At 60.0% G+C, this 57,671-nt stretch carries 49 protein-coding genes, 1 tRNA gene and 1 riboswitch (1 of these 51 running past the window's edge); of the genes, 37 read left to right on the forward strand and 13 right to left on the reverse strand.

From position 1 onward, the window contains the following. Nucleotides 1-388: 388 nt before the first annotated feature. Nucleotides 389-604, reverse strand: a complete 216-nt coding sequence (locus tag J5J09_RS00005) for a hypothetical protein (protein WP_208547682.1) — start codon at nt 602-604, stop codon at nt 389-391. Between the two features lie 212 nt (nt 605-816). Beyond that, nucleotides 817-1,029: riboswitch (cobalamin riboswitch) on the forward strand. Between the two features lie 53 nt (nt 1,030-1,082). Here J5J09_RS00005 and J5J09_RS00010 point away from each other — a divergent pair. The 8 genes from J5J09_RS00010 (at nt 1,083) to J5J09_RS00045 (ending at nt 12,601) form a co-directional block, all read left to right on the forward strand. Further along, the gene (locus J5J09_RS00010; RefSeq protein ID WP_208547683.1) at nt 1,083-1,766 is read left to right on the forward strand and encodes an energy-coupling factor ABC transporter permease; all 684 of its coding nucleotides are present in this window, start codon (nt 1,083-1,085) and stop codon (nt 1,764-1,766) included. A gap of 140 nt (nt 1,767-1,906) precedes the next feature. Beyond that, on the forward strand, nt 1,907-2,857 hold the full coding sequence (locus J5J09_RS00015) for a phosphoribosylaminoimidazolesuccinocarboxamide synthase (protein ID WP_208547684.1): 951 nt from the start codon (nt 1,907-1,909) through the stop codon (nt 2,855-2,857). 94 nt (nt 2,858-2,951) lie between these two features. Then, complete coding sequence (locus J5J09_RS00020) at nt 2,952-3,545, forward strand: TetR family transcriptional regulator (protein ID WP_208547685.1); 594 nt, start codon at nt 2,952-2,954, stop codon at nt 3,543-3,545. Nucleotides 3,546-3,673: 128 nt separating this feature from the next. Next, a complete protein-coding gene (locus J5J09_RS00025; RefSeq protein ID WP_208547686.1) occupies nt 3,674-4,879 on the forward strand; it encodes an efflux RND transporter periplasmic adaptor subunit in 1,206 nt (401 codons plus the stop codon). Between the two features lie 38 nt (nt 4,880-4,917). Further along, the gene (locus J5J09_RS00030; RefSeq protein WP_208547687.1) at nt 4,918-8,037 is read left to right on the forward strand and encodes an efflux RND transporter permease subunit; all 3,120 of its coding nucleotides are present in this window, start codon (nt 4,918-4,920) and stop codon (nt 8,035-8,037) included. 131 nt (nt 8,038-8,168) lie between these two features. After that, nucleotides 8,169-9,566: an efflux transporter outer membrane subunit gene (locus tag J5J09_RS00035; protein WP_208547688.1), complete on the forward strand. Its 1,398-nt coding sequence runs from the start codon at nt 8,169-8,171 to the stop codon at nt 9,564-9,566. 267 nt (nt 9,567-9,833) lie between these two features. Continuing rightward, complete coding sequence (locus J5J09_RS00040; RefSeq protein ID WP_208547689.1) at nt 9,834-11,120, forward strand: 4-aminobutyrate--2-oxoglutarate transaminase; 1,287 nt, start codon at nt 9,834-9,836, stop codon at nt 11,118-11,120. Continuing rightward, nucleotides 11,117-12,601 carry an NAD-dependent succinate-semialdehyde dehydrogenase gene (locus tag J5J09_RS00045; protein ID WP_208547690.1) on the forward strand — a complete coding sequence of 495 codons (1,485 nt, stop codon included), beginning with the start codon at nt 11,117-11,119 and terminating at the stop codon, nt 12,599-12,601. Before J5J09_RS00040 ends, J5J09_RS00045 begins: the two co-directional genes overlap by 4 nt. A 45-nt stretch (nt 12,602-12,646) precedes the next feature. Here J5J09_RS00045 and J5J09_RS00050 read toward each other — a convergent pair whose 3' ends face one another. Further along, nucleotides 12,647-13,561 (reverse strand): LysR substrate-binding domain-containing protein, encoded by a 915-nt coding sequence (locus J5J09_RS00050; protein ID WP_208547691.1) that lies wholly within the window; start codon nt 13,559-13,561, stop codon nt 12,647-12,649. Between the two features lie 91 nt (nt 13,562-13,652). Here J5J09_RS00050 and J5J09_RS00055 point away from each other — a divergent pair, with 91 nt between their 5' ends. Beyond that, nucleotides 13,653-13,844 (forward strand): YdcH family protein, encoded by a 192-nt coding sequence (locus J5J09_RS00055; protein WP_208547692.1) that lies wholly within the window; start codon nt 13,653-13,655, stop codon nt 13,842-13,844. A gap of 169 nt (nt 13,845-14,013) precedes the next feature. On the opposite strand, the gene efp is transcribed toward J5J09_RS00055, so the two are convergent. Beyond that, entirely contained in the window at nt 14,014-14,583 is a 570-nt protein-coding gene (gene efp / locus J5J09_RS00060) for an elongation factor P (protein ID WP_208547693.1), read from the reverse strand. Nucleotides 14,584-14,724: 141 nt separating this feature from the next. On the opposite strand from efp, the gene epmA reads away from it, so the two are divergent. The 7 genes from epmA to J5J09_RS00095 all read left to right on the forward strand — a co-directional run bounded on the left by epmA (nt 14,725) and on the right by J5J09_RS00095 (nt 22,759). Then, nucleotides 14,725-15,786, forward strand: coding sequence for an EF-P lysine aminoacylase EpmA (gene epmA / locus J5J09_RS00065; protein ID WP_208547694.1), 1,062 nt, complete (start codon nt 14,725-14,727; stop codon nt 15,784-15,786). Further along, nucleotides 15,783-16,826, forward strand: coding sequence for a lysine-2,3-aminomutase-like protein (locus J5J09_RS00070; protein ID WP_246745756.1), 1,044 nt, complete (start codon nt 15,783-15,785; stop codon nt 16,824-16,826). The genes epmA and J5J09_RS00070 overlap by 4 nt, the downstream gene beginning before the upstream one ends. 141 nt (nt 16,827-16,967) lie before the next feature. Beyond that, nucleotides 16,968-17,219, forward strand: coding sequence for an acyl carrier protein (locus J5J09_RS00075; protein WP_208547696.1), 252 nt, complete (start codon nt 16,968-16,970; stop codon nt 17,217-17,219). After that, entirely contained in the window at nt 17,219-18,400 is a 1,182-nt protein-coding gene (locus J5J09_RS00080; RefSeq protein WP_208552923.1) for an acyl-CoA dehydrogenase family protein, read from the forward strand. Before J5J09_RS00075 ends, J5J09_RS00080 begins: the two co-directional genes overlap by 1 nt. A gap of 4 nt (nt 18,401-18,404) precedes the next feature. Then, nucleotides 18,405-19,313 carry an amino acid--[acyl-carrier-protein] ligase gene (locus J5J09_RS00085; protein ID WP_208547697.1) on the forward strand — a complete coding sequence of 303 codons (909 nt, stop codon included), beginning with the start codon at nt 18,405-18,407 and terminating at the stop codon, nt 19,311-19,313. A gap of 3 nt (nt 19,314-19,316) precedes the next feature. Beyond that, the gene (locus J5J09_RS00090) at nt 19,317-20,282 is read left to right on the forward strand and encodes a DUF1839 family protein (protein ID WP_208547698.1); all 966 of its coding nucleotides are present in this window, start codon (nt 19,317-19,319) and stop codon (nt 20,280-20,282) included. Between the two features lie 8 nt (nt 20,283-20,290). Next, nucleotides 20,291-22,759 carry a glycoside hydrolase family 2 protein gene (locus tag J5J09_RS00095; protein ID WP_208547699.1) on the forward strand — a complete coding sequence of 823 codons (2,469 nt, stop codon included), beginning with the start codon at nt 20,291-20,293 and terminating at the stop codon, nt 22,757-22,759. Here J5J09_RS00095 and J5J09_RS00100 read toward each other — a convergent pair. Then, nucleotides 22,756-23,901 carry a glycosyltransferase family 4 protein gene (locus J5J09_RS00100; protein WP_208547700.1) on the reverse strand — a complete coding sequence of 382 codons (1,146 nt, stop codon included), beginning with the start codon at nt 23,899-23,901 and terminating at the stop codon, nt 22,756-22,758. The genes J5J09_RS00095 and J5J09_RS00100 overlap by 4 nt on opposite strands. 231 nt (nt 23,902-24,132) lie before the next feature. On the opposite strand from J5J09_RS00100, the gene J5J09_RS00105 reads away from it, so the two are divergent. Together J5J09_RS00105 and J5J09_RS00110 are read left to right on the forward strand one after the other, a co-directional pair. Then, on the forward strand, nt 24,133-26,142 hold the full coding sequence (locus J5J09_RS00105; RefSeq protein ID WP_208547701.1) for a GumC family protein: 2,010 nt from the start codon (nt 24,133-24,135) through the stop codon (nt 26,140-26,142). A 4-nt stretch (nt 26,143-26,146) separates the two neighbouring features. After that, the gene (locus J5J09_RS00110; protein WP_208547702.1) at nt 26,147-27,577 is read left to right on the forward strand and encodes a surface polysaccharide polymerase; all 1,431 of its coding nucleotides are present in this window, start codon (nt 26,147-26,149) and stop codon (nt 27,575-27,577) included. On the opposite strand, the gene J5J09_RS00115 is transcribed toward J5J09_RS00110, so the two are convergent. Further along, complete coding sequence (locus J5J09_RS00115; protein ID WP_208547703.1) at nt 27,474-28,538, reverse strand: glycoside hydrolase family 5 protein; 1,065 nt, start codon at nt 28,536-28,538, stop codon at nt 27,474-27,476. The genes J5J09_RS00110 and J5J09_RS00115 overlap by 104 nt on opposite strands. A 108-nt stretch (nt 28,539-28,646) precedes the next feature. On the opposite strand from J5J09_RS00115, the gene J5J09_RS00120 reads away from it, so the two are divergent. The 11 genes from J5J09_RS00120 to J5J09_RS00170 all read left to right on the forward strand — a co-directional run bounded on the left by J5J09_RS00120 (nt 28,647) and on the right by J5J09_RS00170 (nt 41,661). Continuing rightward, nucleotides 28,647-29,606 carry a GlxA family transcriptional regulator gene (locus J5J09_RS00120; RefSeq protein WP_208547704.1) on the forward strand — a complete coding sequence of 320 codons (960 nt, stop codon included), beginning with the start codon at nt 28,647-28,649 and terminating at the stop codon, nt 29,604-29,606. 126 nt (nt 29,607-29,732) lie between these two features. After that, the gene (locus J5J09_RS00125; RefSeq protein WP_208547705.1) at nt 29,733-30,641 is read left to right on the forward strand and encodes a glutamine amidotransferase family protein; all 909 of its coding nucleotides are present in this window, start codon (nt 29,733-29,735) and stop codon (nt 30,639-30,641) included. A gap of 7 nt (nt 30,642-30,648) precedes the next feature. Then, the gene (locus J5J09_RS00130) at nt 30,649-31,335 is read left to right on the forward strand and encodes a GXGXG domain-containing protein (RefSeq protein ID WP_208547706.1); all 687 of its coding nucleotides are present in this window, start codon (nt 30,649-30,651) and stop codon (nt 31,333-31,335) included. A gap of 15 nt (nt 31,336-31,350) precedes the next feature. Then, nucleotides 31,351-32,679, forward strand: a complete 1,329-nt coding sequence (locus tag J5J09_RS00135; RefSeq protein ID WP_208547707.1) for an FMN-binding glutamate synthase family protein — start codon at nt 31,351-31,353, stop codon at nt 32,677-32,679. Between the two features lie 56 nt (nt 32,680-32,735). Next, nucleotides 32,736-34,043 carry a type III glutamate--ammonia ligase gene (gene glnT / locus J5J09_RS00140; RefSeq protein WP_208547708.1) on the forward strand — a complete coding sequence of 436 codons (1,308 nt, stop codon included), beginning with the start codon at nt 32,736-32,738 and terminating at the stop codon, nt 34,041-34,043. A gap of 125 nt (nt 34,044-34,168) precedes the next feature. Then, nucleotides 34,169-35,053 (forward strand): formyltetrahydrofolate deformylase, encoded by an 885-nt coding sequence (gene purU / locus J5J09_RS00145; RefSeq protein ID WP_208547709.1) that lies wholly within the window; start codon nt 34,169-34,171, stop codon nt 35,051-35,053. A gap of 123 nt (nt 35,054-35,176) precedes the next feature. Then, nucleotides 35,177-38,101, forward strand: coding sequence for an aminotransferase (locus tag J5J09_RS00150; protein WP_208547710.1), 2,925 nt, complete (start codon nt 35,177-35,179; stop codon nt 38,099-38,101). A 66-nt stretch (nt 38,102-38,167) separates the two neighbouring features. Beyond that, on the forward strand, nt 38,168-39,094 hold the full coding sequence (locus J5J09_RS00155) for a 1-phosphofructokinase family hexose kinase (RefSeq protein ID WP_208547711.1): 927 nt from the start codon (nt 38,168-38,170) through the stop codon (nt 39,092-39,094). 161 nt (nt 39,095-39,255) lie between these two features. Then, nucleotides 39,256-40,245 carry a tonB-system energizer ExbB gene (exbB, locus tag J5J09_RS00160; RefSeq protein ID WP_208547712.1) on the forward strand — a complete coding sequence of 330 codons (990 nt, stop codon included), beginning with the start codon at nt 39,256-39,258 and terminating at the stop codon, nt 40,243-40,245. Between the two features lie 4 nt (nt 40,246-40,249). Then, on the forward strand, nt 40,250-40,720 hold the full coding sequence (gene exbD / locus J5J09_RS00165) for a TonB system transport protein ExbD (protein ID WP_208547713.1): 471 nt from the start codon (nt 40,250-40,252) through the stop codon (nt 40,718-40,720). Beyond that, nucleotides 40,720-41,661, forward strand: a complete 942-nt coding sequence (locus J5J09_RS00170) for an energy transducer TonB (RefSeq protein WP_208547714.1) — start codon at nt 40,720-40,722, stop codon at nt 41,659-41,661. Before exbD ends, J5J09_RS00170 begins: the two co-directional genes overlap by 1 nt. On the opposite strand, the gene J5J09_RS00175 is transcribed toward J5J09_RS00170, so the two are convergent. From J5J09_RS00175 to J5J09_RS00185, 3 genes are all read right to left on the reverse strand, one after another. Beyond that, a complete protein-coding gene (locus J5J09_RS00175; protein WP_208547715.1) occupies nt 41,648-43,171 on the reverse strand; it encodes a bifunctional aminoglycoside phosphotransferase/ATP-binding protein in 1,524 nt (507 codons plus the stop codon). The two genes, J5J09_RS00170 and J5J09_RS00175, sit on opposite strands and share 14 nt — an antisense overlap. Before the next feature lie 126 nt (nt 43,172-43,297). After that, nucleotides 43,298-44,839 carry an aldehyde dehydrogenase family protein gene (locus J5J09_RS00180; RefSeq protein ID WP_208547716.1) on the reverse strand — a complete coding sequence of 514 codons (1,542 nt, stop codon included), beginning with the start codon at nt 44,837-44,839 and terminating at the stop codon, nt 43,298-43,300. Nucleotides 44,840-44,884: 45 nt separating this feature from the next. Beyond that, nucleotides 44,885-46,168: an FAD-binding oxidoreductase gene (locus J5J09_RS00185; RefSeq protein WP_208547717.1), complete on the reverse strand. Its 1,284-nt coding sequence runs from the start codon at nt 46,166-46,168 to the stop codon at nt 44,885-44,887. Nucleotides 46,169-46,356: 188 nt separating this feature from the next. On the opposite strand from J5J09_RS00185, the gene J5J09_RS00190 reads away from it, so the two are divergent. Then, on the forward strand, nt 46,357-47,283 hold the full coding sequence (locus J5J09_RS00190; RefSeq protein WP_208547718.1) for a LysR family transcriptional regulator: 927 nt from the start codon (nt 46,357-46,359) through the stop codon (nt 47,281-47,283). A 15-nt stretch (nt 47,284-47,298) separates the two neighbouring features. Here the strand turns inward: J5J09_RS00190 and J5J09_RS00195 are convergent, their stop codons facing one another. Then, nucleotides 47,299-48,516 carry a TIGR03862 family flavoprotein gene (locus J5J09_RS00195; RefSeq protein ID WP_208547719.1) on the reverse strand — a complete coding sequence of 406 codons (1,218 nt, stop codon included), beginning with the start codon at nt 48,514-48,516 and terminating at the stop codon, nt 47,299-47,301. Between the two features lie 89 nt (nt 48,517-48,605). On the opposite strand from J5J09_RS00195, the gene J5J09_RS00200 reads away from it, so the two are divergent. Beyond that, nucleotides 48,606-49,187: a cupin domain-containing protein gene (locus J5J09_RS00200; protein ID WP_208547720.1), complete on the forward strand. Its 582-nt coding sequence runs from the start codon at nt 48,606-48,608 to the stop codon at nt 49,185-49,187. A gap of 16 nt (nt 49,188-49,203) precedes the next feature. On the opposite strand, the gene abc-f is transcribed toward J5J09_RS00200, so the two are convergent. The 3 genes from abc-f to J5J09_RS00215 all read right to left on the reverse strand — a co-directional run bounded on the left by abc-f (nt 49,204) and on the right by J5J09_RS00215 (nt 52,507). Beyond that, entirely contained in the window at nt 49,204-50,826 is a 1,623-nt protein-coding gene (gene abc-f, locus J5J09_RS00205; RefSeq protein WP_208547721.1) for a ribosomal protection-like ABC-F family protein, read from the reverse strand. Nucleotides 50,827-51,002: 176 nt separating this feature from the next. After that, nucleotides 51,003-52,067: a calcium-binding protein gene (locus J5J09_RS22930; RefSeq protein WP_281436197.1), complete on the reverse strand. Its 1,065-nt coding sequence runs from the start codon at nt 52,065-52,067 to the stop codon at nt 51,003-51,005. A 350-nt stretch (nt 52,068-52,417) separates the two neighbouring features. Next, nucleotides 52,418-52,507 (reverse strand) — tRNA-Ser (locus tag J5J09_RS00215). A gap of 294 nt (nt 52,508-52,801) precedes the next feature. Between J5J09_RS00215 and rplU the strand changes: the two genes are divergently transcribed. The 4 genes from rplU to J5J09_RS00235 all read left to right on the forward strand — a co-directional run bounded on the left by rplU (nt 52,802) and on the right by J5J09_RS00235 (nt 54,766). Further along, the gene (gene rplU, locus J5J09_RS00220; protein WP_208547723.1) at nt 52,802-53,116 is read left to right on the forward strand and encodes a 50S ribosomal protein L21; all 315 of its coding nucleotides are present in this window, start codon (nt 52,802-52,804) and stop codon (nt 53,114-53,116) included. Between the two features lie 36 nt (nt 53,117-53,152). After that, nucleotides 53,153-53,422: a 50S ribosomal protein L27 gene (gene rpmA, locus J5J09_RS00225; RefSeq protein ID WP_208547724.1), complete on the forward strand. Its 270-nt coding sequence runs from the start codon at nt 53,153-53,155 to the stop codon at nt 53,420-53,422. A 136-nt stretch (nt 53,423-53,558) separates the two neighbouring features. After that, nucleotides 53,559-54,194: a GNAT family protein gene (locus J5J09_RS00230; RefSeq protein WP_208547725.1), complete on the forward strand. Its 636-nt coding sequence runs from the start codon at nt 53,559-53,561 to the stop codon at nt 54,192-54,194. Continuing rightward, nucleotides 54,191-54,766 (forward strand): GNAT family N-acetyltransferase, encoded by a 576-nt coding sequence (locus J5J09_RS00235; protein WP_208547726.1) that lies wholly within the window; start codon nt 54,191-54,193, stop codon nt 54,764-54,766. The genes J5J09_RS00230 and J5J09_RS00235 overlap by 4 nt, the downstream gene beginning before the upstream one ends. Nucleotides 54,767-54,796: 30 nt before the next feature. On the opposite strand, the gene J5J09_RS00240 is transcribed toward J5J09_RS00235, so the two are convergent. Then, the gene (locus J5J09_RS00240; protein ID WP_208547727.1) at nt 54,797-55,660 is read right to left on the reverse strand and encodes an endonuclease/exonuclease/phosphatase family protein; all 864 of its coding nucleotides are present in this window, start codon (nt 55,658-55,660) and stop codon (nt 54,797-54,799) included. Between the two features lie 83 nt (nt 55,661-55,743). Between J5J09_RS00240 and obgE the strand changes: the two genes are divergently transcribed. Both obgE and proB read left to right on the forward strand, forming a co-directional pair. Then, a complete protein-coding gene (obgE, locus tag J5J09_RS00245) occupies nt 55,744-56,820 on the forward strand; it encodes a GTPase ObgE (RefSeq protein WP_208547728.1) in 1,077 nt (358 codons plus the stop codon). Continuing rightward, nucleotides 56,817-57,671, forward strand: the 5' portion of a protein-coding gene (gene proB, locus J5J09_RS00250; protein WP_208547729.1) for a glutamate 5-kinase. 321 nt of this gene lie beyond the right edge of the window; the window shows 855 of its 1,176 coding nt (coding positions 1-855); its start codon is at nt 56,817-56,819; its stop codon lies beyond the right edge, outside the window. The genes obgE and proB overlap by 4 nt, the downstream gene beginning before the upstream one ends.

A 57,671-nucleotide genomic window follows, 5' to 3' on the forward strand; every position in this document is an offset into this window, starting at 1 on the left:
TGACCGTCTGCGTATCATTCACAGAGAAGCCTAAACCTCTCCACGCAACGCCGCCGTCCACGTTTCTCTTTCTTCCATTCTTCAATTGTCAAATAACTGACGACACAGAGAACCCGCACGTCTTCTCCCCAAGAGCCAAACCGTAACCCGGCCCCAAATCAGCATCTCAGCCAATTCTCTAGAGATAAACCAAAGACAACAAAACCTGCCGCAGAAACCGCAGCAACCTCGCCTTCGGTGAGGCGCTTTCTAGGCCCACTCCAAAAACAAGTCAACTCATAACTCAAAAAAATCACGAAAAAGATACAAGTGATTGAAAGGAATGGGGAATTATGGATTCCCGTTCGGTTTGCGCCGGAAATCAGCGCTACGGGAAACCCTCGTCAGGTTAGCCCTTCATGATCAGGATGAGGACCAGGAACATTGCCGGCACGGCTGCCAACGCGGGCAGTATGATTGCAGGGTAACCGAAGAAAACGATCGCCAGGATCCAGAGGAGGACAAGGTTCACAATGAACACGATCTTCGCCGTAACAGGGCCGAGGACCGCTTCCCTCAGCATCCATCCAAATACGGGCACGTGGTAGATCACTCGGGTCAGCATGAAGATCCTCGGTTCAACATCAATCGAAGTTGGCTTTCATCAAACACGTTAGAAGACATGAATCCCGCGGACAATGTGGCAAATTGACGAACCGCATGTAGGGCGTTTTTTCCGTTTGCACGCATCTGCATCTGGGCTAGCATTGACCCGCCGACCACACGTCTTTTCAGGTGGGATTTTGTCGCAACCGGACAGAACTGGGACCGGCACTGTTATACATTGAATGAGAGGGTTCCGCCGGAAGCGAAAGAGGCCGGCGGTGAAAAGGGAACGCGGTGAGGATTACCCATCAGGGGCCGAAACCGTGGCTGCCCCCGCAACTGTGAGCGGAGAGCGAAGTCCAGACTGCCATTGGCCATGGCCGATAAGGCGGACCGAGCAACGACCCGCGAGCCAGGAGACCTGCCTTCGCATCGGCCACCACACGCGTGGCATTCTCGTCAACCCGCGCGGTGGGCGCGGAAGAAAGGAACAGAATATGCATATCGAACCTGGTCTCGTCGATGGGACCAAGATCCTGCTCAGCTATGCCACGGCGGCCGTTTCGGCCGGATTGATGGCAAAAATGGCGGTCGACACGATTCGCCGCGATGGCGGCGTCTCCGCACTTGCGATCCGCAGCGTCATCACAACCGCTTTGGTCTTCTCGTTCTTCGAGGTGCTTCCGCACCATCCCGTCGGCGTCTCGGAAGTTCACCTTATCCTGGGCTCGACACTGTTCCTGATGTTCGGCGCGGGGGCCGCCGCGATCGGCCTGACAGCCGGTCTGCTGCTGCAGGGACTTTTCTTCGCGCCGTTCGACCTGCCGCAATATGGCATGAACATCACCACCTTGCTCGTTCCGCTGTGGGCTCTGAACGCCCTTGCCGATCGCATCATTCCAGCCGGAACACCCTATGTCAAAGTGTCCTACAAGCAGGCACTCACCCTATCCACGGCCTACCAGGGCGGCATCGTCGCCTGGGTCGCATTCTGGGCGCTCTATGGGCAGGGAATGAGCGTGGAAAACCTGTCCCAGGTCGCTACCTTCGGAGCGGCCTATATGACTGTCATCCTCATCGAGCCGCTGGTCGATCTGGCCGTGCTCGCCGCTGCCAAGGCACTGCACACATTCAGCCGTACGCCCGTATTCAGCGCGCGGCTGCACAACGCCGTGACCTAAGGCGTTCCCGAAAAGACTTGGACCTTCGAACGCGCGGCCCCCGCCGCGCGTTTTTCTTTGAACCTGATGTCGTTTTAAGGTACCGCGCCAGTTGTCATCCGCGTCACCGGTCCTATGTCGAACCCATAAGGAGAACGCCATTGCGAATCCTGTCCGAAGCCTATTTCCCGGAACTGCCGAACTACTACCGCGGCAAGGTGCGGGAGAATTACGATCTCCCGGATGGCCGACGCATCATCATATCGACGGACAGGCTGAGCGCTTTCGACCGCATCCTCGCATGCATTCCATACAAGGGTCAGGTCCTGACGCAGACGGCCCGTTACTGGTTCGATGCGACCAAGGACATTTGCCCCAATCACGTTCTGGATTATCCGGATCCGAATGTGGTGGTTGGACAGAGGCTTGACATCCTGCCAGTCGAGATTGTCGTTCGTGGCTATTTGGCCGGCACCACGGGCACCTCCATTCTTACCCTATACAAGAAAGGACAGCGCACGATGTACGGCATTACGCTTCCGGACGGGATGCGCGACAATCAGGAACTTCCTGAGCCGATTATCACGCCGACCAGCAAGGCGTTTGATGGCGGTCATGACGAACCTCTTACGGCAACCGAAATCGTCGAGAACGGCCTCTTGACGAAGCCACAATGGGAAACGCTGTCGCAATACGCGCTCCGGCTCTTTGCCCGCGGTCAGGAACTGGCCTCCAAGAGGGGGCTGATCCTGGTCGACACGAAATACGAGTTCGGCATCGACAAGAGCGGTGCGATCATTCTCGCGGACGAGATCCATACGCCCGACAGCAGCCGGTACTGGATCACCGACTCTTATCATGAGAGTTTCCAAAAAGGTGAGCGACCCAGTAGTTTCGACAAGGATTTCGTCCGCTCCTGGGTGGCGGAACGCTGCGATCCTTACCGCGACGACATTCCGGAAATTCCAACGAAACTTATAGAGGAGACATCCGCCGTCTACATCAAGGCATTCGAGGCGATTACGGGGCTCCGGTTTGAACCGGACAATCGCGAAGCGACGCCGCTGGAGCGTGTACGTCGCAACCTTGCGCCTTTTTTTTCCGGAAGGTGACCGAGCTGTGACGCCAGCCAGAAAAGTCTTTGTGTCGGACCGTTGCGGCGAAAGCGCCGCTGCGAGGGGAGACATTTCGCAGCCCCGGCGCAGAATGCGCAAGCCGGCAAGCGAAACACGCAATGACATTCTGGACACGGCAGAGGCGCTTTTCCGCTCACGCGGATACGCAGCGGTCGCGATAGCCGACGTCGCCGCCGAACTGGAGATGTCGCCCGCCAACATTTTCAAGCACTTTCACTCGAAGACCAAGCTCATCGATGCGATTGCGACGCGCCATCTGTCGCACGTCGTCGACAGACTGGACATCATTACAGGCGCCGGACCGGCGCCGGAGCGGTTCCGCCACATGGTGCGAACGCTAATGGAAATTCATCTCCGGGACATTGAACAGAACCCCTACATCTTCGAAATGATCCTGCTCTCGACGGATCTGGAATTGAAATGCGGTGATCTGTATCGGGATATGATGATCGAGAGGATCGACCTGATCATCAGGCAGGGATGCGAGGAGGGATCGTACTGCGTGGACGATGTGGAGCGATCGGCACGAACGGCGTTCTTCGCTCTGGCTAGCGTTCTTCACCCGGTGATGATCGCCAAGGAGAGCGCTGACATATTGGCAACACGCTGTGACGAAATCGTTGACCTGATCAACGCGGCACTGCAACGCACCCTTGCCAGGTGATGATCCTTGACTTACGTCACTTGACGAATATGGCCGGTTCACTTCTGGGTGTGTCGGCGCCTATCGCAGTCACCGTTCGAGCCTGACCATTTCTGGATCTCGCACTTCGAACCCTACCGGATACGACAATGACCCGACATGTAAAGCTGGCTACGGCTCTGATCCTCGTTTCGACTCTGATCGCGGGCTGCAGCGATGGCGGCACCTCGGAACAGCAGGCCGGCGCGTCCAACGAGCGGCCGCCGACCCCGGTGAGCGTGGTCATCATGTCGAGCGCGGAACAGCCGATAACGGCCGTCCTGCCCGGCCGGGCCTCCGCCTATCAGGTCGCCGACATCCGTCCCCGGGTGAGCGGTGTCATCAAGGAGATCGCCTTCAAGGAAGGAAGCGAGGTTTCCGAGGGCGACCTTCTCTACAAGATCGAGGACGATACCTATCGCGCCGAAGTGGCACAGGCGCGGGCGAGCCTCGCAAGAGCCGAGGCCGGTGTACCGACGGCACAGAGCAATCTGGCCCGCTACGAGCGCCTGGTGAACAGCGGTGCGACGCAGATTGAATATGAAAACGCCAAAGTGACACTTCTTCAGGCCCAGGCCGACGTCGCCCAGGCGAAAGCCGCACTCAACGCGGCCGAGATCAATCTCGGACTGACGGAAGTACGGGCGCCCTTCGAGGGCGTGACGAGTGCATCCCGGTTTTCCATCGGCAATGTTGTCACAGCGAATCAGACCGACGCGCTGACGACACTTCGCCGGCTTGACCCGATTTACATCGAGCTCACAGAGTCCAGCACGAACCTGCTCCGTCTCCGGCAAGCCATTGCCACCGGACGTCTTGACCAGGCCAGCAGTGACGGTTCGGCGCCCATCAAACTTCTTCTCGACGATGACACGGAATATCCGCACGTCGGGACGCTGGACATGTCGGAGATGGCCGTCAGCGAAACCACCGGCACCTATTCGATGCGCGCGCTGTTCGACAATCCGGATGATCTCATTCTTCCCGGCATGTACGTTCGCGCCGAGGTGACGGTCGGCAAGGAAAAGGGCTACCTCATTCCGCAGCGGGCCGCCACGCGCAACGCCAATGGCGCGCTGGCCGCAAAATTCGTCGACGCGGAAAACAAGGTCGAGACCAGGACATTCGAGGAAAGCAAGGTATCGGGCAATTCGTGGCTGGTGACCGAAGGCATCGCGGACGGCGACAAGCTCATCGTGGACGGCTTTCAGTGGATTGGGGACGGGGCGACTGTGTCTCCGGTCCAGGCGACAGTTGACGAAAAGGGTTTCGTGGTCGAGACCACCCAGGCAACTGCGCCCTCGGCGCAGCCCTGATTGAGCGCCAAGCGAACGCGGAAGATTCAGGGATCCACATGTCTAAGTTCTTCATTCATCGCCCGATTTTCGCCTGGGTGATCGCCATCGTGATCATGCTGGGCGGAGCCCTTGCGATTTCGACACTGTCGATCTCTCAATATCCTGAGATTGCACCCACCACCGTGCAGATCTCGGCAAGCTACAACGGGGCGAGCGCCGAGACGGTCGAGAAATCGGTGACATCCATCATCGAGGATGGCATGACGGGTCTTGATGACCTGACATACATGACGTCCAGCTCAAGCACCGGCCGGGCTGCCGTCACCTTGACGTTTGGCAACAGTATCGAACCCGACATCGCCCAGGTGCAGGTGCAGAACAAGCTGCAACTGGTGCAGTCGCAGCTCCCGGACATCGTGCAGCAGGCGGGCATATCCGTCACCCGCTCGACGTCCAGCATCCTGCTTGTCGGCGCGCTGGTCTCGACCGACGGCGATCGCTCTCCGGTGGAGCTCGGCGATATCTTCAGCACGCAGATCGAGGATCAGATCAAGCGTCTGGAGGGCGTTGGCAGCATTGAGGTATTCGGTACAGGTTACGCCATGCGCGTGTGGCTCGATCCGTTCAAGCTCAACAAGTTCCAGCTGACGCCGACCGACGTGACGTCCGCAATCCAGGCACAGAACACCCAGGTGTCTGTCGGGTCGCTGGGCGGAGCTCCCATGATCGAGGGCCAGCAGTTCAACGTGACAGTGACGGCGCAAAGCCAGTTGCAGTCCGTCGCAGACTTCGAATCGATCATCTTGAAAGTAGAGACTGACGGGGCAACCGTCCGACTGAGCGACGTTGCGCGCATAGAGATCGGACAGGAAAGCTACGGCACCAACACCCGTGCCAACCGTAATCCGGCTACGGGCTTCGCGGTCAACCTGGCAACGGGCGCCAACGCGCTTGACACGGCTGACAGGGTGAAGAGCGCGCTTTCAGCAATTGCGCCGTCGCTGCCTGAAAATGTGATCATTACCTATCCGTACGACACGACGCCGTTCGTCGAACTGTCGATCGAAAAAGTGGTGCATACGCTTTTGGAGGCCATCGTCCTGGTCTTCTTCGTCCTGCTGATCTTTCTGCAAAACCTTCGCGCGACCTTCATTCCGATGATTGCGGTCCCGGTTGTGCTGCTCGGAACGTTCGGTATCCTCGCCATAACCGGCTACTCAATCAATACCTTGACCATGTTTGCAATGGTTCTCGCAATTGGTCTTCTGGTCGATGACGCCATCGTCGTCGTTGAAAATGTTGAGCGAATCATGTCGGACGAAGGGCTTTCGCCGCTCGAGGCGACGGAGAAGTCGATGGGCGAGATAACCGGCGCGATTATCGGCATCGCGCTCGTCTTGACCGCCGTGTTCATTCCGATGGCGTTTTTCGGAGGATCCACCGGCATTATCTATCGGCAGTTTTCCATCACCATTGTATCCGCAATGCTGCTGTCGGCCGTGGTCGCGCTCATTTTGACACCTGCGCTGTGCGCAACGATGTTGAAGCCCATCGATCATACCAAGGAAAAGCGTGGACTGGGTGGATGGTTCAACCGGAATTTCGACAAGACCACCAACGGTTACGTATCGACGGTCGGTTATCTGTTGAAGCGTCCGTTGCGGGTCATGTTGATGTTCGCGCTTGTGATTGGGGGCTGTGCCTGGGTCTTCCTCAGAATGCCAAGCTCGTTCCTTCCCCAGGAAGACCAGGGCGTGCTTATGACCATTGTCCAGCTCCCCAACGGCGCGACGACTGCGCGGACCGAAGAGGTCATCAAAAAGATCGAGGACTACTATCTCGAGAAGGAGCAGGCCGCGATACAGGACGTGTTCGCCGTATCGGGCTTCTCCTTTACCGGCCAAGGCCAGAACTATGCCATGGTGTTCGCGAAACTGAAGGATTTCGACGAAAGAACGGCGCCGGAGCAGGCCGCCTCGGCGATCGTCCAGCGGGCGATGGGTTACTTCTTCACCCTGCGCGATGCGATGGTCTTCCCGCTACAGCCTCCGGCGATCCCCGGTCTTGGAACATCGAGCGGCTTCTCGATGTACCTTGTCGACAGCGGCAAGAACGGAACCGACGCGCTGACAGCGGCGTCACAGCAACTGCTTCAGCAGGGTAATTCGAACGCGAAGGTAAGCTCCCTTCGCTCCAACAGCCCCGACGCCGAAAGCCAGCTGAAAATTCTGCTGGACCAAGAAAAGATGGGGGCGATGGGATTGGATCTGGCGACCGTCAACTCCATGCTGTCGATCATTTTTGCCGGTCGCGATGTCAACGACTTCACACTCAATAGCGAGCTCAAGCCTGTCTATGTCCAGGGTGACGCGCCATACCGGATGCAGCCTGATGATATCGGCCACTGGTACGCAAGGAATGGATCTGGCGAGATGGTGCCATTCTCGAGTTTCAGCGATGTCGAATGGGTTGGTGGACCGCCAACTCTGGCCCGTTTCAACGGCGTCAGCGCAATCTCGCTCGATGGCTCGTCTGGACCTGGTGTGAGTTCCGGAGATGCAATGGACGAGATGGAACGTCTGACCGCAGGTCTTGGCGGAGGATATACTGTCGCCTGGCAGGGCATATCCTACCAGGAGCGTTTGTCCGGCTCGCAGGCACCGATGCTCTATGCCCTGTCGATCCTGATCGTGTTCCTTTGCCTCGCCGCGCTGTACGAAAGCTGGTCAATTCCCTTTTCCGTCATCATGGCGGTACCCGTGGGAGTTCTCGGTGCTTTGGTTGCCTCCTACTATCTTGGACAATCGAACGACGTATACTTCAAGGTCGGGTTGCTAACGACGATCGGCCTGGCAGCCAAGAACGCTATTCTCATCGTGGAGTTCGCAAAGGAGCGACAGGCGCACGGGATCAGCCTGCTGGATGCAACTCTGGAGGCGGCGCGTCTCCGACTGCGTCCGATCATTATGACGTCGCTCGCATTCATCCTCGGCGTTCTGCCACTTGCGATCGCCACCGGTGCGGGCTCGGCGGCGCAAAACTCCATTGGCATCGGCGTCTTGGGGGGAATGCTGTTCGCGACGCTCCTCGGCATTTTCTTCGTGCCGTCATTCTTCGTCATCATTATGCGATTGGTAAGACGGGAAAACCGGAAAGAGCCCCTGTCCGCCGATTGATATAGTTGATAATTTATGAACGATTTCGCCAGCACATTCGTCACTGGCGAATCAGAGCCCGGGGCCGGCAGCGTTTGAGACGGAATGACGCCGTCTTGCTGTCACCTCCAAAGTGAAAACAGGATAAGATGATGATATCCATTCGCGCAGCCGCTCCCCTGGCCCTCCTCCTGCTGACGGGTTGCGTCGTCGGTCCGGACCACAAGGCACCGGAGATCACTCTTCCGCAGAAATTCGCGGAAGGCGGCGTCGAAAGTGCCGGCGACGTGAGCACCGTGGCCTGGTGGACGGCATTCAAAGACCGGCGACTTGACGGCCTCGTTTCTCAGGGTCTCTCACAAAATCTGGACATTCTTCAGGCACTGGAGCGTATCAACCAGGCAGAGGCAGATGTCGTTACGGCGGGTGCAGGCTCTCTCCCAAGCCTCTCAGTCGGCGCCAGCAATAGCATAAGCCAGACAAATGGAAGCTATCGTTCCAGCGACCGCACCACGACGACGAGCGGTGAACTCAACGCCTCCTGGCTTCTGGATCTGTTCGGCCAGTACCGCCGTTCGAAGGAAAGCGCGGAGGCTTCGCTTGATGCCGCATATGCCTCCGTAGACACCGTCAAACTCGCCTACCTTTCGGAACTGGTGACCTATTACATCAACGCTCGGTACTATCAGGAACGCATCGCGATTGCCCGCAAGAATCTGGCTTCTCGCCGGGAGACGCTGGACCTGACCAAACTGCAGCTGGAGGCAGGCGCCGCATCCCGTCTTGATGTCGTCCAGGCGGAAGGCCTCGTTAATTCGACGCTGGCGGACATCCCGAGCCTTGAGGCTGGCTTCCGTCAGTCCGCGAACCACATTTCGACGCTCTTGGGTCTGCCTGCTTCGACCTTGATGACCGACCTGCAGAAGGGTGCGCGCCAGCCGGTCCCCAGCCACAGCGTGAGAACCGGCGTTCCGGCGGATCTCATCCGCAACCGACCGGACATCCGTCAGGCTGAACGACAGCTTGCGGCTGCTACGGCGGCAATCGGCGTTGCAGAAGCCGATCTTTATCCGTCGATCTCGCTGAGCGGATCAATCACGCCGAGCTACGTTCATAGTTCGCTCGCGCACGGAAGCACCACCACCTGGGGCTTCGGCCCAAGCCTGAACCTTCCGATCTTCGATGGCGGCGCGCGACGCGCCAATGTGAAAAGCCGGGAGTCTGCTGCACGTGAGGCCTATCTGGTCTGGAAGCAGACGGTTCTCAATGCCGTTGAGGAAGTGGAAAACGCTCTCGCTGCCGTCACCCGGGATCGCCAGACGGTGAACGCCTTGTCGGCAACGGTGCGCTCCTATGAGGAATCGCTCGAATTGTCGACCGCCAGCTATCGCGACGGCGCCTCCTCGCTGCTTGATGTCTTGGATGCGCAGCGGTCGGTGTCCACGGCGCAAGCCAGCCTCGCACAGGCGGTTCAGCAGATGGCAAACGACTTTGTCGCCCTCAACGTAGCGATCGGTGGTGGTTACGCCTTCGACGGAAAGAGCATGTAAGCGCTCAAAATTTTTACCACCTTGGCAGCCCGAACGGTTGCCAAGGTGAATGTTTCGGGTCAATAATCCGCCTCGGCTATCCGAGCGGCGAATACCTCGCAGATGGGCGCGACGGGATCTCACCGGCGGCACGGCGCCAGCAGCGCGACAGCGTCTCACCGGGCTTAACGCCACGGCGAAACTGCCACGCAAAGCACGCAACACATCTGGTCAGGCAGGCAGAACTCAGACCGGCTCACGGCTGATCGCTTGCGAAAGAGGTTCGACATGAAAAACACCGAAGTAGCGGCACGCAAGAACGAAGCCATTTCACGCGGCGTCGGCATGACGACGCAGATCTATGCGGCCCATGCGGAAAACTCGGAAGTTTGGGATGTAGAAGGCAATCGTTATATCGATTTTGCTGGCGGCATCGCCGTTCTCAACACCGGCCACCGCCATCCGAAGGTCATTGATGCCGTAAAGAAGCAGCTCGATGCCTTCACCCACACCTGCCATCAGGTCATGCCCTACGAGAACTATGTCGCGCTGGCTGAACGCCTGAACAAGCTCGTACCCGGTGACTTCGCCAAGAAGACGATTTTCGCCACGACAGGTGCCGAAGCGGTCGAGAACGCCGTCAAGATTGCGCGCTGCGCGACCGGACGCTCGGCCGTCATCGCCTTCACGGGCGCCTTCCACGGCCGCACCTTCATGGGCATGACACTGACGGGCAAGGTTGTTCCCTACAAGGTCGGCTTTGGCCAGATGATGGGCGACGTGTTCCACGTTCCCTTCCCGCTTGAAATGCATGGCATCAGCGTTGAAGAATCGATGGACGTGCTCGACAAGCTGTTCAAGGCCGACGTCGATCCGAAGCGGGTCGCGGCGATCATCATTGAGCCGGTCCAGGGTGAAGGCGGCTTCTATCCGGTTCCTCGCGCGCTGATGAAAGGGCTTCGTGACGTTTGCGACGAACATGGCATCCTGCTCATCGCCGACGAGGTTCAGACCGGCTTCGCCCGCACGGGCAAGCTGTTCGCCATGGAACATTATGATGTCGTTCCGGATCTTGTAACGATGGCGAAAAGCCTCGCTGGCGGGTTTCCGCTGTCGGCCGTGACGGGACGCGCAGAACTGATGGATGCGCCAGGCCCCGGCGGACTGGGCGGTACTTATGCCGGCAATCCGCTTGCCATCGCCGCCGCCCATGCCGTTCTCGACGTTATCGAGGAGGAGAAACTTATCGACCGCGCCAATCAGTTGGGCGCCCGACTGAAGCAGAGGCTGGAATCCCTGCGCGCCGAGGTCTCCCAGATTTCGGACATCCGCGGCCCTGGCTTCATGGTGGCAGTAGAATTCGGTCAGCCGGGGGCGGTGAAGCCGAACGCCGATTTTACCAATGCTGTCCGTCTCAAGGCCCTGGAAAAAGGTCTCATTCTTCTCACCTGTGGCGTCTATGGGAACGTCGTCCGGTTCCTTGCACCGATCACGATCCAGGACCAGGTTTTCAATGAGGCCCTCGATATCATCGAGGCCTCGATCCGCGAATGCGCCGAAGAGGCAAAATCATGAGCATTTCCCCTGCACTGTCCTCGAAACTGAAGGACCCCTCCCTCGCCACCGACAAGGCTCTCGTCGGCCTCGATTGGACGGCCGCAAGCGAAAGCGGCAAGACATTCGACGTGACCAACCCATCCACCGGGGAGGTCATTGCCGTATTGCCGGACCTTGGCAAGGTCGAGGTGGCGCGTGCGATCGATGCCGCTCATTCGGCCCAGAAGAAGTGGGCCAGCAAGACCGGCAAGGAGCGCGCAGCAGTCCTGCGCAAGCTCAACGACTTGATGGTTGCGAACGCGGATGATCTGGCCACGATATTGACCATGGAAATGGGCAAGCCATGGCCGGAAGCGCGTGGAGAAATCCTCTACGGTGCCTCTTATGTCGAATGGTTCGGCGAGGAGGCCAAGCGTGTCTATGGCGACACCATACCTGGCCACCAGCCGGACAAGAGGATCATCGTCGTCAAGCAGCCGGTTGGCGTTGTCGGCGCAATCACCCCATGGAACTTTCCGAACGCGATGCTGGCACGCAAGATGGCTCCGGCGATCGCCGTCGGCTGCGCCATGGTCTCGAAACCTGCAGCTCAGACCCCTCTTTCGGCGCTCGCGCTTGCGATTCTGGCCGAGAGAGCGGGCATCCCTGCGGGCATATTTTCCGTCTTGACGGCAACGGATGCCGCTATGGTTGGCCAGGAGTTCTGCAGCAACGAGAAGGTTCGGAAGCTGACCTTCACCGGCTCGACCAACGTCGGCCGCATACTGATGCGGCAAGGCGCCGACAAGATCATGAAGCTTGGTCTTGAACTTGGCGGCAACGCACCTTTCATCGTCTTCGATGACGCGAATCTCGATGCTGCGGTCGAAGGTGCGATGATCTCGAAATATCGCAATGCGGGACAGACCTGCGTCTGTGCCAATCGTCTTTATGTTCAGTCGGGTATCTACGATGCCTTCGCTGCGAAACTGGCGGAGAAGGTGGCACAATTGAAAGTAGGCGACGGTTTTGCGGAAGGCGTCACCACGGGCCCGCTGATCGACGCAAATGCGATCAAGAAGGTTAAGGAGCACGTTGCGGACGCCGTGTCGAAAGGCGCGAAGATCGAGGTTGGTGGCGAGTCTGCTCAGGGTGGGGATCTGTTTTTCCAGCCCACGATACTGACCGGTGTCACATCGGCTATGAAGGTCGCGACCGAAGAGACATTTGGTCCTGTGGCACCGCTCTTCAAGTTCGATACGGAGGAGCAGGTGATCGAAATGGCAAACGCCACCGAATTTGGCCTGGCGTCCTATTTCTACTCGAAGGACGTGGCGAAGGTTTTCCGAGTCGCAGAAGCGCTCGAATACGGAATGGTAGGCATCAATACCGGCCTGATCTCGACAGAAGTCGCGCCCTTCGGTGGCATCAAGCAGTCCGGGCTGGGCCGCGAAGGCTCCAAATACGGCATCGATGACTACACCGAGATCAAGTACATGTGCCTCGGCGGAATCGCATGAGCATTTGAGGCCCCCGATGAACCGGGGGCCTCGCCTTGCCGATCGTCAAGACGCGGATAACGTATCCGCTACCTGTTGCCCAAGATCGGCGAGTGTTCGGAAATGGGCGGCCCGCGCGCTGGAACTACGCCAGAAGAAGCCAATGTCGCGCTCACCCTGCCAATCCTCGAGATCGATCAGAGCCACGCCTTCGTCCTTGGCAAATTCCGAACGAACGTAGAGTTCCGGAAATAGGGAAATTCCCATCTCGATCGACACCATCTGGCGCAGAGCGTCCAGACTTGAGCCTTCGTAGTCCTCGGCGATGAAAGCCCCGGAAATGACCGCGAGATTCCGGGCATCGTCCAAGAGCCGGTGACCGGGTCCGAGACTAAGAAGCTTCTCCCCTTTGAGTTCCGAGACCCTCACGCCCGAGCGCGAGGCAAGATGATGTCCTCTTGGCACGCCGACAAAGATCCGTTCTCGGTGGATGATCTTGAAGTCGAGCCCGCTTTCCAGCCCCTGCACCGGTCCCAGGCCACAATCGATCTCTCCTTGCAGGACTGCCTTCTCCAGGAGGCGAGGCCGCTCTTCTCGGATGTAGATTTTCAGATCCTTGTAGCGTGCATGCAAGCGCGGTAGCAGATAAGGCAGGAAATACGGACCGAAGGAAGGCGCGACGCCAAGTCGAACAGCGCCCCCAAGATTGTTCTTTGAACTGGACGCCAGCGCCCGAAGCTCGTCGAGGCCGTTTAATATGACCTTGGCCGCGGCGATCACCTCGGCGCCAACAGGAGTGGGCATCACTTGCCCCGGCAACCTCTCGATCAATGTCACCCCCAGTTGCTTTTCGAGCTGAGCGACCTGAACCGACAATGTGGGCTGTGAAACGTGGCATTTGCGCGCCGCCTCACCAAAATGCCCGGTCTCGCCGAGGGCTACCAGATATTCAAGCTGACGAGGAGTGGGTCGGTAAACCATGATAGATGCAAGCTATCACAACGGTTAAATCAATCAATTGGAACAATACGCCGAATCTCCCCATGTTAGAGGAACAAGAAAGGAGCTAGGCATGAAACCACTTCTAAAGGCTCTGATGAGCCGCCACGCAATTCTCGCAACTAAGATCGCCGAGGAGCAGCGACGTCCCCTGCCGGACACGATCCGCATTCAGTCGCTCAAACGGATGAAGTTGCGCCTCAAGGAGCAGATCGCGATGCTGGAGCGTGCTGGCGACTTCGGCGCCTCGTCCAGAGCCGTTTGATCGGTGCGATAAAGCAACGAGGTCGGCCTGTCGTCATTCCGCCGCAGCGATCAGGCCTGACCATCCGAAGCCGGTGGCCATGACGGTCACCGGCTTCATCTCTTACCTGCGGACCGAGACGACAACGCCCGCCACTAGGACGGGCCTTGCTGAAACCGAACTGCTGATGTCAGTTCTTGGCGCGCTCGACGTACGAGTTGTCCTCGGTCGCGATCACCACACGTGTTCCGGCATCGATATGCGGCGGAACCATCGTACGGATACCATTGGAGAGGATCGCGGGCTTGTAGGACGAGGATGCCGTCTGACCCTTAACGACAGGTTCTGTCTCGACGATTTCCAGCGTTACGTGACGCGGCAGCTCGATCGCCAGCGGAACGCCCTCGTGGATGGAAAGCACGCAGGTCATGCCTTCCTGGAGATAGGCCTTCTGGTCCCCCATCGTTTCCACGTCAACGACCACCTGATCGTAGCTTTCGGGGTTCATGAAGTGGAAGCCTTCACCGTCTTCGTAGAGGAACTGGAAATTGAGGTCCTCGACAAAGGCGCGTTCGACCTGTTCGGTCGTGCGCCAGCGTTCGGACACCTTGACGCCATCGACGATGCGACGCATGTCGACCTGGGTCACAGGCGTACCCTTGCCTGGATGAAAGTTCTGGGCGGTGAGAACGACGTAAAGCTTGCCCTCGACTTCGAGAACATTGCCCTTGCGGACCGACGAGGCGATGACCTTGACCATTGGAATTCCTTGTATATGTGCAAAAGCCGTCGTAAAGGACGACCCACCGCCCCAGACGTCTGAGATTTTCATGGGCGCACCTAACCTAAATTTGTCGAAATAGCCAGCCCCGAAGCTGTTTGCGCCCGGAGAGCCGTCGCCATGAACTCAGCCCAGCCCGCTTCGCCCTGGTGGTCACCTGAGGTTCACGCCGACCGACGCCCGTTCCTTCTCGGCAGAAATGCGATTAAGGCTGAATTTCGCGCCTATTTCGCCAGGAGGGATTTTATCGAGGTCGAGACGGCAGCGCTTCAGATATCTCCGGGCAACGAAGCGCATCTGCACGGCTTTGCCACCAAACTGATATGCAACGACGCGTTACCACATGCTCTCTATCTGCACACCTCTCCGGAATTTGCCTGCAAGAAGCTTCTCGCCGCCGGCGAAACGCGCATCTCGTGCTTTGCTCAGGTTTACCGCAATCGCGAACGCGGCCCACTGCATCATCCAGAATTCACGATGCTGGAGTGGTATCGCACGAGGGAGGGCTACGATCGCCTGATGAAAGATTGCGCCGAGCTGTTGGGACTCGCCGCCGAAACCGCTGGCGCCAAGACCTTCGTTTTTCGTGGGAAGTCGATCGATCCGTTCGCCGAGCCCGAACGCGTTGCTGTCGCCGAGGCATTCGAGCGTTTCGCCGGCATCGACCTGCTGTCATCCATCAACAGGGACGGCTCGACGGACCGGGATCGGCTGGCCGATGATCTACTGCGCGCCGGCATACGTCTGGCGGACGACGATAGCTGGGCGGATCTCTTCAGCCGTGTCATGGTGGAGAAGATAGAGCCGCGTCTGGGACAAGGTCGCGCCACGATCCTCGATGAATATCCTGTAAGCGAAGCAGCGCTGGCGCGGCCGTCGTCGGCCGACACGCGTGTTGCGGAACGCTTCGAGCTCTATGCGTGCGGCGTCGAACTGGCCAACGCGTTTGGCGAGCTTACAAACCCCGATGAACAAAGGCGTCGATTCAAGGTCGAGATGGCCGAGAAACTGCGTATCTACGGCGAAAGCTATCCCATAGACGAGGATTTGCTGACGGCACTGTCGCTGATGCCGGAAACATCCGGCATTGCACTGGGCTTCGACCGGCTGGTGATGCTGGCGACAGGCGCCCGCCGTATCGACGAGGTCATATGGACGCCGGTTGCGGAGATCGGCGTTTGAGACGTGATCTTAAATCGGTGGAAGATCTGGTTTTTGCGGGCTTGGTGCATGCCGAACGCAGCGAGGTGTTGCAGGCCGTTGCACGACGTTATGCGATCGGAATAACGGCAACCGTGGCCTCGCAGATCAATGGCGATGATCCCTCCGATCCGATCGCTGCTCAATATATACCATCGGATCTCGAGCTTCGGGAGATGCCTGACGAGTTGACCGATCCCATCGGCGATCATGCCCATAGCCCGGTTCCGGGAATCGTCCATCGCTATCCGGATCGCGTTCTGCTGAAGATAGTCGGCGTTTGCCCGGTCTACTGCCGCTTCTGCTTCAGGCGCGAAATGGTCGGGCCACAGGGCGATGGAAATCTGTCAGGGCACGAACTCGCTGACGCCATCGCCTATATCGCGGAAACACCGGAAATCTGGGAAGTCATCCTGACCGGCGGCGATCCGCTGATCCTTTCGCCCCGACGGCTGAAGGAAGTTGCTGTCGCGCTGTCCGGGATAGCGCATGTCAAAATCCTTCGAATTCACACCCGCGTGCCGGTGGTCGATCCCGACCGCATTACGCTGGAACTGATCGAAGCCCTCAAGGCGTCCGGAAAGACGATCTATGTCGCGCTTCATGCCAATCATCCGCGCGAGATGACGTCCGACGCCATGACCGCTCTTGCTCGGCTAGCGGATGCCGGCATTGTGCTGGTGAGCCAGTCTGTGCTTCTGAAAGGCGTGAACGACAATGCCGAGATACTGGCGGACCTCATGCGAGCCTTCGTCGCAGCGAGGGTCAAACCCTACTATCTGCATCATCCAGATCTTGCGCCGGGTACGAGCCATTTTCGCCTGAGCATCGCCGAAGGCCAGGCGATCATGCGTTCGCTGCGCAGTCAGCTATCCGGGCTATGTCTGCCGTCCTATATTCTCGATCTGCCTGGAGGGCACGGCAAAGTTGCTCTCGGCGAAGATAACGTGCTCAGGCAAGAGGATGGGACCTATCGCATCCTCGATCGTGCCGGAACTGAACACCGTTACCGTGACTCATAAGCTGAAGTGGGTCTCACTACTCTGGCCGCGCCAGCCTTGCCACGGGAGGTCATGCTTATTTAACTAAGCCATTTAGCTCAATCTTATGTTTTCCGGACTACCTATCGAAGAAATTCGAATGAAGAAGTTGGGATGGAAACCATGAACGACACAATTCGTACCCTGCTCGCCAAGCTCGGTGGTTTACCAGTTTCGGTCGATACACTCAGCGACGAGAGCGACCTTTACGTCGCTGGCCTTTCGTCTTTCGCATCGGTTCAATTGATGCTGGGTCTTGAGGACGCATTCGACATCGAGTTTCCGGATCACCTGCTGAACCGCAAGTCATTCCAGAGCGTCGCCGCGATAGAAGCCGCAGTGAAATCGATCCTGGATGCCAGAAAGGTCGCGTGATGGACCTTTCCGCCGAAGCCCTCGATAAATCGTTGAAAGCACGCGTCACGCGCGTCGCGACCAAAGCCGCGGCCTATGCGGACGAGGTCGACAGGGTCGGCCGCTTCCCACGCGAGGCGGTTGACGCGATGAAAGCGGAGCGTCTGCTCTCGCTTATGATTCCGAAGAAATTTGGTGGCGAAGGTTTGTCCTATTCCGAAATCGCCGAAGTCTGCACCTTGCTCGGGCAAGCCTGTGCGGCGAGCGCGATGATCTTCGCCATGCACCAGATCAAGGTATCGAGCCTTGTCGAGCACGGCGAAGACGCGGCATGGCACGAAGACTTCATGCGTCGCGTTGCCGCCGCGCAGCTTCTGCTGGGCTCGGCGACGACCGAGGGCGGCATCGGCGGCAATCTCCGCAACTCGATATGCGCGATAGAGGTTAAGGATGGTATCTGTCGGCTGGAGAAGGACGCGACGGTAATCTCCTATGCGCGGGAATCCGACGCGATCCTGATCACATCGCGCAGCCATAAGGACGCGGCGTCTTCGGACCAGGTTATGACCGTTTTCCTGAAGGACCAGTACACGCTCGAACAGACTCATGTTTGGGATACGCTCGGAATGCGCGGAACCTGTTCCGACGGTTTCCTATTTCGCGGCGAAGCACCAGCGGAGCAGATCCTGCCGCACCCGTTCGCCGAAATTGCAGCGCAATCGATGCTGGCCGCATCTCACCTTCTCTGGAGCGCTCTCTGGTACGGCATCGCCGTCGATGCCTTCATGCGGTCGCAGAACTTTCTCCGGGCCGCGGCCCGCAAGGCGCCGGGCACACAGCCGCCCGGCCTCGTTCAACTCGCGGAAATATCCGCCGAACTACAAACGATACGGTCTACCATTCTGACCGGGCTTTCGACCTTCGAGGACGCGCGTAAAAATCCGGATCGTCTGTCGTCTATGGGTTTTGCCGTCGCGATGAACAACATAAAGATTGCCGCGTCGGAAAAGATCCTGACCGTCATCAATCAGGCGATGCGCATTTGCGGCATCATGGGCTACAAGAACGGCACACCCTACAGTCTTGGCCGCCATCTGCGAGATGCACATTCTGCGGAGTTGATGATCTCCAACGATCGCATTCTCGCAAACACGTCACAAATGCTCCTGGTACATAAACAGGATACGAGCTTGCTGGGGTAAGACCATGGATATGCAACGGACGTTTCTCGACCGCCTGTTCGAATCGGGCCTTCTCATCGACACCGGCGTCGAAGGGCTCTATGGCAGGAGCGGCCAGTTCGAAGATGTCATCTCCGCTTTCGAGCGCCTGATCGACCGTTTCGGTGGCGCGGACGGCGCCGAAGCGATCCGCTTTCCGCCCGGCATGAACCGCGCTTACTTCGAAAAGAGCGGTTACATGAAGAGCTTCCCTCAGCTTGCCGGTACTGTTCACAGCTTCTGTGGCTGCGAACTGGACCATGTAAGCCTGCTGAAATGTATGGAAGAAGGCGGAGACTGGACGGGCGAGCAGAAGGCGACCGACATCGTGTTGACGCCGGCAGCCTGCTACCCGCTCTATCCCACGGTCGCCAAACGCGGAGCCCTTCCGGCAAACGGCGGACTCTATGATCTCCAATCCTACTGCTTCCGGCACGAGCCATCGAACGACCCGGCCCGTCAGCAGCTGTTCCGTATGCGCGAACACGTCCGCATGGGCACACAGGCAGACGTCACCGAGTTCCGCCAGCTCTGGATGGAGCGCGGCGTGAAGATGATGGCGGAAGTCGGGCTGGAAGTAACGATTGACATCGCCAACGACCCGTTCTTCGGCCGCGCCGGAAAGATGCTCGCCAACAATCAGCGGGATCAGAATCTGAAGTTTGAATTGCTGATACCGATCACCTCAACGACCAATCCGACAGCCTGCATGAGCTTCAACTATCATCAGGACGCCTTTGGACTGAAATGGGGGCTGACCTTCGAAGACGGCTCGACGGCTCACACCGCGTGCGTCGGCTTCGGCCTCGAGCGAATTGCTCTGGCGCTCTTTCACCATCACGGTCTCGACGTGAATGATTGGCCGGAAAAAGTGCGTTCCGCGCTCTGGACCTGAGCGATGTCGTCAGTATTCGGCGATCTCGACCCCGCTGCCCACCAGCCGCATGCGCTTCACGCGGCTGACCGGATGTGGCCGGAGACCAACTGCTATGTAGACCTCTGGATTGAGGTGCTGGCCGCCCATGGCGTCGCCCCACAGGCAATGCTCGGCTTTGCGCTGACGCAGGACTTTGAGGGCGACCAGATGACATTTTTCAAGGTCCCGCTCGAGGACCTCGAGGCGCTTTACGACATCCGCGTCACCGAACTTGCGATCTTCGACCGGGTGGAGTCGCATGTCGTGGAGCAGATCGGCCGGGGACGCCTCTGCTTGGTCGAGATGGACAGCTATTTCATGCCTGACACACGCGGCGTCGGTTATCGACAGGAGCATGGCAAGACAACGGTGGCGATCAACAGGCTGGACCTTGCGTCTCAGTCAATGGATTATTTCCACAATGGCGGCTTCTTCCGTGTCGAGAGGGAGGATTTCGTAGGCTTGTTTCAAACGGACGGCCCCGCCGACGGCCTGCCGTTCCTGCCATACACCGAATTCGCCAAGTTTCCTGCCGCGCCGGTATCGGCCGAGCGACAACATTCTACAGCAGAACGCTTGCTGGCGCACCACTACACCCGGCGCCCGGAGAACAATCCTCTCGCTTCCTTCGCCAAGGTATTTCCGGCACAGGTTGAAGCGTTGGCAGAACGGCCTTTCGGCTTCTTTCACAAGTACGCATTCAATACGTTGCGCCAGTTCGGTGCCAACTTTGAGCTGCTCTCAAGCCACCTGCTGTGGCTTGACGCTTCGCGCTTCGACGGTGAGGCACAGGAAGCGCTGACGATCTCCGAGATCGCGAAGTCGACCCAGTTCCAGCTTGCTCGCGCCGTGACACGGAAGAAGTTCGAGCCATTGGCAACGGTTCTGGATCCGGCGGCCGAGGCGTGGGAAAGATTGATGAGGGGGTTGGGCGCAAAGATCGCCTGAGGGACGCAATGGGGGGTAGAACAATCCAGCTCGGAGCCGACGAGCGGCCGCTTGAAGGTGGCTGGGAATTGCTCGTGACCGAAGGGGGTCGCTATCAGCGACCGTCAGACATACCGCGATCGGCAATCCGCCTGGCGGCTCTGGTCCCCGGCACCGTCGCCGGCGCTCTCTCTGCGTCCGGGCTTTACGACGTCGAAAAACCTGAAAATCTTCTGGAAAAAGATGCTTGGTATTTCCGTTCTCTGGGTGGAGAAGCGCCCGGACCTGCCACTCTTCGTTTCGAGGGATTGGCGACGGTCGCGGAAATCTATTTGAACGGCGAATTGGTGCTGACATCGACGAGCATGTTCGAGTGCCACGAGCTGGCCATTCGACTGACCGATCGCGACGAACTGGTTCTGTGCTTTCGCGCTCTTGCTCCGCATCCGGAACGCCGTGGCCCGAGAGCCCGCTGGCGCCCGCAGCTGTTTGACAGCCAGGGCCTCAGATCGGTGAGGACCACGCTGCTCGGCCACATGCCGGGCTGGTGTCCATCCGTTCATGCGGTCGGCCCTTGGCGACCGATCAGTCTCGTGCGATCCGGGCACAACGTCGTGTCGAATTTACGCCTCACGGCGATACTCACCGACGACTGCGATGGCCACCTGTCGGCCTCTTTCCAACTTGCGACAGCAGCCTCATCGATCAGGCTGACCTGCAACGGCCATTCCTCGGTTCTCTCGAGCAACGACGGAACTCACTTCTCCGGCTGTCTCGTCATTCCCGACATCGAGCCGTGGTGGCCGCACACTCACGGCCGACCGGCTCTCTATGATGTGCAGTTGACAATCGATGGCCAAACCCACGGCCTTGGGCTCGTCGGATTTCGAACCGTCGCCGTGGAGCATGGTTCCGACGGCCGCGATTTCCGGCTTGTCGTAAACGGAGAACGGATCTTTTGCCGGGGAGCGGTATGGACGACCGCCGACCTGCTGAACCTGTCGGGCTCGGCTGAAACCTACGCCCCCTGGCTCATGCAGGCTGCGGAAGCCGGTATGAACATGATCCGCATCGGCGGTACGATGACATATGAGAGCGCCGATTTCTTTCGGCTGTGCGACAGGCTGGGAATCCTCGTCTGGCAGGACTTCATGTTCGCCAACTTCGACTATCCCGTTGGAGAGGAAGGCTTCGCTGACCAGATCCGCCGCGAGATCGAAACCCTTCTGTTGCCGATCCAGGGATCGCCCTCGCTGGCGGTGCTGTGTGGCGGCAGCGAGGTCTACCAGCAGGCAGCCATGCTCGGGCTTCCCGAACCAACATGGCGCGGCGCATTTTTCACTGAGACCCTGGCATTTGCTGCGAGCGACTTCCGGCCCGACGTCGTGTATGTCGAGAATTCCCCAAGCGGCGGCGCAATGCCGTTCTCGCCCAATCATGGCGTGACGCACTATTATGGCGTCGGTGCCTATTGCCGGCCACTCGAAGATGCCCGCCGGGCCGAAGTCCGATTTGCGGCGGAGTGCCTGGCATTATCACAGGTGCCACAGCAGGCCACGCTGGACGAACATCTCGCCGTGCCTGCGGTCCACGATCCACTCTGGAAATCCCGCATACCCCGCGACCGGAACGCATCGTGGGACTTCGAGGATGTCCGCGACCACTACCTCCAACTGCTTTATGGCTTCGACCCCACACGTCTCCGCCGCGAGGATCAGGCGCGCTATCTCGATCTCTCGCGCGCGGTCACTGCGGAGGTTGTCACCGAGACCTTCGCGGAGTGGCGCCGTCCGGGCTCCTCCTGCAATGGTGCCCTGATCTGGACGTACCAGGATATCCTTCCAGGCGCCGGCTGGGGTATCATCGACTCCACCGGCGAGCCAAAGCCTGTCTGGTATGCACTGAAGCGTGCCTTCCGGCCTCTGCAGCTTGTCGTCTCCGACGAGGGCACCAATGGTCTCTACGTGCACGCCCTCAACGAAAGCAGCCGCACGATGAATGTGATCATCAGGCTTACCTGCCTCCGCGACGGGCGTCAGAAGGTCGTATCGGGCGAAAGCAGCACTGCCCTCGCACCGCGATCCACATATTCGATCGCTGCAACCGACATGTTTGGGGCGTTCTTCGACACGACCTACGCATTCCGGTTCGGTCCTGTTCCGCATCACGTAACGGTGGCAACGATGCACGACGCCGAAACCGGCGAGATGCTTTCCGAGGCGTTCCACTTCCCGCAAGGACGGGGAACGGCGTTCTTCGATCCCGAGATATCGATCAGCCTGCGGAAGGATGACGTCTGGACAATGACAATTGAGGCGGATCGCTTCGCGCAATCCGTCAACGTCAATGCGCACGGCTTCTCCGTGTCTGACGATTGGTTTCATATGGGACCGGGAAAAAGGACGATCCGCCTGACGCCGCGACCGGGAACATCGTCCGACCTGCTGCCGACCGGGACCTTCACAACCCTTGGGTCGCGTCGAGTATGGCGCTTCTAGCGCTTGCCGAGAGCGGCCCGATAGACCCCGGCATATTTTGCCGCCACGCCATCCCATGAGTACATCGCGGCCTCCGCCTTCAGGGTTGCCCGCACCTCGTCGGGGGCAACCGAAAGTCTCTCGAAGGTCGCGCCGATACGTGACGCCGCATCTTCAGGCTGGGAAAAGTCGGCCAGTGTGATGTCGGGGTGCTTGTCCGAAAACGACCGATAGGCCGCGTTGGGGTGAAGCACCGGAAGAAGTCCGGCAGCCATCGCCTCGACCGCCACCAGACCGAACCCCTCATAGTCCGAGGCGGACACAAAGATGGAAGCGCGGGCAAGAAGCTCTCGTATGCGTTCGTTTTCGGGCGACAGATGGACGGCAATATGATCGGTGAGCCCGCGGCTTGCGATCAGAGCATTTATGTCTTCCGGCGAAAGATCAGAGGGACTTCCGATAATATCGAGGCGCCAGTCATCGTTCATCGCCACCAGCGATCTCATCGTATCGAGCAGCCTGTCCAGTCGCTTATTAACGGAGAAACGACCGATCGTGGCCAGCCGTCGTGCCGGTTGATCAGGCCTCCCGACCGCAAACTTCTGGATATCCACGCCGTTTTCCACCAGCATGCTTCTTCGCGGAGCGATCTTTCTGAACAAATCAAGATCGGACTGGCTGCAGCATACGAGCGACTGATAGGCGAAGGCGGACATTCGGGTCACGGTCCGAAACCACAGTTCCTTGATCGTCCGGTACTTCGGCGTGTGGAAGAACCCGCCGTGCGTCGTCGCAACCATCGGCTTCCCGTGAAACGGCCGGCTCCACGCGAGCGCATCGAAAAAGAAGTCGACTGCATGTACATGTATCAGGTCTGCATCGCCAATCTCGCCGACAATCGATGGCGCAACCGGATAGCGGCGACTGCCGTACCACGGGATGCGAACCACCTCTACTCCATCCAGGATTTCTCGCGGTGGCAGCGTCCGGTCTGGATCGGAGAAAAGTCGGTCGCATGTCACCACCCGGGTCCTGAACCCTTGGGCCGGTAGTGACGCGGCAAGATTGGCAACGACATCCTCCAATCCGCCACGGGCCGGAGCGTACTGTCGGACAACCTGCACGACCAGAGGCAGACCGGGATCTTGTGTCGATGCAGACAACGGATTCCTCCGAACGTTCTCGCGCGCTCCGGTGACGAAGGGCGGTGAGCCTTACGTGTACTCAACTATCTCTTAAGATGGTGTGAGATTGCCAAAGCGGTTTACATCCTCCTTCCTTCAGAAGTCGTTAACCATGTTTTGCCACTGTTGACGATAAACGGACCCCTCCGTTTTGAGCCGTTTTCTCGGCCCAACTGAAATGAATGCCGCGCAGGCGGTCCTGGCGAGACTATGGACATCGACATCGTACAGCTACCGGGCATCCTGAGGCGCCGCTGGAGTTACATCGCTATTTTGGCGGGCGTTGGATTTCTGTTCGCCCTGCTCTACGCGCTGCAAATCACCCCCCTCTATTCCTCATCGACGCAACTCATCATCGACACGCGCGACCTGACGGTCGACAATACGAATGGCGCATCGGCCGCGACATCATCGCAGCAGGAGCTGTCAAACCTCGACACCCAGCTTTATGTCGTGGTGTCGAGAGCCGTGCTCGACCGGGTCGTCAACGATCTCGACCTGACAGCGGACGATTTCCTGCTTCCCCCGGCGAGCCGACAAAAACTATCGGCCGAGGAGGCGCTGGCAGCGGCGTCTGGCGCATTGAAACAGCATCTCACGGCCGAACGGGCTGGCCAGTCCCAGGTTATCGTCGTGACAGCCCAGCACCCTGTCGCGGAGAAGGCCGCCAGGATCGCGAATTCGGTCGCTGACAATTATCTGAAGCAGATTGAGGAGACACGCGCTGACGCCGCTCGGCGTGCGAGTTCCGCCTTCCAGGTGCAGGCGGATGAACTGCGTGATCGCGTCCTGAAGGCAGAAGCAGCCGTCGAACGATTCAAGGCGGAGAACGATCTCGCGAGCACCGGAGAAGGCCGGTTGGTGATCGACCAGCAACTGGCAGGCCTCAACGAACAGCTCATCACCGCGCGCGGCCTCGAGGAACAGCAGCTCACCATATACGAACAGGCAAAGCGTCTGACGATGGAGGGTATCAAATCCGGCGGAATTCCGGAGGCTCTCCAATCCCAGACCATCGAGGTCTTGCGCGATCGCTATGTCCAGTTGCTCGATCGCCAGACCCAACTTGAAGCCAATCTAGGCGCCAATCATCCGCAACTGCGCGCGATCCGCTCGCAGGTCGCCAACATGCAGAGAGCGATCGAACTTGAACTGGCGCGGCTTCGGCAATCCATGGAAAGCAGCTACCAGCGGGCGGCCGCAAACACGCAGGCTCTGCAGCGGCGACTTGAGAACCTGACGAAAAGCAGTTTCGACTCCGGGAACTCGCAGATCCGGCTGCGCCAGCTGGAGAGCGAAGCCGAAACCGTCCAGGCACTCTACAAGTCCTTCCTCAACAGGGCTGAGTCACTGGGCCAGCAGCAGAGCCTTAAGACCAACAATTCGAGGGTGATCACCGTCGCGACGCCCGGAGCGGGCACGTCCAGGCTCGTGCTTTTGATTATTGTGGTCGCGGGGCTCACGTTCGGAATCATCCTCGGCTCCGTTGTTGCGGTCGCTCATGAAATCGTGGTGCGCACTTTCGCGGACAGCGAAGACGGGGCGGAAGAAGAGGATATCCCCATCCTGGCGCAGCTTCCCGATCACAGACCCCCATCGCAAAACGGCTTATGGTCACGAATGGTGTCGTCTCGAAGACAGACGGAGGCGGATCGTGCAGCCGAGTGGAATAAGAAGATAACCGTGCTGGCACGCCAGCTGGCGGACGAGGTCGGGGAAGAACCGTCACCGACGCTGGTGTTCGTTTCGAAAGACAAGCCAAGGGGCGCAGCGGCTGATGTCGTCCCCGATCTTGTCCAGGCACTCGTCGATCTGGGCTATGACGTCCGCTATGCTGCCGGCAGCTGGGAGCGTGCCGAAACGCGGCACAGGGCGGGGCGCCCTAGCTTGGTCAATGCTATCGGCAGGGATCAAATCAATATGGGAAGAGATCCTGATCAATTGAAATATCAGTACTTTTCAAGTGGCACCCAGGGCCGTCGGGTGGCTGGCCGACCGAGCGTCTCCCGCTATATCGGTGCGCCTTCAGAGGGGCCCTTCTTCACGATTGTGAATGCCTGCGGAACCGACGCCATGGCGGGACTGGACGCTCTTTTGCCGATAGCGAGCGCGGCCATAGTCGTCCAGGAAGACCATACGGACATCACGTCTGTCCTCGACCGTCTCGACGGTTGGCACGACATAATCATGGGACGTATCGTCGTCGAGAACGGGGACTAACTCGGTGGCGGCGACCAAAATGGAAACTGTAAACGGAAGATTGGGCGTCGCATGGAAGGGTCGACGCCAATTGTCTAACCCGGATCATGTTTCATATACATCACAAACAACCGCGCCCGCCTATGTGTCTCCCCTGGCGGTAATGGCGGTAATGGGCTCGCTGACGCTCAACCTCTTCCTCTGTTTCGTAAACACGCGGGTCTTCGGGATCGGCCAAAGCCATCTGATGCTGGCCGAAATGGCAGTGGTGGGTACCGCCCTCGTAGCGGCCATGAGCAGGCAGATCGGACTGTATGTGGTTGCTGCTCTCTTCTGCAGCTATATCGTCTTTCTATCGGCTCTGAGGCAGGAGAATGACCTGAAGGTGATGCGCGATGTATTGATCGCAATTGCCTTCTATTTCATGGGCATCCGTTCGGCCAATCTGAAACTTGCAGACCGGCTTGTCGCCGCGAGCGCGGTTCTCGTGCTGCTCGTGGGCTTCATTGAGTATTTCGCGACGGACGTCTATCTCCAGTATTTCAACATCCTCGGCTATTACATTGCCCGCGGGACCATCAAGGTTGAAGAAGCGTTCGGGGCCACGACCGGGCTTTTCGGCAGCGGGATGCGCCCCGAGGCGCGAACATTGTTGCCCTTTCTCGGCGAACACCGGGTCTCCTCCGTCTTTCTTGAACCGGTGTCGGCCGGAAACTACGGTGCGCTGATCTATTGCTGGGCTCTGACGCGCGCCGGCATGAGGTGGCGACGCTTTGTGTTCATCGCGGCTCTTGCGGTGATCATCATGGCTGACGCCCGGTTCGGCTTTTTCACCTGTATCCTGGTCACGTTGCTGTTGCCATTCTTTCGGATCATTCCCAAACTGGTCTGGTTCGTGGCACCGTTTCTTCTCCTCGCCGCCCTGGCATCCTACGGGATTATCAGTCAGACGGACGGTGGTGCCAATGACATAGCCGGGCGCTTCAATGTGACGGCACACCTGCTGGCCCAACTGTCCCCCTCCGTCGTTTTCGGATGGCAGACAACGGATCAGTTTACGGCGGACTCCGGCTTCGCCTATACCTTGACGCAGTTCGGAATTGTCGGGTTCTTCATGCTGTGGGGCGCAGCGGTTTATGCCCCCGCCAGGACAGCGGGCGGCTGGCGGTTTCACGCAGCGGTGCTTGTCTATCTGTTGCTTCTGATGCTGATCAGTAATTCGTTCTACTCGATCAAGACCGCCGGCTTGATGTGGTTCCTCGTCGGCGTGATGGACAAGGTCGATCTCGCTGCACTGGGGCAGCGACCTAAAGCAGCCAAGGGCACCTACGGTGAGAGCTCCTTACCTGGAACTAATGCTCCAGCGCCGTACAGGTCTTTCCGGAGGAATCGGAAAGGAATGGCTGAAGCGCCGAAAGTTGGGGCCGGTCGCCTTTCCCGGTCGGCTGGATATTGAGCGGTTCGCTTTCCGGCCACCAGTCACCTGCAACCCAATAAGCCCACCCGACCCAGACATCGTCGGCGGTCTCGACGACCGCGGTGGCCTCCTCCAGCCCCGTGCGGCAGGAGGCGTCGGTCGGAACCCCAAATTCTCCGAGATAGCCGCGCTTGCCGTTCTCCCGAAGCCAGGTCGTAAAGGTCTGCAAGGCAGCGATGGCGTCGTCCGCTCGGCTGCAATTGCCCTTTGTTCCGGAAAAGTCGTCGTCGAAGTACTGATGAACCTCATAGGCAAAATTGTCAGCCGGATCGACGACACCGAGCATGACCGTTGCGTGGTTCCCGCCGTCTTCATCCCGTTGCCACGCGTGTGCGCCGGTCCAATGCGTACCCGGAACCAAGACCAGATTATTCGCATCGACGGCGCGAATGGCTGCGATCGCAGCGTTTGTCGCTGACAACCATTGGTGTGTCGGAATGTCGAATGGCTCGTTCATCAAACCGAAAGAGATGTCGTTGGCGTTGGCGAAACGCTCCGCCAGTCGCCCCCAAAAGTCCGCAAAGGCTGCATCAGGCAGGTCTGGCGAGCCGACCACTTTATCGCGGTATCGGGCGTAATTGTGCGGATCGAGAACGACGCTCATTCCGAACTGTCGGGCGAGCACAACCGTTTCCTCGATGAGGCGCAAATGATCGGGATCGAGCTCCTTGAACAGCTCTGGCTGCAGTCGCTCCCACCGGAACGGGAGCCGGATCGAGGTAAAACCCTTTTCGGCGAAATAGGCGACCGTGTCCTCCGACGGATAGACGTAGTCCTGGAAAACGTTGCCGCCGTCTCCTCCGAACTCGGCCCCGGAAAGGTTTATTCCCCGAAGACAGCTTGGGCCACTGGCGTTTGCTGGCGTCTGGCCTGCGAGGCCAAGCACGAGGAGCCCGGAAGCCAAAATCCTGTTGACCGCGTTGCCGTCTCTTCCGATCATGACCGCCCTGTCCTGTTTCCGGAAGACTAGATACCGGGCTATCACCGGTCAATGCTGCGTCGCCTTTATGGTTGACGGCCGACCAACCAGATCGAGAGTTTGGCGTTCATGACCACACCGCTTGCGACGTCGCCGGAGAGCGTCGGTATCGTGCTCATCCCTGGCTTCGCGCTGATGTGCTATGCGTCCGCAGTGGAACCTCTTAGAGCCGCCAATCTGTTGGCGGGTCGGGAACTCTACCATGTCACCACGTTCGCGCCGGAGGGCGTTTCTGTCACATCCTCTTCAGGCGCGGTGGTTCCCTGCATACCGATGGGATCGGCAAAGCAGAGGGTCGACAGCCTCTTCGTCATCGCCGGAGGGCATCCGTCCGTATGGAATTGGCCCGTCGTTCACAAGGTCTTGCGTGGAGCGGCGCGCGAAGGCGTCACCTTGGGGGGTATATCGGGAGGCCCGTATCTGCTTGCCGCGGCCGGTCTTCTGGCCGGCTACCGGTTCACGATCCATTGGGAGCACACGCCGGCGCTTCGTGAAGCCTTCCCCGATCTAAGGCCGGTCCCGGCTCGCTACGTGGTCGACCGGAACCGGTTGACATGCGGAGGCGGTATCGCCCCTCTCGACATGATGCACGCCTTGATCGCGCAGCGACACGGTGCGGCATTCGCGACGAAAATCAGCGACTGGTATCTTCATACGCACGTGGGTTCGTCCGCCGCTCCCCAGCGTGCATCGGCCGCCGAGCGTCATGGTCTGCACCATGAAGGCCTGCTTTCCGTTTTGGAGAAGATGGAGACGACGCTTGAGGCTCCACTCGACCGCTCGGCGATGGCCCGCTTTGCCGGCGTCAGCGAACGCCACCTCGACAGGCTGTTTGCGACGCACCTGTCCTCGACATTCACGGCAGAATATCGGCGATTGAGGCTTGAGCAGGCCCGAACACTGCTTCAGCAGAGTGCGCTGACGATATCGGAAATCGCGGTGGCATGCGGGTATTCTACGCCCGCCCACTTCGCGCGGTCTTATCGTCAGCAGTACGGTACCGCCCCAAGTGCGACCAGACGACGTTAAGGGGGCACCTACCGCCATTCAAGTTTAGTTTCCCTAAATGAAATTTTTTTTCCCTTAATTGATCGCACCTACGTCGTCTGTTAAGTCGTATGGCAAGGTTTCCGGTCCGGAAGGGGAGAAGACGCGATGTGCGGAATCGTCGGGTTGTTTTTGAAGGATGAGGCGCTCGAGCCGCTTCTTGGCACGCTGCTGTCGGACATGCTGGTGACCATGACCGACCGCGGCCCCGACAGCGCAGGCATCGCCATCTATGGCAACCATTCCACAGGCAACGCCAAACTTACCGTTCAGTCTTCCAAACCTGCCGAGGACTTCGTCGGGCTCGCGGATCACCTGTCGGTCCAGCTCGGCGTCGCCGTCGGGATGGAGCAAAAAAGCACACACGCCGTTCTCGGTCTGCCTGGGGCAAACCTGGAGGCTGCGCGCGACTGGATCACCGCAAACCGTCCTGGGATCCGGATCATGAGCGCTGGTGAAACCATAGAGATCTATAAGGAAACCGGGCTTCCGCGGGACGTCGTATCCCGCTTCGGCATCCGCGCCATGAGCGGTTCCCACGGGATAGGCCACACTCGAATGGCGACGGAGTCAGCTGTGACGACGCTCGGTGCCCACCCGTTTTCAACTGGCGCCGACCAGTGCCTGGTCCACAACGGCTCGCTGTCCAATCACAACAACATGCGGAGGGAACTGCGAAGGATCGGGATGACCTTCGAAACGGAAAACGATTCCGAAGTCGCCGCCGCCTACCTGACGGCCGAAATGGCGCGCGGAAAGAATCTCGGCGAAGCGCTCGGGGGCGCCGTGGAGGACCTTGATGGCTTCTTCACCTTTGTCGTCGGAACCAAATCAGGTTTCGGGGTCTTGCGCGACCCGATCGCCTGCAAGCCGGCCGTGATGGCGGAAACCGACCAGTATGTTGCTTTCGGCTCGGAGTACCGCGCCCTTGTCGGTCTGCCCGGCATAGAGACAGCCCGCATATGGGAGCCGGAGCCCGCGACCGTCTATTTCTGGGACCACGAGAAGACCGCCTGAGGACATCATGCAGACATTTGATCTCGCCACGACCCCGCTTCGTGAACTGAACCAGGCGCTCCACGCCGTGGCCAGCGGCAGCAACGATACCCACTTCGAAGTGTTGAACCCGCGCGGCAGCCATTCGGTCGCCGTCGGTGTCGATGCCCCTGTCACGGTCGATATGCAGGGCAATGTCGGCTACTATTGCGCCGGCATGAATGCTCAGGCGACAATCAATATCCATGGATCCGCCGGGCCGGGCGTCGCCGAAAACATGATGTCGGGCACTGTGGTTATCGACGGCGATGCCAGCCAGTATGCGGGCGCCACCGGCCGCGGCGGGCTCCTCGTAATCAAGGGCAATGCCGCCTCGCGCTGTGGCATCTCGATGAAGGGGATAGACATCGTCGTGCGCGGCAATATCGGCCACATGTCGGCCTTCATGGCACAGTCGGGTAACCTCGTGGTCTTGGGTGACGCCGGCGAAGCTTTGGGCGACAGCCTCTACGAGGCGAGGCTTTTCGTTCGCGGCAATGTCAGGAGCCTCGGTGCGGACTGCATCGAAAAGGAAATGAGACCGGAGCATCTCGATCTGCTGCGCTCGCTTTTGGAGCGGGCCGAAATCACGGACGCCGATCCGGCCGACTTCAAACGCTATGGCTCTGCTCGCAAGCTCTACAATTTCAACATCGACAACGCCGACGCCTATTGAGCGGGGAGAGATCAGATGAGCTATCGCAACCCGACCACCACGCCGCGCAAGTCAGCCACCTTCGATGACTATACCCTTTCCGAAATCCGGCGCGCTGCGGCAACCGGCATTTACGACATTCGCGGCGGCGGCGCCAAGCGCAAGGTTCCGCACTTCGACGACCTTTTGTTTCTCGGCGCCTCGATTTCGCGCTATCCGCTGGAAGGCTACCGCGAACGATGCGACACCAACGTCGTGCTGGGCTCTCGCTTCGCGAAAAAACCGATCGAACTGAAAATCCCGATCACCATTGCCGGCATGAGTTTCGGCTCCCTCTCAGGCCAGGCCAAGGAGGCTTTGGGCCGCGGTGCCAGCCTGTCGGGGACTTCGACGACCACAGGCGACGGCGGCATGACGGAAGAGGAGCGCGGTCATTCCTCAATCCTCGTCTACCAGTATCTCCCCTCTCGCTACGGCATGAATCCGCGTGACCTGCGCCGCGCCGATGCGATCGAGGTGGTCGTCGGCCAAGGCGCGAAACCTGGCGGTGGCGGCATGCTGCTGGGCCAAAAGATTTCCGACCGGGTCGCGGAGATGCGAACCCTACCGAAAGGCATCGACCAGCGCTCGGCCTGCCGGCATCCCGACTGGACCGGGCCGGATGATTTGGAGATCAAGATCAATGAGCTGCGTGAGATAACCGACTGGGAAAAGCCGATCTATGTGAAGGTCGGCGGCGCCCGCCCCTACTATGACACAGCACTCGCCGTGAAGTCGGGTGCCGACGTCGTTGTTCTCGACGGCATGCAGGGCGGCACGGCCGCGACCCAGGAAGTGTTTATCGAGCATGTCGGCATGCCGACCCTCGCCTGCATACGCCCGGCCGTGCAGGCACTACAGGACCTCGGCATGCACCGGAAAGTCCAGCTCATTGTCTCCGGCGGCATTCGCAACGGCGCCGATGTCGCGAAGGCGCTGGCGCTCGGCGCAGACGCGGTGTCGATCGGCACCGCCGCGCTCGTTGCGATCGGCGACAACGATCCTCGCTGGGAAGCGGACTACAACGCCCTTGGCACCACCGCCGGCGCCTACGACGACTGGCACGAGGGCAAGGACCCAGCCGGCATCACGACGCAGGATCCTGAACTCTCCAAACGTCTCGATCCTGTCGCCGCCGGTCGTCGCCTCGCAAACTATCTCAAGGTCATGACGCTGGAGGCGCAGACGATCGCCCGCGCCTGCGGCAAGAACCACGTTCACAATCTCGAACCGGAAGATCTCTGCGCCCTTACCATCGAGGCCGCCGCGATGGCCCAGGTGCCGCTTGCCGGCACCGGCTGGATACCCGGAAAGGGAGGCTTCTGACCAATCTTCAGTCTTACCATCAAAGTGTCGTCCATAAAATCCATAAGGGGAACGAAATGACACTGGATCTCGAAAGCTATGCAAAGGCGCATGGCGTCAAATATTTTATGATCAGTTACACAGATCTCTTCGGCGGACAGCGCGCCAAGCTTGTACCCGCCGCAGCGATCAAGGCCATGCAGGAGGAAGGCGCGGGTTTCGCGGGTTTTGCGACATGGCTCGACATGACGCCGGCTCACCCGGATCTCTTCGCCTTGCCGGACGCGTCGTCCGTCATCCAGCTTCCGTGGAAGAAGGAGGTCGCCTGGGTCGCCGCCGACTGCTGGATGGAGGGAAAACCGGTCGAACAGGCTCCGCGCAACGTGCTGAAGAAGCTGATAGCGGAAGCAGCCGGAAACGGGATGCGTGTGAAGACCGGCGTCGAAGCGGAATTCTTCCTAATCTCGACCGACGGCAGCGAGATCTCCGATGGCGCCGATACGGCCGAAAAGCCCTGCTACGACCAGCAGGCCCTCCTGCGACGCTATGACGTGATTTCCGAAATCTGCGACTACATGCTGGAACTCGGCTGGCGCCCGTATCAAAACGATCACGAGGACGCCAACGGCCAGTTCGAAATGAACTGGGAATTCGACGACGCGTTGAAGACGGCGGACAAGCACTCCTTTTTCAAATTCATGGTGAAGTCGGTCGCGGAAAAGCACGGATTGCGGGCGACATTCATGCCGAAGCCCTTCAAGGGCCTGACGGGCAACGGCTGCCACTGCCACATCTCTGTCTGGGACAACGACGGCAAGATCAACGTCTTCGCCGACGACAAAGCAGAATTCGGACTATCAGCGAAGGGAAGAAACTTCCTCGGCGGCATTATGGCCCATGCCTCGGCGATCGCCGCGATCACCAATCCGACCGTCAATTCCTACAAGCGCATCAATGCCCCCCGGACCATATCCGGTGCGACCTGGTCCCCGAACACCGTTACTTGGACAGGCAACAACCGCACCCACATGGTTCGCGTGCCGGGTCCAGGGCGGTTCGAACTGCGTTTGCCCGATGGTGCCGTCAACCCCTACCTGCTCCAGGCGGTGATCATCGCCTGCGGTCTGAATGGCGTGAGAACCGTGGCGGATCCCGGACCGCACCACGACATCGACATGTACCAGGAAGGTCATCTGGTGAAGGACGCTCCTCGTCTTCCGCTCAATCTGCTCGACGCCTTGCGTGCCTACGACGGGGATACGCTGCTGAAGGACGCAATGGGAACGGAGTTTTCCGCTGCCTATCTTAAGCTCAAGCACAACGAATGGAACGCCTATGCCGGCCATTTCACCGAGTGGGAGCGTCTGACGACGCTCGACATCTAGGACGGCAACGGACGCATCCCTTCGCAACGGGCGACATCTCATCCTCGTCGGCGCCGGCCTTTCCGGCGCCTTTTGATTGGGATAGACACGGCCAGCGAGTTTTTGCGCGAGGAGAAAGCATACCGATGACCAGTTATGTATTGACGGTTTCCTGCAAGTCGACCCGGGGCATAGTCGCCGCCATTTCCGGCTATCTGGCGGAGCAGGGTTGCAACATCGTCGACTCCTCCCAGTTCGATGACCTCGACACCGGCAAGTTCTTCATGCGCGTCAGCTTCATATCGGAGCAGGGCATCAAGCGCGACAAGCTGGACGCGGGTTTTGCACCGGTGGCGGAAAAGTTCGCCATGACCTGGGAACTCCATGACGCCGCACAGCGCATGAAAGTCCTGTTGATGGTGTCACGCTTCGGCCATTGCCTCAACGACCTGCTCTACCGCTGGAAGATCGGCGCGCTGCCGATCGACATCGTCGGTGTCGTCTCCAACCACTTCGAATACCAGAAGGTCGTCGTCAACCACGACATCCCCTTCCACCACATCAAGGTCACCAAAGACAACAAGCCGCAGGCCGAGGCGCAGCTCCTCGATCTCGTCGACCAGACCGGAACCGAGCTCATTGTGCTTGCCCGCTACATGCAGGTTCTCTCCGACAGCCTTTGTGCGAAGATGTCCGGCAAGATCATCAACATCCACCACTCCTTCCTGCCGAGCTTCAAGGGTGCAAACCCCTACAAGCAGGCCTTTGAGCGCGGCGTGAAGCTCATCGGCGCGACGGCTCACTATGTCACGGCCGATCTCGACGAAGGCCCGATCATCGAGCAGGATACGGTGCGAGTGACCCACGCGCAGTCGCCAGACGACTACGTCTCTCTGGGCCGCGATGTCGAAAGCCAGGTTCTTGCCCGTGCCATCCACGCGCATATCCATCACCGGACCTTCATTAACGGAAACCGCACCGTTGTCTTCCCGGCGAGCCCCGGCTCCTACGCATCCGAGAGAATGGGCTGAGCGGTCCCGGCCGAGGGATCGGCTTCTGCGAGGAACACCAATACATTAGCCGTGCGTTCAGCGGATGGACGCACGGCTTTCCTCTGATAATCTGGCGCGAATCGATTTCGGGAGAGATGGGTCATGCCGGATACCGCACTGCTTGAGCGAACGGCGCTGCCGCGACCATCCATATCGGCGGAGCATGCGGCGGAGATTCTCGAGCGGCATTACGGTATCCAGGGGACCATCCGGGAACTCGGCAGCCAGCAGGATCGCAACTACCTCGTCGACACCGGTGAAGACAGGTTCGTTCTCAAGATTTGTCATTCGGAATACGCAACGAGGGAACTTGAGGCGCAGAACCATGCCATGCGCCATCTCGCGCGACAAGAAAACATGCCTCGGGTGCCGCAGCCGGTGGCAAACGGCGCTGGGGCGGAAATCTTCCGCGAAACTGTCGACGGGCGTGATTATCAGTTCCGGCTGCTGACCTTCCTCGATGGTGAACCGCTGACGAGGCGCAAACACCTCGCAGAACCCGTCGTCCGGCAACTCGGCACGCTGTCCGCTCGCGTGGCGACCGGATTGGCGGAATTCCGGCATCCCGGACTGGAGAGAGACCTGCAATGGGACCTGAGAAAGGCCGGACCCATTGCGCTTTCGCTTCTTGCCGGATTAAACGATCACCAGAAACGCGACCGCATCGCCAAGGCCATGATCGCAGCCATGCGCCGTCTGAAGCCGCTGACGTCGGACCTTCGCACGCAGGCGATTCATCACGATATAACCGACGACAACGTGGTCGGGATGCCTCAAAGAGATGGGCGTGTGCATCCCGATGGGGTCATCGACTTTGGCGACGTGCTGAATGGATGGCTCGTAGCCGATCTCGCCGTGACCTGCGCATCGCTGCTGCACCATGCCGATGGCGATCCCTTCTACATTCTTCCGGCAATCGAGGCCTACCACGCCATCTATCCTTTGAAAGAGAGCGAACTCAGGGCCTTGTGGCCGCTGGTCGTGGCGCGCGCCGGCATCCTCGTCGCAAGCAGCGAGAAGCAGCTGTCGATCGAACCGGACAACGACTATGTGCTCGGCAACATCGAGCACGAATGGACGATTTTCGATATAGCCACCTCCGTCCCATTATCGCTGATGGAAACTGCGATCCTCCGGCGCCTGGGTCTCGGGCGAGACATGACATTGCCAGCCATCGGCCGGCTGTTGCCGGATTTGCCGCCGGAACAGTTCGGGCTCACGGATCTGTCGGTGCAAAGTCTCGACTTCATTGCGGACAATTGGGCGGACCAGGAAATCGACTGGAAGCTCCTGGCGAAGGCCGCCGCTTCGACGGGGGTCGCAACCACGCGCTATGGCGAACATAGACTCTCCTACACGAAGGTGAGAAGCGAGCGCGAACCCGCTACGTTCGCCCTGCACGTTGACGTCTGCCTGCCGGCTGCGTCGCGCGCGATTGCACCATTCGCCGCCGTTATCAGCCGCAATGGTCATCGCCTCATGCTGCGGTCGGACGACCTCGTCCTGCACGTGGACGGCCTGGATTGCCCCCTTGATGAGGGTATGACGGTCGACGCTGGACAAGACATCGGCCTGATCGCCGGCGAGCCCGGGTCCGTTGGCGGACTTCGTCTGCAGTTGTGCCGGGATCCCGACCTTGTTCCACCCTTGTTCTCGCGCCCCAGCCATGCCGGCGCATGGTCGGACCTTTGCCCCTCTCCATCCGCCCTCCTCGGGCTAGACATTGAGGCACCGCCTCTGCGTCAAGAGGAGCTGCTTGCACTGCGCCACCGACATTTCGCGAAGCCGCAAAAGAACTATTATGCCCACCCGCCCGAGATCGAGCGCGGCTGGAAGGAGCATATGTTTGCCATCGACGGCCGGTCTTATCTCGACATGGTCAACAACGTGGCAATCCTGGGCCATGGCGACCCGAGGCTCGCCCGCGCCGTTGGTCGGCAATGGGCGATGCTGAACACAAACTCCCGTTTCCACTACGCTGCCGTAGCAGAATTTTCAGCGAGGCTTGCTCAGTTGGCGCCGAACCCGCTGGATACCGTATTCCTGGTCAACAGCGGTTCGGAAGCCGTGGATCTGGCTCTGCGTCTTGCATGGGCCCATACCGGCTCACGCAACACGATCAGTCTGCTGGAGGCCTACCACGGCTGGACCGTCGCCAGCGATGCGGTATCGACTTCCATTGCCGACAACCCGCGGGCGCTCGAAACGCGACCGGACTGGGTTCATCCGGTCACGGCACCAAACACGTATCGCGGACCCTTCCGGGGGCCGCAGTCGACACATCACTATCTCGAATCGGTCCGCGCCAAATTGGAGGAAATCGACGAGAGCGGCGGGGGTTTGGCAGGTTTCGTTTGCGAAAGCGTCTATGGCAATGCCGGTGGCATACCTCTTCCGCCCGGATATCTGAAGGAAGTCTATGCCCTCGTTCGCGAGCGGGGCGGCGTCTGCATAGCCGACGAGGTACAGGTCGGATACGGTCGGCTCGGCCACCACTTCTGGGGATTCGAGCAGCAGTCAGTGGTTCCCGATATCATCACCCTCGCGAAGGGCATGGGTAATGGCCAGCCGCTCGGCGCCGTCATTACCACACGGGCGATCGCCGACAGCCTCGAACGGGAGGGCTATTTTTTCTCTTCCGCGGGAGGAAGCCCGGTCAGTTGTGTCGTGGGGATGACAATTCTCGACATCATGCGCGACGACCGCCTCCAGGAAAATGCACAGATCGTTGGCGATCACCTGAAGGCCCGACTCGAGGCCATCGTCCAGCGTTTCCCCCTCGCCGGCGCCGTTCACGGGATGGGACTGTATCTCGGACTGGAATTCGTCCGTGATCGCGAGACGCTCGAACCGGCTACGGAGGAGACAGCAGGAATCTGCGATCGCCTGCTCTCTCTCGGCGTCATCATGCAGCCCACCGGAGATCACCTGAACGTCTTGAAGATAAAACCACCGCTTTGCCTGTCGCGCGAAAGCGCCGACTTCTTCGCCGACATGCTCGAAAAGGTTCTTTCGGAGGGCTGGTAGGATATGTACGTCGCCAACCACCCACCCATTTCTTTGAGATGACATAGAATTACGGTAGCCTCGGCTATGGCCAAAATACTTTCCATCGCACTGAACCCAGCAATCGACATTTCTGGCGAGGCCGAAAAGGTCCAGCACACCCACAAGACCCGCACCCATAACCAACAGCAACATCCCGGTGGCGGTGGCGTCAACGTCGCGCGCGTGATCGCGGAACTGGGCGGCACCTGTGATTTGCTCTACCTGTCCGGTGGAGCCACAGGAACATTGCTGAACGCGATGCTCGAACCCTTGCCGATCGGGCTGAAGCCGTTTCCGATGCACGATCCCGTCCGTGTCGCTTACAACGTCCGGGACATGTCGACCAATCTCGAATACCGTTTCGTACCGGAGGGGCCCCTGGTCACCCAGGAGGAACTGGCGGCCGTCTTCGATGCGGTGGAGACGAGCGAGGCGGACTATGTCGTTGCCAGTGGCAGCCTGCCGCGCGGCGCGCATGAAGATACCTATGCGCGCATGGCCGACATCGTGAGCCGGCGAGGCGCACGTTTCATCCTGGATACCTCGGGAGAGGCTTTGAAGGCCACTCTACGGCAGTCTCACATCTTCCTGGTCAAGCCAAGTTTCGGCGAACTCCAGAGTTTCGTCGGGCGCAAGTTGCACCACGGCAATGTAGGTCCCGTAGCGCAGACGCTGACCAGGGATGGCGTTGCCGACTATATTGCGGTTACCCTCGGAGGCGATGGTGCGATCCTGGCCACTGCCGACGAGATCATCCATCTGCCGGCGATCGAAGTAGCGGTGCAGTCTGCGGTCGGTGCCGGCGACAGTTTTGTCGCCGCGATGACCTGGGCGATATCGCAAGGCTGGAATGTCGAACAGGCCTTCCGCTTCGGAGTGGCGGCTGGCGCTGCTACCGTCATGACGTCAGGCACGGAACTCTGCCGCCGTCAGGACGTCAATGACCTCTACGCGAGCCATGCCGGCTGCTGACTGACACTGGATGGCATGTCCGTCGGCCTGCGACGCTCGGCGACCAAGTTATTACTTGTCATTTCAACTCAAGTTTATTATCGGAGAACCATCGCCGCATTGCTTGGCGCGCGATGCCATGCCGCGTGTCAAACGTATCAATTTTTTGAAAGGGCGTCCCGATGATCGATCGCCGGATGGGACAGACCATCGCGTTTCTTTTCGTTCTGTGTGCCGTAGTCGCCGGACCGCGCGCGGCGTTTTCCCAGGCGGCACAGACACCCGCCACAAGTTCCGCATCGACGGAGGCAATGTCGCCACCTCAACCGATGTCCGTCGAGCAGTCGACTCCAGCCACGACCATTCCTTCCCCAACGCCGGAAAAACAGTCCGTCGCGACGGATGTGGAAGCCACCGAAGCCGGACCGGCGATCTCCACTGCCCGGGCAGACATCCCGCATGATCTGTCTCCCGTGGGCATGTTTCTCGCCGCCGACTGGGTCGTGAAGTCGGTGATGATCTCGCTTGCCTTCGCATCGCTGGTCACCTGGACTGTATGGCTGGCAAAATCGCTGCAGATGGCCGGTGCGCGTGGCCGGGCGACGGGAGCGCTGAAGCGGATCGGCAGCGCCCGCACCCTCGACGCAGCACTTCAGGCGGTTGGCAAACGTCGTGGCGTCGTCCCGACAATGCTTCAGGCCGCACACGAAGAACTCAGATACTGCGACGCCGCGATCGATCACTCTGGCAATTCCGGCGTCAAGGAACGTGTGGGTTCGGCCTTATCGCGCATAGAAATCCGCGCCGGCCGTCGCATGGCGAAGGGCACAGGCGTACTGGCAACGATCGGCTCGACCGCACCGTTTGTCGGCCTGTTCGGTACCGTCTGGGGGATCATGAACTCCTTCATCGGGATTTCCGAATCCAACACCACGAACCTCGCGGTGGTCGCACCGGGGATCGCCGAAGCTCTCCTCGCCACAGCCATCGGCCTCGTCGCGGCCATTCCGGCCGTCATCATCTACAACGTCTTCGCCCGTTCGATCACCGGGTATCGGCAACTGCTCGGCGATGCTGCCGCCGAAATCGAACGCCTGGTCAGCCGCGACCTCGATTTCCGTAAAGTTCCGGGGACGGCAGCGGCCGCCAAGATAAAACTTGTGACGGAGTAGGAGCATGGCCGGCGGAATCCGTGAAAACAATGGCGCCGACGAGCTGGTCGAGAACCATGAGATAAACGTCACACCGTTCATCGACGTCATGCTCGTTCTCCTGATCATCTTCATGGTCGCGGCACCGCTGGCGACAGTCGATGTCAACGTCGACCTGCCGGCATCGACCGCGACCCCGGCAGAGAGACCGGACGAACCCGTTTATGTCACCTTGCAGGCGGACCGGACGTTGAACCTGAACAACGATCTTGTCGCCTCCGAGGGACTGGCCCGCGAACTAGACCGGGTAACCTCCGGTAACAAGGAAACGCGTATATTCCTGCGAGCCGACAAGACGGTCGGCTACGGGGAGTTCATGGATGTGATGAACCTTCTCCGCGACGCCGGATACCTCAAGATCGCCCTGGTCGGTCTGGAGACCATCCCGCAGCCGGTGTCGCCGGCAGAGGAGACCCCGCAAGAGGAACCGCGCTGATGCCGTCAGGTCACCTGCGTAAAAGCGCGTCATTGGGCGAACTGGCGCTGTGGACCGCCGCCGGTCTGGTGGTGTTTGCGGCGCATGCGGGTGCTGTCATGGCGGTGCTGCAGGAACCGCCTCCGGCTACGGCGGATTCCGCGCCTCCGGCAGCGATCATGATCGAGCTGGCAGCCGAACCGGAAGCGATCGAGACGGACGAAACCCAGCTCGTTCCGGATGAGGTCGACGCCGAAGAGATCAAGACCGAAACGATAGAGCCACCGAAGGAGGCTGTGGAAGAACCTCCGCCGGAACCGCAACCTTTGCCCGAGCCCGTAGAGGAGCCGATACCGGAAGCGACGCCCGAACCTGAACCCGAGGTCGTCGAAAAAGTGGAAGAACCGCTGCCTGAGCCCCCAGAGGAGCTTGAGCCGCTTCCGGAACCGGTGGAGGAAATCGATCCGATCGAAGAGATGGCACTCGCGCAACTCGAAAACGTCGAGGTGCCACTCCCGATGGCGCGGCCGCCGCTTCCCGAAAAGCCGAAGGACAAGCCGAAGAAGGTTGAAAAACCCGCTCCGGCAGCCTCGCAGGCTGCCCGCAAGGCGAAGGCTGAGGTTAAGCAGTCAAATCGCGTGGCTGCCTCACAAACCAGCAGCACCGCGGGCAATGCGTCCGTGTCGCCGGCGAAATGGCAGTCGCGACTGATGTCCCACCTGGAACGGCGCAAGCGATATCCGTCGGAGGCTCGGAAGAAGAAAGAAGAAGGAACGGCCTACGTCCGCTTCACCATCGACACCTCGGGAAATGTTCTGTCGGTCTCCCTGTCTCGGTCATCGGGATACCCGTCGCTGGATCAGGCCGTTGTCGACATGGTGCGGCGTGCATCCCCCGTGCCCGCCCCACCTCCGGGTGCCAACAGGACGATCGTGGCGCCGGTGCGATTTAACCTGCGCTGAGCTCCAAGACCGCGTTCACAACCTGATCGATCGGACGGCTGGTATCGATACGGTGCCAGCGAAGATCGCCAGGATCCCTGAGCAACTGGCGATGCAGGACGTCAAGGTTGGCGTCGGACGGCCCCTTGTGACGCGAGATGACGCGGGACGCAAGCGTCTCCGAATCCGCTTCCAGCCATATGCCGGTGAAAGGCACGCCAAGCTTCGCCGCAAGAGCTTCCGTCGCGCTGCGCTCCTCTTCCCGATCGAAAACCGCATTGATGATCACGGTTCCGCCCGCCATCAGAAGCCGCTCCGCTTTCTCGCGCAGCGCGTCGTAGACTTTCTGCGAAACATTCTCCTGATAGGCCGCCAACGGTAGGCGCTCGTTCGGACTTACGCCAAACATCGCCTTGCGGATGCGATCGCTTTCCTCGATCCGGGCACCAGGCGCACCGCCGACAAGAGGTGCCAGCCTCTCCGAAACAGTCGATTTCCCCGTACCGCTGAGGCCACCGACCACAACGAAGTGCGGCTGCCGCGGTGCCAGTAGGCTTTCGGCCAACGCGAAATAGGACCGCGCCGACCTGGCGAGTTTGCCGAGATCTCCGGCACCTTCCTCGACCTGGGTTGCGGTCACGTGGGCGCGGACGGCCGCCCGGACCGCCATGAAGAAAGGCAGCAACGGGTAGCCCTCCTCGTCGGCTGTCTGGTCAAGATACCGGTTCATGACGATGCTGGCGAGGTCGGCATGTCCGCGATGCCAGAGATCCATGAGCAAGAACGCGAGGTCATAGAGAACATCGACTGTGGCGATCTGGTCGTTGAAATCAATGCAGTCGAAAAGCCGCGGCCCGGCCGGGCTCATCACGATGTTTCTGAGATGCAGATCGCCATGACACAGCCTGACCTTGCCCGCTTTTTCGCGTTCATCGAGCGTCCGGGCATGGTCTGCCCACACGCGCCTGAATGTTCCGGTCAGTTCGGTGACACTTTCGGTGTCGAACACATGGGAGGTAGCGAAACCGGCCTCGTTGATCGTCAACACGCCGGCCATGTTTTGCGAGCCGCTTGTCTCCCGAACGACCGGAGCCGTTGCATGAAACCCCGCGATGATGGTCGCCGTCTCCTCCATCAGGGCAAGAGTGAGCTTGCCGTCCGCAGCCATTCGATCGAAAAGATCCTGCTGGGAAAACCGGACCATCTCGACCACGATATCCAGCGGTTCACCTGGCCCATCAAAGGCGAGACTGCCATCCGCCTGACGTGTGATAACGCGCACCCCCAGATAAAGCTCAGGTGTCGCGCGCCCATTCAGGTCCACCTCACGCTCGCAGTAGGTACGGCGCAGGGCGAGGCTTGAGAAGTCGACATAGGGCAGCCTGATCGCACGTTTCAGCTTGTAGGCCCGGTCTCCTGCAAGAAACACGATCGAAATATGGGTTTCGATCCGCCTGATGTCTTCGGAAAGACCATAGGTCTCAGGCGATTGTAGAAACGCGATGGCGTCAGACTGGTCCTCAATGTGCATTGGACGGTCCAGAAATTGCTGGGGCATCCGATACTGGCGCAAAGAATGGGCACTGACCAGAGTGGCAAACGCCGCAGGTGTGAAAAGGCCACGACCGACTGGGCGTGGCCTTTTCTTATTGCATGATCAGTCGATATCGAACTGGACGCCCTGCGCGAGTGGCAGCGTACGACCGTAATTCAGCGTATTGGTCGCCCGGCGCATATAGGCACGCCACGCATCCGATCCGGACTCGCGCCCGCCACCGGTTTCCTTCTCGCCACCGAAGGCGCCGCCGATTTCCGCCCCGGAAGGACCGATGTTGACATTGGCAATGCCGCAATCGGAGCCGCGCGCGGACAGGAAGGTCTCAGCCTCGCGCATGTCGTTCGTGAAGATCGATGACGAAAGCCCCTGCGGCACATCATTGTTCATCGCCAGCGCCTCGTTGAAATCCGAGTATTTCACGACATACAGAATCGGCGCGAAGGTTTCGTCCAGCATGGGACCGGCCTGCGATGGCATCTCGACGATCGCGGGGCGAACATAGTAGGCGTCAGCCGCATCATTCTGCAGCAGACGCCCTCCACCGGAGACCGTCCCTCCGACAGCACGTGCAGCGTCGAGAGCGTGCTGCATCCGATCGAACGCACCCTGATCGATCAGCGGGCCGACAAGCGTCCCGTTTTCCAGCGGATTGCCCACCGTCACGGAACCGTAGGCCTGCACCAGCCTCGGCACGAGCTTGTCGTAGACATCCGCGTGGACGAACAGCCGGCGCAGCGTCGTGCAGCGCTGTCCCGCCGTGCCCATCGCCGCAAATGCCACCCCGCGCAACGTCAGGTCCAGATCGGCAGAGGGGCCGACGATCGCCGCATTGTTGCCGCCAAGTTCAAGCAGCGAGCGGCCGAAGCGCGCCGCCACCTTCGGCCCGACCGCGCGGCCCATGGCGGTCGAACCGGTCGCCGAGACCAGCGCTACCTTCGGATTGTCGACCAGAGCCTCGCCGACTGTGCGGCCGCCGATCAGCAATGTCGAGAGATTGGAGGGCGCCTTCCCGCCTTCGGAGACGAAGCGGGCGATCGCTTTTTCCAGGATAGCATGGGTCGCGATCGCGGTGAGTGGGGTCTTTTCCGACGGCTTCCACACGATCGAGTTGCCGCAGACGAGCGCAAGCGCCGCATTCCACGACCAAACCGCCACGGGAAAGTTGAAGGCCGAGATGATGCCGGTGACGCCGAGCGGATGCCAGGTTTCCATCATACGGTGGTCGGCGCGTTCGGTTGCGATCGTCAGACCGTAGAGCTGCCGGGAAAGGCCAACCGCAAAGTCGCAGATGTCGATCATTTCCTGGACTTCGCCCAGGCCTTCGGAGGTGATCTTCCCCACTTCTATGGAAACAAGACGCCCGAGCTCTTGCTTATGGGCGCGAAGCTCCTCGCCGAGAAGGCGAACCAGTTCGCCGCGCTTCGGCGCCGGCACCATGCGCCATTCGACAAATGCCCGGTGAGCCGCTTCGATGGCGGCATTCGTCTCGGCGGAACCGACCTCCGCGACCTTGGCGATCTGTTCGCCGTTGATGGGCGAGCGCACGACCAGCGTGCCACCTGTTGATGTTTCGGCAGACACGCCCAGCTTGGACAGGATCGCGCTCGCTTCCGACGCGAGTTTCAGATTGGCGAGGGTCATGATGTTCCTTCTGATCTTTCTTATCTATTTTGGCGGGCCTGCCGGCTAAAGCCGGGCCCCGGTGAAATGGGCGACTTGCGCCCCGGCCTCGTAATAGGCGCCCTTGAGATGGCGGTATTTCGCCTCGACCACGTCGCTGACGGGCAGTGGAAGATCATCCTCCCCGATCTCCCCTAGGATGAGACGAGCCAGCGTTTTGCCGAACACAGTTCCGGGAGCGATACCACGACCATTGTAGCCCGAAAAGCCGACCACATTCCGACCGAACCTGTGGAAGCGCGGCAACGCGTCCGGCGTCATGCCGATCTGCCCATACCACTCGGACTCGAAGGAAACCTCCCCAAGCTCGGGGAAAAGCTTCCGGATCGCACGCCTTGCCCAGTCGCGGTGGATCGTCCGGCCCGTATTGCGAAGCGCACCGACGCTGCCGAACACAAGACGACCGGCCTTATCCATCCGGAAGGAGGAAAGGACTTCGCGTGTGTCCCAGCAGCCTTCGCGCCCGGGAAGGATACGCTTCAGCTGGCTGTCGGAAAGCGGCGCTGTTGCGAAATTGAAGTAGGGAAGCAGGACCTGCTCATTGCGAACCGCCTCCCAGGGACCGGCCGAATAGTATTCGGACGCGACGATGATCCAGTTCGCCGATACGGAGCCGGCGGCGGTCTTGACTGTCCAGCGGCTGCCTTTCCGCTCGGTATGGACCGCGGCACTGCCAGTATAAATCTCCGCACCAGCAGCGATGGCGGCCTTCGCCAGCCCTCGGACATAGGCAAGCGGCTGCAGCGTTCCCGCCCGCATGTCGAGCAGGGAGCCGGCATAGGCGGTCGTGCCGATGCGCGCCGCCGTTTCCTCGGCAGAGAGAAGCCTTACGTCCGCACCCCTGCCGGACCATTCCCGATAGCGTTGTTCGAGTTCCTTCAGACCGGACTTTCCGACAGCACAATGCAGGGTACCGTTCGTTTCGAGCTCGCAGTCGATCCCGTGCTTCCCGATCAGTTCCCGCACCAGATACGGCGCATTGCCCAGAAGATCGAGCGCGCGTTCGCCGTGAATGGGACCAAGCACATTCGGGATTTCTGACGGCAGCACCCACATCCCGGCATTGATGAGGCCGACATTACGTCCGGCTCCGCCAAATCCGATTTCTGCAGCCTCCAGCACCACCGCCTTCACGCCGCCTTGGGCGAGATGCAGGGCCGCAGATATGCCGGTATAGCCGCCCCCGACGATGACGACGTCGGCATCCACATCTGTCTTCAGCACCGCGGTTTCCGGAGCGGGTGGGGCCGTCTTTTCCCAAAGCCCGTGAGAAAGCGGATCGTTCAGCATGGCTGTCTTCCAATGAACAGGACTGCCGGATTAGGGCAGCGAAGCTGGGCCGGATCGTGGGCCATTCCGGTTCGGTCTCAGGGCGAACCCGAAATAACCTCTGGAACCCCCGGTAGGTTGAATTTAGGAGAGGATTTTTCGGGGCTCCAGCGATATTTTCTCAAGAGTTCATTCCAGTGGGGTATAACATGTTGCCTGCCCGGCGCTTCCTTCCGTCGCTTTCGCTTCTCGCTGCCTTCGAAGCTGCGGCAAGGACCGGCAGCATCACGGCGGCAGCGAAGGAACTGGACCTTACGCAAAGCGCGGTCAGTCGTCAGATAAAGGCGCTTGAGAACCAGCTCGGCATCGAACTTTTCCTGCGCGAACGACAGACCATACGGCTGACGATCGCAGGAGAAAGCTACGCCCGCGAAATCCGCGACGCGCTCCAGAGGATATCGACCGCCTCGCTCAACCTTCGCGCCAATCCGAAAGGCGGTACGCTCAACCTCGCGATCCTGCCAACCTTTGGAACGCGCTGGCTGGCACCGAGGCTCGGAGCATTTTTGTCTGCCAATCCGGGGATCACAATCAACCTCGTCACTCGTCTGCGCCCCTTCGACTTCCGTCTGGAATCGATCGATGCGGCAATCCATTTCGGCCAGCCTTCGTGGCCAGGTGGCGAATTGAGCTTTCTGATGAAGGAGACCACCCTCCCTTGCTGCAGCCCCGCGTTCAAGGCAATGCACAAACTCGATCAACCGGCCGACGTGCTCGATGTCCCGCTCCTGCATCTCGCAACACGTCCCGATGCCTGGGAGCGCTGGCTGACACATTGCGGCGTGCCGTTCGAAAGCGTCACGGGCATGCTGTTCGACCAGTTCGCCACGGCCGCGCAGGCGGCGATCGGCGGCATTGGTGTGGCGCTTCTACCAGTATTCCTGATTCAGGAGGAGCTGCGGCGCGGCCAATTGGTCCCTGCGATCGATCGGGAAATCGAGAGCCGCGAGTGTTATTACCTTGCCTACCCCAAGGAACGCATGGATTATCCACCTCTCGCCGCCTTCCGGGAATGGATCACTGCGGAAATCGGGAGCACGGAGACCGGCCGGCCCGATCTCGTTGCGACGGGCTGAACCGCGTTCGAAGCCTCAGGCCTCACTCCCGGAAAGCCAGCGCGCCAGTCCCTCTGCCGCAGCCCGCCCGGTAGCGAGACAGGCTGTCAGCAGGTAACCGCCCGTCGGAGCCTCCCAATCGAGCATCTCCCCGGCAACGAAGACGCCGGGCCACCCCTTCAGCATGAAATTCCCGTCGACGGTCTGCCAACTCACGCCACCGGCAGTGGAGATCGCTTCTTCGATCGGCCGGGGCCGGACAAGCGGCAGTCGCAGCGATTTTATCGCGGTCGCCAGATGCTCCGGATCCCGGCGAACGTCGTCGGCGACGAATTCCCGTACCAGAGCGGCTTTCACGCCGTCGAGACCAGTCGCTTTTCGCAGCCGATTGGAGAAACTCGCTTTGGGATCAGTCCGTCGAAGTGCGGCAGCCAGGGCGTCCGCGCTGCGATCCGGAACAAGATCGAGCACGAATTCGCCATTCCTCCCCGCCAGAAGATCGTCCCGGAGCGCCGACGCGTGACCGTAAACAAGGCTTCCCTCGATACCGTGACGCGTGATGACGAATTCTCCCCGGCTCGTCCCCGCGCTCGACGTCGCGACCACCGATTTGACCGGCGCGCCGGCGAAACGTTCGGAGAAGAACGGCGTCCAGTCGACATCGAAACCGCAATTGGCCGGCAGCAGCGGGTTCACGACGACCCCGCGATCTGTCAGGAGCGGCACCCATGATCCGTCGGAACCGAGCTTCGGCCAGCTCGCCCCGCCCAGAGCAAGAAGCAGCGCGTCATGCTCCACCGCATGCGTACCGTCGGGCGTATCGAAAACGGCAAGCCCGTCGCTGAACCCGGTCCAGCGATGTCGCACGTGAATCCGCACACCTCGCGACTCGAGTCGCGCCCGCCAGGCCCGGAGAAGCGGCGATGCCTTCATGGCTTTGGGGAAGACACGGCCGGACGTGCCGACAAAGGTTTCCGCGCCCAGTTCGTCGGCCCATTTTCGAACCTGGTCCGACCCGAACCGGTCAAGCGCCATCCGCAACCTTGGAGCCGACGCTCCGTATCGCTGTTCGAAACGCTCGTGGGGTTCAGAATGGGTGAGGTTCAAGCCGGATTTCCCTGCGAGCAGGAATTTCCGTCCTATCGTCGGCATCGCCTCGTGGATATCCACGTCATATCCTGACCCCGAGAGCCATTCGGCGGCCGCAAGCCCGGCAGGTCCTCCGCCAACGATAACGATTTTCCGTTTCGACATCGCTCGGCTTTAGCGCAAGCCACCACCCAAACCAAGCCTATGCGTTGCAAGGACTTTCGACTATAGAAGGCCCGAAGGAGATTGACGGGATGCCGGATGCCAGTTTCGATGTGGGAGCGCGCCTGAAGGAATTGCGCCTGTCGGCAAAGCTGTCGCAGCGAGATCTCGCCGGACGCGCCGGCGTGCCGCACGCGCAGATTTCCAATATCGAGCAGAACAAGACGAGCCCGTCCGTCTCCACGCTCCGCAAGATCCTGACAGGCCTCGACATGGGGCTCGCCGATTTCTTCGAGGAAGACAGAGTCCGTCGCGAAGGCCCCTTTTTCACCGAGGATGACCTTCTGGACCTGACGTCGCGCGTACCCGCCAATGCCGAGGGTCAGGGTATGCTGCTTCTGCGGCAGATCGGCGACGCGCGCGCCTACAATCTTCAGGTATTGCACGAGCAATACGCCCCGGGCGCCGATACCGGCGAAACACGTCTCCAGCATTTCTCGACCGAGGGCGGCTTTGTGGTCGAGGGCGAGATCGAAATCACGGTTGGCGAGGACGTGCGCATCCTGAAAGCCGGCGAGGCTTACCTCTTCGACAGCCGCATTCCGCACCGCTTCCGCAACGTCTCAGACCGGAAGGCCGTGGTCATATCGGCCTGCACACCGCCATATCTGTAAAGGCGAAGTAACGCGCTTAGCTGTGCAGGCCGGGTGCCTCGTGGCCGGTGCGCTCGACATATTCCGTGTAACCACCGCCATACTGATGGATGCCCTCAGGCGTGAGCTCCAGCACCCGATTGGACAGCGCGGCAAGGAAATGCCGGTCGTGTGATACGAAGAGCATCGTACCCTCGAAGGCCGACAGGGCCTTGATCAACATTTCCTTCGTATCGAGATCGAGGTGGTTGGTCGGCTCGTCGAGAACCAGGAAATTCGGCGGGTCGAACAGCATGGCCGCCATCACAAGCCGTGCCTTTTCGCCACCTGAAAGCACCCTGCAACGCTTCTCGACATCGTCACCGGAAAAGCCGAAGCATCCGGAGAGCGCCCGCAGGGGCGCCTGTCCCGCCTTCGGAAAGCGCTCCTCCAGCCATTCCAAGACTGTGCTGTCACCATCCAGCAGGTCCATGGAGTGTTGCGCGAAATAGCCAAGCTTGACGCTCGCACCGATAGTCACGGAACCCTTGTCCGGCTCGGCCGCCCCCGCGACCAGTTTTAGAAGCGTCGACTTGCCCGCACCGTTCACGCCGAGAATGCACCACCGCTCCTTCCGGCGCACCATGAAGTCGAGCCCCTCATAGATCGTGCGGCTGCCATAGGCTTTGTGCACATCCTTGAAGCTGGCGACATCTTCACCGGACCGCGGCGCGGGGAGAAAATCGAATGCCACCGTCTGGCGCCGACGGGGCGGCTCCACCCGCTCGATCTTGTCGAGCTTCTTGACCCTGCTCTGCACCTGCGCCGCATGCGAGGCGCGCGCCTTGAACCGCTCGATGAACTTGAGTTCCTTGGCCAGCATGGCCTGCTGGCGCTCGAACTGCGCCTGTTGCTGCTTCTCGTTTTGCGCCCGCTGGCCCTCGTAGAAGGCGTAATCTCCGGAATAGGAGGTGAGCGATCCACCGTCGATCTCAATGATCTTGGTGACGATCCGGTTCATGAACTCGCGGTCGTGCGACGTCATCAGCAGCGCGCCGTCATAGTTCTTGAGAAAATCCTCGAGCCAGATCAGGCTTTCGAGATCGAGATGGTTGCTGGGCTCGTCCAGCAGCATCACGTCCGGCCGCATCAGCAGGATGCGGGCGAGCGCCACACGCATCTTCCAGCCACCCGAAAGCCGACCGACATCGCCATCCATCATCTCGGGCGAAAACGACAGACCCGCCAGCACCTCGCGCGCACGGCCTTCGAGCCCATACCCGTCGAGCTCCTCGTAGCGCGCCTGTACTTCGCCATAGCGCTCGATGATCGCGTCCATCTCGTCCATGCGGTCCGGATCGGACATCGCCGCTTCGAGTTCGCGAAGCTCCGCCGCGATCTCGCTGACCGGACCGGCGCCATTCATCACCTCGGCCACGGCCGGGCGGCCCGACATTTCACCCACATCCTGATTGAAATAGCCGATAGTGACACCCTTATCGACCGAGACCTGCCCCTCGTCCGGCAGTTCCTCGCCGGTGATCATGCGAAACAGCGTCGTCTTGCCGGCGCCATTGGGTCCGACCAGCCCGATCTTTTCACCACGATTGAGCGCGGCGGACGCTTCGATGTACAGGATGCGGTGACTGTTGGACTTGCTGATATTCTCGATGCGGATCATGGGAACGCCTGCCTGGTTGCGCGTCGCCTATGCCACGCGGGACCGTGAAGGTCGAGGCCTTACATCTCGTCGAGTTATCGGAAAGAGCGGATGCGTCCGCAGCGGTGTCAGCGATTGTCAATGATACGCAGAGGTCTGGAACAGCGTTCATGCTGCTCCAGACATGTTCTTGCCGCCTACAGCGTGAAATAATCCGCCGTCAAAGTGACAGCATCATCCAGATGTATGGCGAAGTCCGCTTTTTTATCACCGTTCACATCAGCGTAGATGTAGGTGTCCGACGCCATCTTCTCGACCCGAACTTCGCCGCCTTTGCCCGTGAAGGCCTTGGCACCGATAAAGGCAAATGCGTTGTTTCCGGCAACCTTGCTGTTGGCATCGATCTGCGAAAGATCGATTTTGTCCCCATCAGCTCTCGAGAAGTCGAAGATCGTATCCCGGCCGGACGCCGTGGTCGTAGAGTCCGAGAGGGCCTTGAACACAAACGTGTCCTTCCCCGCTCCGCCGTAGAGGTCGTCAGCCCCGGCCCCACCGGAAAGAGTATCGTTTCCTGCGCCACCGCTGAGCTTGTCGGCCCCGGCACCGCCCGTGAGAATATCGTTCCCAGAGCCGCCGCTGAGTGAATTGGCGTTTGCGTCGCCGTAGAGCTTGTCGGCATATTTCGACCCGACAAGGTTCTCGATCGAGACGTAAGTATCCCCTTTGGCCTCGCCGGTTCCGCTGATGCCGGCTGCCAAACTGGCTGTGACTCCGCTTGTCGCGTTTGCGTATGACGCCGTGTCACTTCCCGCGCCGCCAGACAGCTTGTCTGCGCCCAGCCCGCCGATCAGGACGTCATTTCCGGCCAGGCCGAACAAAGTGTCCGCATAGGCGGTGCCCGTGATCTTGTCGTTTCCTGATAGCAGTAGCTTCAGACCATCCGTTGCCGTGCCGTCGATAGTGTTGCTTAACGCAACAGCCGAAAGCTTCAGGTCCGTCGCGGCAAACAGAACCTTTCCGTTCGTGACCTGGGTAATCGCATTCACGCTACCGCTTTTGAGACCGACAATCTCTCCGCCGTCCATCTTGTAGGTGAGGCCTGATCCTTTGACTTCCGTATAGTTACGGCTATCTTCAAAAATCTTGAAGCCACTGGATTTCGGCGTGGAGTTGTTGTCGTAGTCAAAAAAGTCCAGCTCTCCGAACTTGCTGAAATCGAAACCCTTTTTTGCTCCTAGCGGACCAAGAGTAATATTTGCCATGTCCATTCCTATATATCTACCGTCATCGGTAATGGACGGTTGGTAGGACATGGCGACTTAATGTCGGCTAAATCGAATAGATTCAACTGTATGCTTTAACTCGTTTTTCCCGGATTTGGCGACCGGCGTCGCAAGGCGATCGCTGCATGCTTCAGGCGGTTAGCCGCACGGCCGATCTGGTCGCAATGGTCCAGGTCCGCGACTATCCTCGATCCTCTCCAAAACGACAACGCGCCAAAAGGCCCTCGGCCGTGCCGAAAGCGCCTCGCACACAAAATCTGGCTATGACACGCGGGACCGCCATTTTCGAAGCAGAGGACCTGAAGCCTTTGCACTCAGGTATCCGAATTTGGCGGAGAGGGTGGGATTCGAACCCACGATACCCTTGCGAGTATGCCGCATTTCGAGTGCGGTGCTTTCGACCACTCAGCCACCTCTCCATTGGATCGCTGAAGGCACCATGGCGGTGCGGAGGGCTTCATAGCGACAGTTTGCATGACTGGCAAGGGCGTCGCATCACGATTTTCATGCTTTCGCCTTGACAGCTTTCCGGCCCTCGCGTATGCGGACGGGCGAATTAGACATGGGCGTACTGTGTCCTGATTTGCCCGCATACTTGCGGGTTTCGCCGACAGGATGAGGACGGTCTTACCGCTACTTTCTCTGTCATCCCGACTGATAAAAAGACGGCCGCCACTCTAGGCAGAGCCGGAACGAACATGAAAGGATAAAAAATGTTCGCAGTCATCAAGACCGGCGGTAAGCAGTACCGCGTAAACGCCAACGACGTGCTGACCATCGAAAAGCTGGAAGCCGACGCTGGTGCAACCATCGAATTCACCGAAGTCCTCGTTGTCGGCGAAGGTGCGGACGCCAAGTTCGGCGCTCCCTTCGTCGCTGGCGCCAAGGTCACGGCCGAAGTTGTCGAACAGACCCGCGGCAAGAAGGTCATCGCCTTCAAGAAGCGCCGTCGCCAGAACTCCAAGCGTTCGCGCGGCCACCGCCAGCACCACACCGTGGTGCGCATCACCGACATCGTCGCCGCCTAAAGCGCACACAGGAACAAGGTTTAAAGGAGAAATCCAATGGCACACAAAAAAGCTGGCGGTTCGTCGCGCAACGGTCGCGATTCTCAGTCCAAGCGCCTTGGCGTGAAGAAGTTCGGCGGCGAGATCGTCATTCCGGGCAACATTATCGTGCGTCAGCGCGGCACCCAGTGGCATCCCGGCGCCAATGTCGGCATGGGCAAGGATCATACCCTCTTTGCGCTCACGGCTGGCAATGTCGACTACCGTACGAAGGCCAACGGTCGAGTGTACGTGTCTGTAATGCCGAAAGCCGAAGCAGCGGAATAAGCCGGTAACGCTCTAAAACAGCCGGCGTCTCATCGACCCGGCTGATGCAGACAGGCTCAGTCTAGAAAACAGGGGAGATGGGGCGCCACCCAACTCCCCTTTTTCTTTGCCTTTTCAACCAGAAGGAGACTGAGACATGCAAAGCGAAATGTTGAGGGACGGGCCATCCAGGCCTCCCGAGGAACGGCTGAGGCCGGATCGGTTACGGAGCGATTGCCCCGTCTTGTTGTCGCAGCGCCTCGTCTTGAGGGCGCCGCACGAGGAAGACATCGACGCCCTTGCCAATCTCGCCAACAACGCCGCCGTCGCGACAATGGTGTCGCGCATGCCGCATCCCTACACGATCAGGGACGCCGCCGATTTCGTGCGACGTACGAAGAATGGCGAGATCGGCAAGTGCGTCTACGCCATTACCAAAGCGGAAAACGGCGAATTCCTCGGTTGCTGCGGTCTCGAGCCCCACGCCAACGATGCCGATACGCTTGAAATCGGCTACTGGCTGGGCGAGCCGTATTGGAACAGGGGTTACGCCACGGAAGCCGCCCACGCGCTTATAGACATGGCGTTCCGCACCCGCGAGATTTTGCAGATCGACGCTCGGTGCCGCGTCACCAACATAGCGTCGAGACGCGTGATCCAGAAGTGCGGCTTTCAGTTCCAGGGATCCGGTATGGCCAGCAGCCTCGCCATGGGCGGCATGATGCCGGTCGAGTGGTACCGCCTCGATCGCAAGACCTGGATGTCGCTCAAGAGCTGGGGAGAAATGCGATGAACGCGATTCTCTCCCCCCTTCTCCGGGGACCGGGGCCCTGCCCGACCGTCCATACGAAACGGCTTGTGCTCCGCCCGCACCGGACGTCCGATGCCGACGCCATTGCCGAATCGCTTGGCGACTTCGAGGTGGCGCGCATGCTGTCGCGGGTGCCGCTGCCATACGATCGGCAGGATGCGCTCGACGGGCTTGCCACCGCGGCATCGACGTCCCTGCCCGGCTGGAACCTCGCCATCACCACCGGCGACGACGTGCATATTGGCGTCGTGGCGATCGAGCTACGGCACGGGCAATGGCACTTGGGCTACTGGCTGAACCGCTATTTTTGGGGCCGGGGCTTCATGAGCGAGGCCGCATCCGCAGTGGTCGAGCGGTTCTTCCGTCGCATGCCGGACGAAATGCTGCACTCCGGGGCCTTCGCCGACAATGGCGCGTCGCTCAGGATTCAGGACAGACTCGGCTTTGCGATCACGGGCCGGGGTGACCTCTACTCGCGGTCGCGCGGTGCGATGGCGCCACACATCACCACGCGTCTAGGTCAGCCGGAGTTCCGTCCGATCCTAGCCGCGTGACATCGGTGACGGCACGTCAACGGCGTGCCGTCACCAGTCGATATCGACATGCACCGGAAAATGATCGGAGCCGACGGCATCGACATCGACGAGAGCATCCACCAATTTTGGCGCCAGGCCCGGGCTGAGAAAGCAGTAGTCGAGATGTTTGCGTTCGGCGTGGTTTCTGTGATCGATCCAGCTGTAGCTTGCGGGCGTCAGCTTGCCGGCCCTTGCCAGCGCGTCGACGACCTGTCCATGACGCGCCGGGCGTCCGTAGAAATAGTCCTCGAGCCCCACCATCTCGATGTACTCCGGCGAATCCGGCACCATGTTGAAATCTCCCATGATGACGAAATCCTCAGGCAGCGGGACTTCGTCCAAGCCGAACTCCGCCGCGCCGGTCAGAGCCCCTCCTTCGGCGACGAAGTCGAAAGCCCTGTCCTTCAGGTAACGGATCTGGGCAATTCTCTCGCTCGGCGAGACGTGATCCAGGTGAACGGAATAGATGCGGATCGGACCGCCGGGCGCGGCGATCACCGCTTCGCTCGCGGCACGCTGCAGGTTGAGCTTATCGTAGGTGCGGACCCGCGGAAGGAGCAGCATCCGGTTCGCCAGGATCGGCCATCGGGACAGGATCATGTTGCCGAACTGGGCGCGGCGGTCGACGAACCGGTCGGCTATGCGTTCATAAGAGCGGTGAACGTCGCATGCAGGCCCGTACACCCAGTGAAAATCCGGCAACAGCGCGGTGATCTGCTCGATGAGGTCGACGCCGCCATTGCTCGGCCAGTTTCGCGTCACCTCCTGCAACGCGATCACGTCCGCGTCCTTGATGTTTTCGATGATCCGCTTTGGGTCGAAGATGCCGTCGAGACCGACGCCAAACTGAATGTTGTAACTTGCGAACTTCACGATACTCTTTGACCTCTGGGGCATCCGGCTATATCGATGGCGCCGATCGGCGCGCACCCTGACACAGAATTGACGGCAGCAGAATGAAATTTCTCGATGAAGCAAAAGTCTATATCCGCTCGGGCGATGGTGGCGCTGGCTCCGTCTCGTTCCGGCGCGAGAAGTTCGTCGAGTTCGGCGGTCCGGACGGCGGTGACGGCGGCCGCGGCGGTGATGTCTGGGTGGAGGCCGTCAACGGGCTGAACACGCTCATCGACTTCCGCTTCCAGCAGCATTTCAAGGCGAAGACCGGCATGCACGGCATGGGCCGTAACCGCACAGGGGCAAACGGCACGGATGTGACGCTGAAGGTTCCGGTCGGCACGCAGATCTTCGAGGAAGACAACGACACGCTCATCGTCGACCTGACCGAAGAAGGCCAGCGCTTCCGTCTCGCCAAAGGCGGCAATGGCGGCTTCGGCAATGCCTATTTCAAGTCCTCCACCAACCAGGCGCCGAACTGGGCCAATCCGGGCCTCGAGGGCGAGGAAAAGACCATCTGGCTTCGGCTGAAACTGATCGCCGATGCCGGGCTCGTCGGACTCCCGAACGCCGGCAAGTCGACCTTCCTGGCAACCGTGACCCGCGCACGGCCGAAGATCGCCAACTACCCCTTCACCACGCTGCATCCGAACCTCGGCGTGGCAACCGTCGACGGCAGGGAATTCATCCTCGCCGACATTCCGGGTCTGATCGAAGGTGCCCATGAGGGTGTCGGTATTGGCGACCGCTTTCTCGGTCATGTCGAGCGCACCCGCGTGCTCCTGCATCTGGTTTCGGCCCAGGAAGAAAATGTCGGCAAGGCCTACAAGACCGTGAAGCACGAGCTTGAGGCCTATGGCAACGGGCTGGAAGAGAAGCCGACGCTGGTCGCCCTTTCGCAGATCGACGTCCTCGACAAGGACGAGCTCAAGAAGAAGGCGAAGGAACTGAAGAAGGCCAGCGGCCAGGAACCCTTCCTGTTGTCCGCCGTCACTGGCGCTGGCATGACCGACGCCCTTCGCGCCTTGCGCGACGTTATCGTCTCCGACGGCGGAGGGCTCGACGACGAGCTTCCCGAGCGCACGCGCAAGCCCCGCCACCGCGACCTCCACGACGACGATGGAGACTACGACGAATGACCGTGGATCGCAAATTGCTGTCGACCTACCGCCGCATCGTCATCAAGATCGGCTCCGCCCTCCTCGTTGACCGAAGCACCGGTCTGAAGAAGGCCTGGCTCGACGCGATCTGCGATGACATTGCCGCGTTACGCTCAAAAGGAGTCGAGGTACTGGTCGTATCGTCGGGCGCCATCGCTCTCGGACGAACCGTCCTGTCCATGCCAAAGGGCGCTTTGAAGCTGGAGGAAAGCCAGGCGGCGGCGGCTGTCGGCCAGATCGCCCTTGCGCGCCACTGGTCGGAAAGCCTTTCGCGGCATGACATCGTCGCAGGCCAGATCCTGTTGACGCTCGGCGATACCGAGGAACGCCGGCGCTACCTGAATGCCCGCGCGACCTTGCAGCAATTGTCGAAGATCGGCGCGATCCCGATCATCAACGAGAACGACACGGTGGCGACGACGGAGATTCGCTACGGTGATAATGATCGCCTTGCGGCGAGGGTCGCGACGATGGCGGGGGCCGACCTTTTGGTGCTCCTGTCCGACATTGACGGACTCTACACCGCCCCGCCTCATATCGATCCGGCAGCACGTTTCCTGGAGACAATCCACGAGATCACGCCTGATATAGAGGCCATGGCCGGCGGCGCCGCCTCCGAACTGTCGCGTGGCGGCATGCGTACGAAGATCGACGCGGGCAAGATCGCGACCGGTGCGGGCTGCGCCATGATCATCGCATCCGGAAAGATGGTGAACCCGCTCTCGGCCATCGAAAACGGCGCGCGCCATTCCTGGTTCGCGCCATCAGCGATGCCTGTGACCGCACGCAAGACCTGGATCGCCGGACAGTTGCAGCCGGCTGGCGCCATC

Origin of the sequence: Ciceribacter sp. L1K22, from assembly GCF_017599385.1 — a bacterium.
GTDB lineage: Bacteria > Pseudomonadota > Alphaproteobacteria > Rhizobiales > Rhizobiaceae > Allorhizobium.

Excerpts from the sequence above, each read along its gene's own strand:
- J5J09_RS00005 (WP_208547682.1), bottom strand. The coding sequence starts at position 604 with ATGCTGACCCGAGTGATCTACCACGTGCCCGTATTTGGATGGATGCTG.
- J5J09_RS00010 (WP_208547683.1), top strand. The coding sequence starts at position 1,083 with ATGCATATCGAACCTGGTCTCGTCGATGGGACCAAGATCCTGCTCAGC.
- J5J09_RS00020 (WP_208547685.1), top strand. The coding sequence starts at position 2,952 with ATGCGCAAGCCGGCAAGCGAAACACGCAATGACATTCTGGACACGGCA.
- J5J09_RS00025 (WP_208547686.1), top strand. The coding sequence starts at position 3,674 with ATGACCCGACATGTAAAGCTGGCTACGGCTCTGATCCTCGTTTCGACT.
- J5J09_RS00030 (WP_208547687.1), top strand. The coding sequence starts at position 4,918 with ATGTCTAAGTTCTTCATTCATCGCCCGATTTTCGCCTGGGTGATCGCC.
- J5J09_RS00035 (WP_208547688.1), top strand. The coding sequence starts at position 8,169 with ATGATATCCATTCGCGCAGCCGCTCCCCTGGCCCTCCTCCTGCTGACG.
- J5J09_RS00040 (WP_208547689.1), top strand. The coding sequence starts at position 9,834 with ATGAAAAACACCGAAGTAGCGGCACGCAAGAACGAAGCCATTTCACGC.
- J5J09_RS00045 (WP_208547690.1), top strand. The coding sequence starts at position 11,117 with ATGAGCATTTCCCCTGCACTGTCCTCGAAACTGAAGGACCCCTCCCTC.
- J5J09_RS00050 (WP_208547691.1), bottom strand. The coding sequence starts at position 13,561 with ATGGTTTACCGACCCACTCCTCGTCAGCTTGAATATCTGGTAGCCCTC.
- J5J09_RS00055 (WP_208547692.1), top strand. The coding sequence starts at position 13,653 with ATGAAACCACTTCTAAAGGCTCTGATGAGCCGCCACGCAATTCTCGCA.
- efp (WP_208547693.1), bottom strand. The coding sequence starts at position 14,583 with ATGGTCAAGGTCATCGCCTCGTCGGTCCGCAAGGGCAATGTTCTCGAA.
- epmA (WP_208547694.1), top strand. The coding sequence starts at position 14,725 with ATGAACTCAGCCCAGCCCGCTTCGCCCTGGTGGTCACCTGAGGTTCAC.
- J5J09_RS00075 (WP_208547696.1), top strand. The coding sequence starts at position 16,968 with ATGAACGACACAATTCGTACCCTGCTCGCCAAGCTCGGTGGTTTACCA.
- J5J09_RS00080 (WP_208552923.1), top strand. The coding sequence starts at position 17,219 with ATGGACCTTTCCGCCGAAGCCCTCGATAAATCGTTGAAAGCACGCGTC.
- J5J09_RS00085 (WP_208547697.1), top strand. The coding sequence starts at position 18,405 with ATGGATATGCAACGGACGTTTCTCGACCGCCTGTTCGAATCGGGCCTT.
- J5J09_RS00090 (WP_208547698.1), top strand. The coding sequence starts at position 19,317 with ATGTCGTCAGTATTCGGCGATCTCGACCCCGCTGCCCACCAGCCGCAT.
- J5J09_RS00095 (WP_208547699.1), top strand. The coding sequence starts at position 20,291 with ATGGGGGGTAGAACAATCCAGCTCGGAGCCGACGAGCGGCCGCTTGAA.
- J5J09_RS00105 (WP_208547701.1), top strand. The coding sequence starts at position 24,133 with ATGGACATCGACATCGTACAGCTACCGGGCATCCTGAGGCGCCGCTGG.
- J5J09_RS00115 (WP_208547703.1), bottom strand. The coding sequence starts at position 28,538 with ATGATCGGAAGAGACGGCAACGCGGTCAACAGGATTTTGGCTTCCGGG.
- J5J09_RS00120 (WP_208547704.1), top strand. The coding sequence starts at position 28,647 with ATGACCACACCGCTTGCGACGTCGCCGGAGAGCGTCGGTATCGTGCTC.
- J5J09_RS00125 (WP_208547705.1), top strand. The coding sequence starts at position 29,733 with ATGTGCGGAATCGTCGGGTTGTTTTTGAAGGATGAGGCGCTCGAGCCG.
- J5J09_RS00130 (WP_208547706.1), top strand. The coding sequence starts at position 30,649 with ATGCAGACATTTGATCTCGCCACGACCCCGCTTCGTGAACTGAACCAG.
- J5J09_RS00135 (WP_208547707.1), top strand. The coding sequence starts at position 31,351 with ATGAGCTATCGCAACCCGACCACCACGCCGCGCAAGTCAGCCACCTTC.
- glnT (WP_208547708.1), top strand. The coding sequence starts at position 32,736 with ATGACACTGGATCTCGAAAGCTATGCAAAGGCGCATGGCGTCAAATAT.
- purU (WP_208547709.1), top strand. The coding sequence starts at position 34,169 with ATGACCAGTTATGTATTGACGGTTTCCTGCAAGTCGACCCGGGGCATA.
- J5J09_RS00150 (WP_208547710.1), top strand. The coding sequence starts at position 35,177 with ATGCCGGATACCGCACTGCTTGAGCGAACGGCGCTGCCGCGACCATCC.
- J5J09_RS00155 (WP_208547711.1), top strand. The coding sequence starts at position 38,168 with ATGGCCAAAATACTTTCCATCGCACTGAACCCAGCAATCGACATTTCT.
- exbB (WP_208547712.1), top strand. The coding sequence starts at position 39,256 with ATGATCGATCGCCGGATGGGACAGACCATCGCGTTTCTTTTCGTTCTG.
- exbD (WP_208547713.1), top strand. The coding sequence starts at position 40,250 with ATGGCCGGCGGAATCCGTGAAAACAATGGCGCCGACGAGCTGGTCGAG.
- J5J09_RS00170 (WP_208547714.1), top strand. The coding sequence starts at position 40,720 with ATGCCGTCAGGTCACCTGCGTAAAAGCGCGTCATTGGGCGAACTGGCG.
- J5J09_RS00175 (WP_208547715.1), bottom strand. The coding sequence starts at position 43,171 with ATGCACATTGAGGACCAGTCTGACGCCATCGCGTTTCTACAATCGCCT.
- J5J09_RS00180 (WP_208547716.1), bottom strand. The coding sequence starts at position 44,839 with ATGACCCTCGCCAATCTGAAACTCGCGTCGGAAGCGAGCGCGATCCTG.
- J5J09_RS00185 (WP_208547717.1), bottom strand. The coding sequence starts at position 46,168 with ATGCTGAACGATCCGCTTTCTCACGGGCTTTGGGAAAAGACGGCCCCA.
- J5J09_RS00190 (WP_208547718.1), top strand. The coding sequence starts at position 46,357 with ATGTTGCCTGCCCGGCGCTTCCTTCCGTCGCTTTCGCTTCTCGCTGCC.
- J5J09_RS00195 (WP_208547719.1), bottom strand. The coding sequence starts at position 48,516 with ATGTCGAAACGGAAAATCGTTATCGTTGGCGGAGGACCTGCCGGGCTT.
- J5J09_RS00200 (WP_208547720.1), top strand. The coding sequence starts at position 48,606 with ATGCCGGATGCCAGTTTCGATGTGGGAGCGCGCCTGAAGGAATTGCGC.
- abc-f (WP_208547721.1), bottom strand. The coding sequence starts at position 50,826 with ATGATCCGCATCGAGAATATCAGCAAGTCCAACAGTCACCGCATCCTG.
- J5J09_RS22930 (WP_281436197.1), bottom strand. The coding sequence starts at position 52,067 with ATGGCAAATATTACTCTTGGTCCGCTAGGAGCAAAAAAGGGTTTCGAT.
- rplU (WP_208547723.1), top strand. The coding sequence starts at position 52,802 with ATGTTCGCAGTCATCAAGACCGGCGGTAAGCAGTACCGCGTAAACGCC.
- rpmA (WP_208547724.1), top strand. The coding sequence starts at position 53,153 with ATGGCACACAAAAAAGCTGGCGGTTCGTCGCGCAACGGTCGCGATTCT.
- J5J09_RS00230 (WP_208547725.1), top strand. The coding sequence starts at position 53,559 with ATGCAAAGCGAAATGTTGAGGGACGGGCCATCCAGGCCTCCCGAGGAA.
- J5J09_RS00235 (WP_208547726.1), top strand. The coding sequence starts at position 54,191 with ATGAACGCGATTCTCTCCCCCCTTCTCCGGGGACCGGGGCCCTGCCCG.
- obgE (WP_208547728.1), top strand. The coding sequence starts at position 55,744 with ATGAAATTTCTCGATGAAGCAAAAGTCTATATCCGCTCGGGCGATGGT.